We start from the raw sequence: 57,671 nt of genomic DNA, 5'->3' as shown, positions 1-57,671 counted from the left end.
GCGGACCCGGCGGACCCGGCGGGTCGCAGCGGTCGCTGCACGGCGAGAGCGTCGTATCCGACGGCAAAGGCGGATTCAGCACCGAACTGACCCAGACCGGCGACGTCACCGCCGCGTCCGACAGCTCGGTGACGGTGCGCAGCCAGGACGGCTTCAGCCAGACCTATGTGCTGAACACCGACACTCGCAAACCGCCGCAGCCGCTGCAGGCCGGCACACAGGTGTCAATTCGCGCGACCGAACGGGACGGCGCGGCTACAGCGACGATGGTGATGCCCGCCAGATAATTTGGCGGTGAACTTTTTCGAGGTCATCGAGACGGTGGGCAAGGCGATCGACGCGACCGGGGTCGCCGTGATCGCGGTCGGCGCGCTGCTCTCGGCCGCAGGGGTACTGCGCCGGTTGCGGACCGGGGACGCCTACCGGGCGTTCCGCCAGCAGCTCGGCCGATCGATCCTGCTGGGCCTGGAACTTCTGGTCGCCGCCGACATCATCCGGACCGTCGCGGTGACACCGGACGCCCGCAGTGTGGCGGTACTGGCCGGCATCGTGGTGATCCGGACGTTCCTGAGCTTCTCGCTGGAGCTGGAGATCACCGGCTACTGGCCGTGGCAGAAGAACCGCCGGCCGCAGGCCACACCGGACCCTGCCGGGGAGCCAGCCACGACCTGACGCCAGCCGTTCGTAAGGATGCGGGTATGGATTCGGGTATGGACGACAAGCGACGGGCGCGGCGCACACGGATCTTCGACGCGATCCGCAAGATTCCCCCGGAGCCGCTGGGCCCACCGGACTCACACGACCAGGTGGAAGTGGCGGCGATGCTGCGGGAGATCGGCATCGCCCTGCTCGAAGTCGAGCAGCCGACTCAGCTGGTGTACGCCCGCCTGCTGGAAATCGCCGCGCAGTACACCACCGCTCCGGTGCGCATCGTCGTACTCCCCACCGTGCTGATGATCCAGGTGGGCACCGTCGCCTACGAGGTGGACACCTCCACGACTTACTCGGTGCAGCTGAACATGGCAGGCCGCATCGACGACATCGCCAGTCTGGCGTCCGTCGGGGCGATCACACCGGCCGACGCGGTCGAGTCGACCAAGCGGGCGCGCGCCCTGCGCCCGCGATTCGGACCGATCGCCACGACCCTCGGATATGCCGTCACCACAGTCGGTTTCGGCATGGTCATCAATCCGACCTGGGCCTCGCTGCCGGGTTACGTGTTCCTCGGTCTTGTGGTCGGCGCGATCGCCCTGCTCGGGCGCCCGTTCCCGTCGCTAAGCCCGGTTCTGCCCACGCTGGCCGCGATGATCGTGACAATGCTGGCGACGTGGTTCGTGGCCGATACCGCGAATGACGGTCTGCTGCGGGTGATCGCACCGGCGCTGGTGGCAATGTTGCCCGGCATGTCGCTGACGATCGGCGCAATGGAGTTGGCCAGTAATCAGCTGATCGGCGGCACCAGTCGGCTGGTCTACGGCATCGCTCAGCTGGCGCTTCTGGTGTTCGGCGTGGCGTTGGGTGTGCACGTCGCCGGGGAGGTGCTTCCGCAGACGCCGTCGACGCAGATGGGGCCGTGGGCGCTGTACGTGGCGATCATCGTGGTGGGGTTCGGACTGTACGTCTATCTGTCCGCGCCCAAGGGCTCGCTGATCTGGTTGATGGCCGCGATCGCCGTCGCGCTTGTCGGGCAGGCGATCGCCGGAAAGTTCGTGGCGGCAGCCTATTCCGGCTTCATCGGCGCCTTCCTGACGGTGCCGTTCGCGATGCTGGCATCCCGGATCAAGACCTCACCCCCGGCGATCGTGATGATGCTCGCGGCGTTCTGGGCGCTGGTGCCCGGTGCGCTGAGCTTCGAGTCGGTGAGTCAGGCCGCCACCGGCGGCAACATCGGCGTCGCCAGCCTGGGCGTGACCGGAGCGGCGATTCTGTCCATCGCGCTGGGCACGGTGATCGGCTGGAGCGTGTTCCGCACCATCGACAGCAGGTTGCCCTGGCCGAAGGGATTGGCTCAACCAACCGTACGGTAGGTTCACCTGGGTGGATGAGCTGAGCGCGGTCAGCGCATGGATGTCGGAGCGGGGCCTGGGTGACGGCCCGCTCGAAAACGTCTCCGAAATCACCGGTGGCACCCAGAACGTGATGCTCCGTTTCACCCGTTCTGGTCGCGAGTACGTCTTCCGCCGGGGCCCCCGCCACCTCCGCCCGGTCAGCAACAAGGTGATCCTGCGCGAGACACGGGTGCTGCACGCGCTGGCCGGTACCGATGTCCCCCATCCGCGACTGATCGCGGTGTGCGACGACACCACCGTGCTCGGCGACGCGGTCTTCTATCTGATGGAGCCCGTCGACGGCTTCAACGCCGGTTCGATGCTGCCGCCGCTGCACGCCGGTGACGCCGGCATCCGGCACGGGATGGGACTGTCGATGGCCGAGGCGGCCGCCAAGCTCGGCGCCGTCGACCACGTCAAGGTCGGCCTGGCCGACTTCGGGAAGCCGGACGGATTCCTGGAACGTCAAGTGCCGCGGTGGCTTTCCGAACTCGAGTCCTACAGCGGGTTCGACAACTATCCAGGACCCGACATCGGCGACGTCGACGCCGTCGCCACCTGGCTGCAGCAGAAGCAACCCACCGACTGGCAGCCGGGCATCATGCACGGCGACTACCACGCGGCCAACGTGATGTTCTCGCCGACCGGCCCCGAGGTGGTGGCCATCGTCGACTGGGAGATGTGCACCATCGGCGACCCACTGTTGGATCTGGCCTGGATGCTGGCCACCTGGTACTCGCCCGGCCGCGATTCGGTGCTGGGCAACGCACTGATGGCCGCCGAGGGCCTGGCCACCCCGGACGAGCTGATCGAGCGGTACGCCCAGAACACCACCCGCGACCTGTCCAACATCGACTGGTACACCGTGCTGGCCTGTTTCAAGCTCGGCATCATCCTCGAGGGATCGAATGCCCGTGCCGCTGCAGGGCTGGCACCCAAAGACGTTGGCGACCATCTACACATCGCGACCGTGCGCTTGTTCGAGCGCGCCCTAGCTCTCATGGAGGGACAACGATGATCGATTTCGAGATTCCCGACGACCTGGCCGCGCTGCGCGACGAGATCCGCGCATTCGTCGTCGAGAAAATCGTTCCCTACGAACGAGATCCACGAGTCACCCGGCACGGGCCCAATGAGGAACTGCGCACCGAGTTGGTGGGGCTGGCCCGCGATGCCGGCCTGCTGACGTTCCAGGCTCCGCACCGCTTCGGCGGGCGTGAACCGTCGCATCGCGAGCAGGCGGTGCTGTTCGAGGCGGCCGGCTGGTCGACGCTGGGTCCGGTCGCGCTGAACTGCGCGGCACCTGACGAAGGCAACATGTATCTGCTGTCCAAGATCGCCACCGAGGAGCAGGCCGACGAGTTCCTGGTTCCGGTGATCGACGGCCGCCAGCGCTCGGTGTTCGCGATGACCGAACCAGGCGGCGCCGGGTCCGATCCGAATCAGCTTGCCACCGAAGCGGTTTTCGACGGCACGGACTACGTGATCAACGGGCGCAAGTGGCTGATCACCGGAGCCAACAAAGCGCGGACGTGGATCATCATGGCGCGAGTGGCGCCGAATGCGCACGGCCCCGACGGCCCGACCCTGTTCCTGTGCGACGGGCAGACGCCCGGTATCGAGCTCGAGCGCGTCATGGACACGATGGACCGCAATTATGTCGAGGGGCACGGCGTCGTGCTGTTCAACAACTTGCGACTGCCGGCCGCAACCGTGCTGGGCGAGGTGGGCCAGGCGCTGCGCTACGCCCAATTGCGGCTGGCGCCGGCGCGTTTGACGCACTGCATGCGTTGGCTGGGCGCGGCGTCGCGGGCACAATCGATCGCGATCGAACATGCCCGTACCCGAACAGGTTTCGGCAAGCCGCTCGGCGAGCATCAGGGCGTCAGCTTCATGCTGGCCGACAACGAGATCGCCCTGCAGCAGTGCCGACTGGCGATCTGGTGGGCCTGCTGGACGCTGGACGGCGGTGCCAAGGGTCGCCACGAGAGCTCGATGGTCAAGGCTTATGTGTCCGAGGAGCTGTTCAAGGTGGCCGACCGCTGCGTGCAGATCCTGGGCGGTATGGGCATCTCCGACGAAACCCCGGTCGGTGCAATCTTTTCCGACATGCGGGCGTTCCGGCTCTATGACGGCCCGACCGAAGTTCACAAATACGCGATCGCCCGCCAGGTGCTGAGGAACCCGTCATGAGCATTCTTGATTCGTTCCGGCTCGACGACAAGGTCGTCATCGTGACCGGCGCGTCGTCCGGTTTGGGCGTGTCGTTCGCGCAGGCCTTCGCCGAGGCGGGCGCCCACCTGGTGCTCGGGGCCCGACGAGTCGAACAGATGGCGGGCACCGCCGCCCTGGTCGAAGAGGCCGGCCGCAAGGTGTACACCCGCAAGACCGATGTCGTCGATCCCGATCAGTGCGATCAACTCGTCGAGTCGGCCATCAAGGTGTTCGGCCGAGTGGACGTGTTGGTCAACAATGCCGGCGTCGGAACCGCCGTGCCGGCGACCCGCGAAACGCCCGAACAGTTCCGCAAGGTCGTCGACGTCAACCTCAACGGCTCGTACTGGATGGCACAGGCATGCGGCCGGGTCATGCAACCCGGAAGCTCAATCATCAATATTTCCAGCATTCTTGGTATCACCACGGGTGGTCTGCCACAGGCCGCGTACAGCGCGTCGAAAGCGGCCGTAATCGGACTCACCCGGGATCTGGCCCAACAGTGGGGACCGCGCAAGGGAATTCGCGTCAATGCGCTGGCTCCGGGCTTTTTTCAGAGCGAGATGACCGACGAATATCAGCCCGGGTACCTCGAGACACAGCTACCGCGAGTCATGGTGGGCAGGATGGGCGATCCGGTCGAATTGGCCGCTACCGCAGTATGGCTCGCGTCGCCGGCCGGTGGTTATGTGACGGGCCAGACAATTATCGTCGATGGCGGCCTGACGATCACCTAGTGATCACGATCACGCAGCGATTCGGGGCCTCTCAGTACTCTCACACGATTGAGACACCCAGCTTTAAGAAGTATCTGGGACTCTCAAGCCATGTGGTTCGACCTGTACCTCGTGTCGGCGGTCGTCGCGGCTGTCGGCGCCTGGCTGATCAGTCCACGCTTTCAGTCCTATGACCCGCCGGGCGATGTGGTCCGCGGGATCTGTTCAGCTGTCGCCGGCGCGCTGTGGCCCGTAATCGTGGTCGGTGCCGCTCAAATACTGGCCGTGCGATACATCGTGCGCCGCCTGCGTTCGCCACGCGTCGATGCAGTGGATGTCGACGCAGCGGACTTCGCTCCGCTCGTCGCGCTGCCGAACGCCACCCTGGGCTCCTGATCGCGCCGCGGTCGACTCTCGCAGAATTCGAGCCGTAACTGCGGCACCTTCGGACTAAATTGGCGACGATTGACGCCTACCGAAGAGGAGATCGTCCGTGATGGTGCGCGAAAGACTGGCGTCGGCGGCTCTGGCGGCCGTCACGCTGACCGCGATCATGCTCTCGGCGGCCGCGACGGCCTCCGCTGACGACTCGGGCAGCGGCCTGCTGTGGCCGGATCCCACCGAGCCGTACTACTGGGATGCCAATGAGAACGCCGGCGGTACCGGACCGGCGCCGCTTCCGACCGACGATCTCTATTGGAAGGGAGGCCAGGACGCCGGCGGCACGGGCAATGCTCCGCAGCCAAGCGGTCCCGAGTACACCGACGAGGGCGAGAACGCCGGGGCCGTCTAGCCCCAGCGGGTCACGACGACCAGACGAGCAGCGAATCGCTGCGCGCGAGTTCTTTTCGCGCGCGACGCTCGACCAGAAGCGGGACGAACTCCCGAATCGTGCTGTCCTGAAAGTGATTGTGGGCGTTGGCAACTGCATGCGCTACATCGTCACGAGGAACGTCGCAATATGTGGCAGCCAGGCGGTCGATGACCTGCTCGATCAACATATCTTCACTTACGTTTCCCACGATGTTAACTCTGAGCCATCGCAGCGGCGTCGTCAATTTGACGTCCGTCACGGTGCCGGGTCACCGAGGTAGTGCGCCACCACCGGCCGTAACCACTCGGCGAGCGTCGCGTCGTCCATCGCCACGAGCGGCGGTAGTCCCAGTACGTAACGCCCGACCGCCAGACCCAGCACCTGCGAGCCGACGAGCGCGGCGCGCTCCGCCGGCCGGTCCGGCACCACGGCTGCCAGCGCGGGACTCACCTGGTCCACGAAAACCCCGAGCAGCGCGTCGGCGGCCACCCGGTTGGTGGCCGCCGAGCGCAGCAGCGGCAGGAACGGGCCGTGTGGTCCCCACGCATCGACGAACACCGGCAACAGGAGGTCGACGACCCGTTCCGGCGGGACGCCGGTGAGATCGGGAAAGGTGATCGCGAGTCGCGACGCCGCGGCAAAGAGCTGGGCCTTGTTCCCGAAGTAGTGCATGACCAGTGCCGGATCCACTCCCGCCGCCGAGGCGACGGACCGGATGGTCGTGCGCTCGAAGCCCCGTTCGCCGAACTGGGCGCGGGCTTGGGCCAGGATTCGCGATCGGGTCACTTCGCCGTCGCGCGCCTTCACCGTCATCGCCACAGTCTATTCAACAACTGTTGACAACTCCAGGCCGCCGTTCTAGCTTCGAATTCAACAACTGTTGAGGAGGCGTCGACATGACTGTCACTGCCATTCAGATCGGGCTCGATCCCGATGTGATCGACTACTCGTCCCCGGACTTCGCACAGTTCGGCGGGCTGTCGAGAGACCGGCTTCGCGCCGCCAACGACGAGAACGTGGCGGCGCTGCGGGCCGCGGGCTACCAGGTCGACAACTGCCTGATCGACTTCGGTCCGGCCGGCGTCGAGAAAGCCCGGCATTGGCTCGACGCCAAGCGCTACGACGCGGTGCTGATCGGCGCGGGCGTGCGCCTGGTCGCCAGCAACACCCTGCTCCTCGAGTCCATCGTCAACGCCGCTCACGTCGCTCAGCCGGGCTGCCGGTTCGTCTTCAACCAGGCGGCCAAGGCCACCCCCGACGACATCCGCCGCTGGTACCCCGATCCGGAAGGAGCGCCGCGATGACCCATCACGACGTCGATGTACTTGTCGTAGGAGCCGGCCCCGCCGGCTTGACCGCCGCCGGGGATCTGGCCCGGGCCGGGCGCTCGGTGACCGTCCTGGAGCGCTGGGCCACGGTCAACCCGTCGAGCCGGGCGTTCGCGGTAATGGCCCGCACGCTCGAACTACTCGATGCACGCGGATTGGCCGAAGGCGTGCTGGCTCACGGCCAGCGCGCGTCGCAGATACGGATCTTCGGTGACGCACGTCTTGATCTGACTCACCTGGACTCGCCCTACCGATTCGTTCTGATCACGCCGCAGACCAATGTGGACGCCGCGCTCGCCGGTTATGCGCAAGCCCAGAGCGCCGACATCCGGCGCGGTATCGAAGTGGTCGGCCTGATGCAGGATGAGGCCGGCGTGACGGTCACCGCGCGAACGCACGGCGACGCAGGACCGTTGATGCGGTTGCGGGCCAAGTACGTGATCGGAGCCGACGGCGCGCACAGCACGGTGCGCAGGCTGGTCGGGGCGGAGTTCCCCGGCACGACGCTGCTGTCGTCCGTGGTGCTGGCCGACGTGAAACTCACAGACGGGCCCGATGACGGGCTGAAGCTGGGCAACACCCGGGAGGTGTTCGGATTCCTCGCACCGTACGGCCGCGGTGACGCCGACGGGTCGTGGTATCGCGCGATGGTCTGGGACCGTGGCCATCAGGTGCCCGACAGCGAGCCCGTGGACGACGCCGAGGTGATCGACGTTCTGAACCGCGCGTTCAACGCGGATGTGGGCGTGCTCGAGATCAGCTGGAAGTCCCGATTCCATTGCGACGAAAGGCAAGTCGGACAGTATCGGCATGGCCGGGTGTTCCTGGCCGGCGACGCCGCGCACGTGCACTCCCCCGTGGGCGGGCAGGGAATGAACACCGGCATCCAAGACGCGGCCAACCTCGCGTGGAAGCTGGCCGCCGTGCTGGGCGGCGCCGACGACGGCCTGTTGGACAGCTATCAGGATGAGCGCCATCCGATCGGCCGCCGGGTGGTGTTGCAGTCCGGCGTGATGACGCGTGCAGTGACGTTGTATCCGCGGTTGGCGCGGGCGATGCGGAACCTGCTGGCACCCAGGCTGCTTCGGGTGCCGGCGGTGCGCGACGCCATGGCGGGCAGCTTCGCAGGGACGGGGCTTCGGTACGGCCGCCGGGGACCGGTGGGCACCCGGGCTACCCAGATACCGCTGGCCGAGGGCCGGCTGGCCGAGCTGCAGCGCAGACCGTGGTTCGTGGTGATCCGTGAGCGCGGCGCCGATCCGGTCGCGGTGTCCGGGGTGCTGCAGGCCGAGCGGACCGACAACGGTCCGGCGGTGTTGGTGCGGCCGGACGGCTACATCGCGTGGACGGGCTCGTCAGCCGGCGAGGGCTGGCGAGACGTTCTCAGGAAATGGCTGCCGACGCTGGCACCGGCAGATGCCCGCTGAGGCGCGTCAGCGGTGGCCACCCACGGGCGGCAGATAGCTGACCGCATCGCCACCCGTGCGCTTCGCCTCGAACATGGCCTGGTCGGCGCGTTCGATGATCGTCTCCAGCAGTGGCACGGGGTCGACACCGTCGACGAACACGCCTGTCGACAGGCTGGTGACTCCGATACTCGCGGTGACCGTGCGGGTGGCCGGTGCGCTGATCGCATGCCTGACCTGTTCTGCGCTCCGTTGAATCACACCGGGCACGGTCAGATCGACGACGACGAATTCCTCACCACCGGTGCGCGCCACCAACGCGCCCTGGCTCACCGCAGACCGCACCCGCCGAGCACTGCGGACCAGGACCTCGTCACCGATGGCATGACCATAGGTGTCGTTGATCTCTTTGAAGCGGTCCAGATCGATCACCATGACGGCGACCTCGGTTTCGGTAGGGGCCTGCTCGCGAAGGATGTCGCCGATGTGCAGGTGCAGTCCCCGTCTGTTCAACAGACCGGTCAGCGGATCGGTGACCGAGTCGTTGGCCTCATTGCGCAGCGCCCAGATGCCCAGCTGAATGCCGAGTGGGGTCGCGACGACCGGCCCGACCGAGACAAGCGTTTTCGCCGTGAACGCGAGCACGTCGAAATCGCCGGCAATGCTGACATGAATGGCGAAGCCCGCTGTCGACAGGATTATCCACAATAAGTGCGCGACAAGGATTTTCGGGCCGTCGAAGAACATCAGGTACACCGAGATCATGGCGAACGCATTGAATCCGAACAGACCGAGCAGCCAGCTCGCATCCGATATCGCCACCGCAGCTATTCCGATATCCGCGGTGACGACGAACGCCAGCGACATTCGTCGCGACGGCCACGGGCGTCGGCACCATATCCAGCCCCACGCGAGCTGAAGCACGGCGAACAACGCGACCGCGACCTGCGACACCCGGTTGTTCGCCGATGGAAGCAGGATCACAAATGACAGGACCCCGTTGAAGCCGGTCCCAAGTCCGATCAAAAACTGGATGGGTGCCGATATGGCCCGTTGGGTGAAGTACTGCACTTGCGACGCGTAATCGACCGGTGTGCTCCACCATGCCCTCAGGTGCGGGAGGAAGACGGCGAAGCTTCTCGAGTAGGTCGGCACGACGCGGCCCCGATCGTCACACGCTCATGTAGTTGCGACCGATAGTAACGGCTTCACGCTCCCGGAACGCGTTAGGGACCGTTTGCTCCGATGACCGGGAAAGCAATTCTGAACTGAGTGCGCCCGAAGGGATTCGAACCCCTAACCTTCTGAGGTCACCATAGACATGCTCTGCATATTCGAAAGGTCCTTAAAGTACTGAGGCACAAGCGATCACGTAAGTACGCGGTCTGCGTGAGTACAGGTAGGTACTCGCTAAATCGCTGGCGTTTATGCGGAGAATGTGCGAAGAGGCGCAACCGATGCGCCCTGTAGCCCCATGTGGGGGCGCACAAGATCTACGAACCCGTCGGATCGGCCTCGATCGTCGTACATTTCCACCGACAATTGATCGACGCCTGAGTCGCTTCCGCAACTTCGCCGGCCAATGGGTCTTCGGTCTTCCGATCTTGTACCTCGGCGTCGAACCGTACGGACCCCGTCAAGCGGCAGTCAGGAGTGGTGAGTAATCCGACCAGATGGAAGGGCCCGTACCGTCCTAACTAACGATCGACGCTTCGATGCTGCTGTTTCCGACGAGCGCGGCAACCTCAGCCTGCAGAGATCCAGGGCGCCGGAATAAGGGTTGTTTTCGCCCGCGGCCGCGCCGGCGGCGATCCGATGCCAGGCCTTCCACGTCGGCGTCGCTGATTTACATCTCCGGCACGGCGCGCGCACGCGACAACCGATTCAAGCCTGGGCAACATCACGGGGGTGAGCTCGTCCGAACCTCCGACGGCAGCTGGATCATTAAGTCGCCAGGCGGATGCCCAAACGGCCATCCTCTCGGCCGATCCGGTCCTCGTCGGTCATGTTGCCGGGGCCATGGTGGCGGCGGGCATAACAGCTGGCATTGTCGTACCTGCGACGCCGACGCTTACTGGCCGTCCTTCCAACATCCGAAGCGACCTTCTTGCGTACTGGTACTCAGCGACACCGACGCGCGCCGGACCGGCGGCGGGTAAACTCCCTGCGCAGTCGGGGGGCTAGGGGGCGTTATGACGACGGTGGAGCGCGGTCAAACACAAAAGCAGCGTGGTGCGGCACAGCGCCGCCCTGACCTGCAAGGGATGCGCGCTGTCGCTGTCCTGACGGTGTTCGCCAATCACCTTTTCGGCTGGCCCTCCGGCGGATTCGTCGGCGTCGACATCTTCTTCGTGCTGTCCGGGTTCTTCATCACTGGCCTGCTGATTCGGGAACGCAAAGCCACCCACAAACTGTCGTTCCAGAACTTCTACACCCGGCGCGTCAAGCGAATCATCCCGTCGGCTCTGCTGGTCCTGGTTGTGACGGTTGCGGCTGGCTATCTGCTGTTCACTGCGACTCGGGCGAAGGACACGCTGCTCGATGCCCTGTATGCAGCGGTGTTCGCGTCGAACTTCCGGTTTGAGGCAGTCGGAGCCGACTATTTCCAATCCGCCCGCCCGCCGTCACCGATTCAGCACTACTGGTCACTGTCGATCGAGGAGCAGTTCTATTTCGTGTGGCCGCTGCTGCTGGTGGTGGTGTTCGCCGTAACCCGCCCGTTGCGGCAGCGGCACATGCGGCGAGCCCGCGAGTGGGGGATGCTCGCCGTGATGGGCCTGATCGTGGCCGCGTCGTTCGGGTGGGCCATGTACCTGTCGGCTACTGATCCGAACGCCGCCTACTTCTCCACGTTCGCCCGCATCTGGGAACTCGGGATGGGAGCGCTCGTTGCGATCGCGGGACCGTGGCTCGAACGCATCCCGTCACCAACCCGCCCCGCCCTGGCCTACGCCGGCTTAGCCGGGGTGGTGGCGTCGCTGTTCCTGATCAACCCCGCTGTCCAGTTCCCGGCACCGTGGGCAGCTCTGCCCGTGCTATCCACTGCGGTGGTCGTTGCCGCCTTCCACGGAGCCCCGGTGCCGCGTGTGATGGCGCCGCTGACCAACCGCGTGGTCCAGTACTTCGGTGACACCAGCTACACCCTGTATCTGTGGCATTGGCCGGTGATCGTGCTGCTCGTGGCCCTTCTTCCCAAGGGTGTCACGTTCTACACGATCGCTGTTGTTGTGTCGCTGGCATTGACGGCAGTGACGTACCGGTTCTACGAGAACCCGATTCGTAAGTCCCGGTGGCTACTCAAGACTCGCAGGAGCGGACGGCGCAAGGCTCTGGACCCATCGGCGTGGGGGCTGGTGGGCTTCGCAGCCGCCTCAGCTGTTGTGGTGACTATCGCGACCATCCAACTCGATCATCCCGCCCCGAACGTCGCATCCAACACACCACAGGCGGTCTTGACGCCAAAAGCTGACCCGTGTTTCGGCTCTGCCGCCATGATCACCCCGGGCTGTCCGCTACGGAACACGGAGTACGCACTGAGCCCGTCCATTGACGATTTCGCCAAGGACATCCCCGGTGAACTCGGCTGCTACCGCAACAAGACCGACCCCGTTGAGGTCAAGACATGCAGCTTCGGGTACGTCGGTCCCGACGCTACGCAAATCGCGCTCGTCGGCGACTCCCACGCCAGGGCATTACTACCCGCCTTGTGGCCACTCCTTGACAAGAACAAGTGGCATCTGACCACCTATCTGGGGGTGGATTGCGTCCTCGCTGACCAACCCGATGGTTGCGACTGGCTCATTCCCAACATCCAAGCGCAGCTCGTCGCGCACCGCTACAACATGGTGATAACGACCAATCTGAACCGTGAATCGTCTGTCACCGCAGGTGATTATGAGCGGGCGTGGGCACCGATCATGGCGGCGGGCAGCCGGATCGTTGTTGTGTTGGACAACCCAGCCGCCAGCGAAGAATCGTTGGCGTGCCTGACCAGAGTGACCTTCGACGCCGACCACACCGGCGATTGCGGAACCCCCCGTGCACAGGCGATCCCAGGCGCCGACGCTCTCGCCTCTGCTGCGAAAGCGACCCCCGGCGTGACGTTGGTCGACTTCACTAAGTTCTACTGCAACGTGGATCGGTGCCCCTCGGTTATCGGGAACGTCATCGTCTACAGCGACGCCTCAGACTCGTTGAAGAACTCCCATCCGACCGCAACGTTCATGCAGACATTGGCGCAACCCCTTGAAACTGCGATGAAGGATGTGCTCGCGACGCGATAAGGGATTGTGCGATTAACGTGAGAAGCTTGTGGCTAACGCGCGCCTGAAGGCGCTCCCAGCCGGCCCGACTGCGGACACCAAGATGCGCACAGTCCTCACCCGCACGCACGGGCTCGTCGCGAGGTTCGATGCCGTGCGCGCAAACGGCATCCGCGAGACCAAGACGGCCAGGCCGCAGCCCAAGCTAGCCCGGGCGTTGACGGCCTTCGATTTCGAACAGGTACGCCAGGCCCTGCAAAAAATTCACCGCGCACAGGTCATGGACTGCGGCGGGCACCTCCAATACCTGAGTACGTCGAGCTGCTGGCGGCGACCGAGCCCGGGCGGCCGAGGTGCTGGCTGTTGATGGTAGGAGGTCGACCTTCTCGGTAAATCGCCGACAGGGGCCCTCATTGGCACTCTCATCGATCACGGGCCGATCCCCGGAAAGGCCACAGCACAGACAGAATGCGCGCAAGGGGACCCCCGGGCACTCTGTGGTGTTGCCGGCATTCGGCGTCGCGGTCCTGAGGGAGCTCTTCGCGCTGACCGGTCCGGTTGGCCGGTGCTGACGAACCGCGACGGCGGCTGGATCAGCGCATCGAACATCGCCAGGGGCCCTGCAGCCACACGAGCACCTCTGCCGGGTGACGCCGCACTCGTTCCGGCGGTCAGTGGCCACGGTCGTGAGGGACGGCATGGGTGTCGAGGCGGCGCAACAACAGCTCTCCCATGCGCAGCTGGCCCCCACCGAGGGCCACTATTTGCAGCGGACGACGACCGGACCCGATACCCGCGCTGTGCTGGATCAATGGGCCAGCAACGCAGGCCGACAATCGAATTTACGGGGAAAGTGCGGGAAATGCAGAAGCGTTTGCCAGCTGACCGACAAACGCCGCTTTAACTCGAATTATGGTGCGCCCGAAGGGATTCGAACCCCTAACCTTCTGATCCGTAGTCAGATGCTCTATCCGTTGAGCTACGGGCGCCGTTCTGTCTTCAGTTGTCGTGGCTGACGAATCAGCCGCGGCGGAGGCGAGAGGATTTGAACCTCCGGTCCCCTGTAAGGGGGACAACTCATTAGCAGTGAGTCCCATTCGGCCGCTCTGGCACGCCTCCTGAACTACCTGAGCGTACCGGAGCCTGACTGATGCCCCGAACCGCCGATGGATGAGAGTACACAGCCCACTTAGACTTGGACAAATGACTGCCCGCCTACGCCCTGAACTGGCCGACCTGCCGGCCTACACCCCGGGCAAGACGGTGCCGGGCGCCATCAAGTTGGCCAGCAACGAGACCGTGCACGGGCCGCTGCCCAGCGTGCGCTCGGCGATCGCCGCATCCGCCGAGACCATCAACCGCTACCCCGACAACGGCTGCGTGGAGCTCAAGGAGCACCTGGCCAAGCACCTGAGCAAGGACGGGCCGTTCGCCCCCGAGAACATCGCCGTCGGCTGCGGATCGGTGAGCCTGTGCCAGCAGCTCATCCAGATCACCGCCTCCGTCGGAGACGAGGTGGTCTTCGGCTGGCGCAGCTTCGAGATCTACCCGTTGCAGGTCCGGGTCGCCGGCGCCACCGCTGTCCAGGTGCCGCTGCGCGACTACACGTTCGACCTCGACGCCATGCTCGCCGCGATCACCGACCGCACGCGCCTGATCTTCGTCTGCAACCCGAACAACCCGACCTCTACTGTCGTGGACCCCGACGCACTCGCCCGGTTCGTCGCCGCCGTGCCGTCGGACATCCTCATCGCCATCGACGAGGCCTACGTCGAATACATTCGCGACGGGATGCTGCCCGACAGCCTCGCACTGGTCCGGGACCACTCCAATGTCGTTGTGCTGCGCACCTTTTCGAAAGCCTACGGGCTGGCCGGGTTGCGGATCGGTTACGCCGTCGGCGATCCCGACATCATCACCGCGCTGGGCAAGGTCTACGTGCCGTTCACCGCGACCACCGTCTCGCAGGCCGCGGCGATCGCGTCCGTGAACGCCGCGGACGAGCTGCTGGCCCGCACCGACGCCGTGGTCGCCGAACGCCGCCGGGTCTGCGCCGCGCTCACCGAGCTCGGCTACCGCTTCCCGCCATCGCAGGCGAACTTCGTGTGGCTGCCGCTGACGCCGGACGAGACGCCCGACTTTGTCGAGAAGGCCGCCGACGACCGCGTCTTGGTGCGCCCTTACGGCACCGACGGCGTGCGGGTGACGATCGGCGCACCCGAGGAGAACGACGCGTTCCTGGGGTTCGCCCGGAAGTGGATCGCTACCCGCTGACCGGTGTCCTGCCGGTGAAGGCGACCAGCTGGTCCAGTTTGGGCGCGTGCCGGCCGACGTCGACCGGGTCGTCGAAACCGGCCCTGACGCGCCCCTCCGGGGTGATGATGCGGCGCGCCAGGCCCGACACGTACTCGGTCAACGAGTCCGGGGCATCGATCGGGCGACCGATCGCCGACGCGTAATCCCACGCGTGAATCAGGAATTCGACCGACAGGATGCCGGCCATGAACCGCGCGGGCGCCTCGTTCTCGCCGAACGGCACCGTGCCGTCCAGCCCGCGGCGCCGCCAGGCGTCCACCGCAGGCCGGGCCGCGGCGATCACCTGACGTTCGACGGAGTCATCGCGGTCGCGCTCCGGAAACTGCGCGCCGGCCGCGCCACCCAACAGGGTGATCGAATTCAGCAGGTGATCGGTGAGCCCGGCAACGTCGAACTCGCGGCACGGTGTCTGCTTGTTTAAATCATCGGAAGCAATACCGTGCAATACGTGTTGGAGAACCTGGAGCGATGCTTCAGCACTGGCCAGTTCGTCGGTGGGTGGAGCGTCCGGTCCTGAGGTCAGTTCGCCAGCCATGCCCCAACCGTACGACCAGCGGCCGACAGAATAGTGTTCGGTGGGGTGCCACGAGAAGGGACGCGCAGCATGGGCAAGATCTATGACAACGTCACCGAACTGGTCGGCCACACGCCGCTGGTCCGACTCAACCGACTGACCGAGGGCCTCGACGCCGAGGTCGCGGTCAAGCTCGAGTTCTACAACCCGGCCAACAGCGTCAAGGACCGCATCGGCGTGGCGATCATCGATGCGGCAGAAGCCTCCGGTGAGCTGAAGCCCGGCGGCACGATCGTCGAGGCCACCAGTGGCAACACCGGTATCGCGCTGGCGATGGTCGGCGCTGCCCGCGGGTACAAGGTCATCCTGACGATGCCCGAGACCATGTCGACCGAACGCCGGGTGATGCTGCGCGCTTATGGCGCCGAGATCGTGCTCACCCCCGGCTCCGAAGGCATGGCGGGCGCGGTGGAGAAGTCCCGCCAGATCATCGCCGAGACCGACAACGCCGTCTCGGCGAACCAGTTCGGGAACCCGGCCAACCCGGCCATCCACGAGAAGACCACCGCGGAAGAAGTCTGGAACGACACCGACGGCAAGGTCGACATCTTCGTCGCGGGCATCGGCACCGGCGGCACCGTCACCGGGGTGGGACACGTACTCAAAGAGCGCAAGCCCGGTGTCCAGATCGTCGGAGTCGAGCCGAAGGACTCGCCGCTGCTGACCGAAGGCAAGGCCGGGCCGCACAAGATCCAGGGCATGGGGGCCAACTTCGTTCCCGAGGTGCTCGATCGCGGCGCCTACGACGAGATCGTCGACGTCGAGCTCGACGACGCCATCAGGGTGGCCCGGGACCTGGGAACCGCGGAAGGCATTCTGGGCGGCATCTCGTCTGGCGCGATCGTGTGGGCCGCCCTGGAGATCGCCAAGCGTCCGGAGAACGCAGGCAAGCTCATCGCGTGGCGATCGTCTGCGACTACGGCGAGCGCTATATCTCCACACCACTTTTCGAGCACATCAGGGACTGACTTCATGGGCCTGCTGTCCACACTGCGTGAGGATCTGAGCAATGCGCGCGGCCACGACCCGGCCGCGCGCGGCGATGTCGAGAACGCGTTGGTCTACTCCGGCCTGCACGCCATCTGGTCCTATCGGCTGGCGCACCGGCTGTGGGCCAGACCGGCATTGCGCGGTCCGGCCCGGGTGCTGTCGCAGCTGACCCGCTTCGCCACCGGCATCGAGATCCACCCCGGCGCCACCATCGGCCGCCGCTTCTTCATCGACCACGGCATGGGCGTCGTGATCGGCGAGACCGCCGAGATCGGCGACGACGTGATGCTCTATCACGGCGTCACACTCGGCGGCCGCTCGCTGGAACACGGTAAACGCCACCCCACCCTCGGGGATCGAGTGGTTGTGGGTGCCGGAGCAAAAATACTGGGCCCCTTGGTTATTGGTGACGACAGCGCCATCGGCGCGAACGCCGTCGTCACCCACGACGTGCCGGCCGATTCGATCGCCACCGGCATTCCCGCCGTCGTACGGCCGCGCAACGAACGGCAACGCGAACAGCTGGTGGATCCGACGTTCTACGTCGACCCCGCCATGTACATCTGAGCGGCATCGAATCCCACTGATCCGAAGTGTCTGATCCTGCCCCTCTCGGGATTAGCGTCTGCAGGCGCGAATCCAGCGAAAGGGCATCATGGCGAACCGAATTGAACAGGGCACTGCCCCGGCTGCTGTAGACACGGCCGACGGCGTCTCGCCTCGCAAACTTCGAGGCACGCTCGGCGTGTGGGGCATCGTCTTCGTGGTGGTGGCCGCCGCGTCGCCGCTCGGTGTCATGGGCGGCCCGGTGCCACTCGGCATCGCCAACGGCAACGGAATCGGCTTCCCGGCCATCTTCGTGGTCAGCACGCTGATCATCGGGCTGTTCGCGGTCGGATTCACCGCGCTGACACCGTATGTGCCGGATGCGGGAGCGTTCTACTCCTACATCGGCAAGGGCCTCGGGCGGGTGACCGGCTTCGGCTTCGCGTTCGTTGCGCTGATCTCCTACCTCACCCTGGAGATTGCCGTCTACGGCCTGATCGGCCAGGGCGCCCAGGCCCTGTTCGCTTCCTATGGGTTGCCCAACATCCATTGGGGCATATGGGCTTTCGTTGCTTTCGCGATCGTGACGGCGCTGGGCCACTTCAACATCGACCTGTCCCGCAACGTCCTCGGCATCCTGCTGATCGGCGAGGTGGCGATCGTGCTGGCGCTCGACGCCGCGGTCGTCTTCAGCGGTGGACAGGAAGGTCTGTCCACCGGGATCGTCACTCCCTCTGAAATCCTCTCGGGCGCACCGGGTATCGCGTTGCTGTTCGCAATACTGAGCTTCATCGGCTTCGAGGCCACCGCCGTGTTCCGCGACGAGGCCCGCGAGCCGCTGCGCACCATCCCGAAGGCCACCTATCTCGCGGTCATTCTGATCGGGTTGTTCTACACCGTCTCGACCTGGGCGCTGATCAGCGCGGTGGGTGACACCAAGGCCGTCGAGAAGGCACAGGCCGACCCGTCGGCTCTGCTGCCCAACGCGACTGAGCAGTACCTCGGCACGGTTGGGCTGCACATCGTGCAGGTGCTGTTCGTCACCAGCCTGTTCGCCTGCATCCTGTCGTTCCACAACATCGTGGCCCGCTACGTGTTCACGCTGTCCAACCGCCGGGTGTTCCCGAACCGGCTCGGGCAGCCGCACGCCGCCCACGGCTCCCCGCACATCGCCTCCGGAGTCGACGCGATCGTCGTGGCAGTGGCCATCGTCGTGGCCATCGGCTTCCAGCTCGACCCGGTGACGCAGTTCTACACGTGGCTGGCCGGCATCTCGACGGTCGGCATCACCATCCTGCTCATCGCGACCACCGTCGCGGTGCTCGCCTTCTTCACCCGGCGCAAGCGGGCCGGCCAGCTCGAGGTGTCCACCTGGCGCGCATTCGTGGCACCCGGCCTGGGCCTGCTCGGCCTGCTGATCTCGTTCGCGCTGATCCTGCAGAACCTGCCCGGCCTGGTCGGCGACTCGACGCCCATCGCGATCGGCGTCGTCGCGCTGCTGGTGGCGTTCTTCGCCCTGGGCGCAGGCATCGCCGCCCGCCGACCGCACGTGACCCTGGAGTAACGCGAGCGGCGGCGGGCGTCGTAGCCTTCAGGGCATGAGCCAGCAGTATGAATCCCTCACCGTCGAGGTCAAGGACCACGTTGCCCAGGTCACGCTGATCGGTCCGGGTAAAGGCAACGCCATGGGCCCGGCGTTCTGGACCGAGATGCCGGTGGCCTTCGGCGAGCTGGATGCCGATCCTGACGTCCGCGCGATCGTCCTGACCGGCTCCGGCCGCAACTTCAGCTACGGCCTGGACCTGGTCGCGATGGGCGACACCATCGGCGGTGCGATGTCCGGAGAGGTCTCGGCCCGGCCGCGCGTCGAGTTCCACGGCAAGCTCAAGCGCATGCAGCAGTCGATCACCGCGGTGGCCGACTGCCGCACCCCGACGATCGCCGCCATCCACGGCTGGTGCATCGGCGGCGGTGTCGACCTCATCAGTGCGGTGGACGTCCGCTACGCCAGCGCCGACGCCAAGTTCTCGGTGCGCGAGGTCAAGCTGTCGATCGTCGCCGACGTGGGCAGCCTGGCTCGGCTGCCCTACATCCTGTCCGACGGCCATCTTCGCGAATTGGCGTTGACAGGCAAGGACATTGACGCTGCGCGTGCCGAGAAGATCGGTCTGGTCAACGACGTCTACCCGGACCCCGAGGCCACCCTGGCCGCGGCGCACGAGACCGCTGCCGAGATCGCGGCGAACTCGCCGCTGGTGGTGCACGGCATCAAGGATGTCCTCGACGAGCAGCGCACCGCCGACGTGGCAGCCAGCCTGCGCTACGTCGCGGCATGGAACTCGGCGTTCCTGCCGTCCAAGGACCTCAACGAGGGCATTGCCGCCATGTTCGCCAAGCGCAAGCCGGAGTTCACCGGCGAATAGCGGTTACTTGCTGCCGGCTTTGATGGCCGGTACCGCTTTGGTGACCTCGAGGGCCGTCGGCTCGTCGGTGGGTTGGGTCGTCGTCGTCGCGCCCATGTTCATCGCGGCGACGGCCGGTGAGGAGTAGGCGGGGAACTTCGTCTCGTCGCCGGAGTCGGCCGTGTGGGTCAGCGACGCAGGGGCCGGGTGGGTGAGTCCGAACAGGCCGAGTACCGCGATGGCACCGCCGCCCACCACAGTACCCAGCAACCTCTTATCCAGAGCCAAGCTTTTCCGAAGCTTTCGAGGGGAGGACATGTTGACCAGCACCTTTCACGATGTTTCGGGCCGACGCCGCTCCACCGGGCCGCTCCACAAGAATGGTCCGGCTACCTTTCGGACGCCTTAGATCCTTTGTATGCCCGCCCGCGGCTGCAATGCACGCGTCCCAAGCTGATCCACAGAAGTCCTGACCCCGCCCCACAGCTGACCCAGGGCGACATGCCAGGCAGTTCGATGGGCGCTTACAACAAAGCTCGGCGCCCACGCAGCGGTGGCGGAGGGATTTGAACCCCCGGACGGTGTTAGCCGTCTCTCGCTTTCAAGGCGAGTGCATTAGGCCGCTCTGCCACGCCACCGCCGACAAGACTAGCGGTTAGACCCGGCCGACCCTCGTCGAGTTGCCGCCGTTCTTCAAGGCGGCACTGATCCGGCGGCAGTTCTCCCCCATCGCCGCCATCTGCGGGCGAGACAACGGAGTCAGGAAGTTCTCCCGGACCCCCTTGGCGTAGGTCAGCATGGCGTCTTCGACGACCTCACGACCGAGGTCGGTGATACTCGCCAACACCCCGCGACCGTCGTCGGGGCTTGCCTCTCGACGCACCAGCCCCGCGGTCTCCAGCCGGCGAATCTGGCGCGTCACCCGACTCGGCAACGACATCAGCTGTTCGGCAAGATCCCCCATCCGGGCCGCGCCGGTCTCCGAGTTGTCCAGAATTTCCAACAGACGAACGTCGACCAAGCTCAACTTGTGCTTGTCGACGAGCCCCCGATTCAGTGTTCCGTACAGCCGCAGTGCGGCGTCGAGGAAGTTTTGCCAAGATCTCTCCTCGGCTATATCCAACCCCGGCATCTCACTGGCGGTCCGCCCCGCAATCATCCCTCCCATTGCGCAATCGTAAGCGACACAGCGCCGTACGAGGTCGAAATGACTCGGGAGTAACCTGGCGCCCATGTTGGCCATCGTCGCTGAATCATCCGACCGCCTGACCTGGCGCGAAGTGCCCGATGTGTCGCCAGGACCGGGCGAAGTCCTGATCCGGGTGAACACCGCGGGCGTCAACCGGGCCGACCTCCTGCAAGCGGCCGGGAACTACCCGCCACCCCCGGGAGCCAGCAACATCCTCGGTCTCGAGGTGTCCGGCGTCATTGCCGACGTGGGCGAAGGCGTGACGGGATGGGCTGTCGGACAAGACGTTTGCGCGTTGCTGGCCGGCGGCGGTTACGCCGAGTACGTTGCGGTGCCCGCCGGCCAGGTCATGCCCGTCCCCCTCGGTGTCTCGCTGCCCGATGCGGCCGCGCTGCCTGAAGTCGCCTGCACGGTGTGGTCCAACATCGCCATGACCGCACATCTGACCGACGGCGAACTGTTGCTCATCCACGGCGGCGCAAGCGGGATCGGCACCCACGCCATTCAGGTCGCCACCGCACTGGGCAATCGAGTGGCGGTGACGGCGGGTTCACGATCGAAGCTCGACTTGTGCCGCGACCTGGGCGCGGACGTCCTAATCCCTTACCGCGACGAAGATTTCGTCGCGCGCGTCAATAATGCGACCGACGGGCGCGGGGCCGACGTCATCCTCGACATCATGGGTGCGGCCTACCTCGACCGCAACCTCGACGCGTTGGCACCGGACGGGCGGATGACCATCATCGGCATGCAGGGCGGCATCAAAGCGGAATTCAACATTGCCAAGGCGGTCGCCAAGCGACTGCACGTGATCGGTACCTCGTTGCGCGGCCGGCCCATCGACGGACCGCACGGAAAGAAGGCCATCGTCGAGGAGGTGGTGGCCTCGGTATGGCCGATGATCGCCGACGGTCGGGTGCGCCCCATCATCGGCGCGCGGTTCCCCATCGCCGAGGCCGCCGAAGCGCACCGGGTGCTGACCAGTGGCGAGACGTTCGGGAAAGTGTTGCTGACCGTCACCGAGTGACGTGAGCCGGATTCAGCCGAGCGAGGCGAGCGCCCGCACCAGCTGATCGACCTCGGCCATCGTCGAGTAGTGCGCCAAGCCGACGGTCACCGCACCGCCGATGTCGTTGACGCCGATCAGGTCGAGCACCCGCGAGTTGGCGTTGCATACGGCCAGAATGCCGTTGTCCGCCAACCGCTGGACCACTCGCTCGGCAGGCACCCCGGTCACCGCGAAACTGACCACGGGGATGTGCGCCTCCGGCCGGCCGATCACCATCACCAGGGGCAGCGACCGCAGCGAGCCCATCAAGTAGTCGAAGAGTCCGCCGAGATACGCCCCAGCGGATTGCATTGAGAGAGCAAGCCTTTCGCGTCGGCTACCCCGCGCTGACTCGTCCAGTCCGGCCAGATACTCGATGCTTGCCACCACCCCGGCCAGCAGACCGTACTGGTGGCCGCCGAGTTCGAGTCGCTCCGGCCCGCTGGCGTACGGATTCATCGACACCGACCCGAAGCTGTCGATGAGCGACGGGCTGCGGAACACCAGCGCACCGATCGGCGGCCCACCCCATGCCGGTGCGTTGAGCGCGACGACGTCGGCCTCGGTCTCGTCGAGATCCATCAGCTGATAGGGCGCCGCGGCCGAATGGTCCACGACCACCAAACCGCTGACGTCATGCACGAGCTTGGTGACGGCACTCACGTCGGTGATCGTGCCCAAGGTCGAAGACGCCGACGTCATGGCCACCAAGCGGGTGGGCGGCGTGATCAAGCCCTCCCACTGCCACGACGGCAGCTCACCGGTCTCGATGTCGACCTCAGCCCACTTGACCTTGGCCCCATACCGGTTGGCCGCGCGAAGCCACGGCGCGATGTTGGCCTCGTCGTCGAGCCTGCTGACGACCACCTCGTAGCCGATCCCGGCCCGCGAGGACGACGCATCGGCCAGCGACGTCAGCAGGATCGAGCGATCGGCGCCGAGCACCACTCCGCTCGGATCGCCGTTGACCAGGTCGGCCACCGCCTGACGGGCGGCGTCCAGAACAGCGACGCTGCGCCGGGCGGCCGGATGCGGGCTGGCCGTGTTGGGCACCGAACCCCGGAACGCCGTCGAGACCGTGGTGGCCACCGACTCGGGAATGAGCATCCCGGCTTGGGCGTCGAAGCGCATCCACCCGTCGCCCAATGCTGGGTGCAGACCACGCACCCGGGCGACGTCGTATGCCATGAGCCCACCTTAGAGCGTCGGTGATTGCGCTATTGAGACAGCGATGGCGCCTGCGGTCCTCGCCGAAGGGCGATAAGGGCAGGTTCACCTGGCCAGCCATACTAGTCCAGTGAGCTTCGGGTTCGGAGTCCTGATCGCGGTCTTGTTGCTGATCCTGCCGGGTGCAGTGGTCGCCATGGCCGGACGGCTGCGCTGGTACGTCGCACTCGGCGTGGGGCCGGTGCTGACGTACGGCGTTGTGGGCCTGGCCATCATCCCGTTCGGCGCCATCGGCATCCGCTGGAACGCCTGGACGGCGCTGCTGGCACTCGCGATTGTCACGGCCGCCGTGTTCGGTTTGCGGATTCTGCTCGCCAGGTACCGCGCCGCCGACCCGACCGCCGACGAGGTCTCGCTGTGGCCCGCGCTGACGGTGGCCGCCGGAGTGATCCTGGGCGCGCTGTTGATCGGGCTTGCCGCCTGGCGGGGCATGCCGTACTGGCAGTCCATCCCGAGCAACTGGGACTCGGTCTGGCACGCCAACACCATCCGCTGGATCCTCGACACCGGTCAGGCGTCGTCGACTCACATGGGTGAGCTGCGCAACGTCGAAACCCACGCGCAGCTCTACTACCCCTCGGTCTTTCACGCACTGGGTGCCGTGCTGGCACAGCTGACCGGCGCGGCGCCGACCACCGCGTACACGCTCAGCTCGCTGTCTGCGGCGGTCTGGTTGTTCCCGCTCAGCGCGGCCCTGTTGACCTGGCAGCTGCTGCGCTCGCGCGGCACCTCGCAGTGGCGCACCGCGGGTGCGGCGGCCACTGCGGCCGCGCTGTCCGCGTCGTTCACCTCGGTGCCCTACGTCGAATTCGACACCGCCTCGATGCCGAACATGGCGGCCTACGGCCTCGCCATCCCGGCGTTCGTCCTGATCGCGTCATCCCTGCGGAACCGCGATCGCATCCCGATGGCGGTGATCGCGCTGGTGGGCGTCTTCTCCGTGCACATCACCGGCGGCGTCGTGGTGGTCACCTTCGTGGTGGCGTGGTGGCTGCTGGACGCGTTGTGGCGGCCGGTGCTGGGCCGGGCACGCGACTTCATCACGCTGACGATCATCGCGGTGCCCACGCTGGCGGTTCTGCTCCCGCAGTTCCTCGGCGTTCTGCAACAGGCCGAGGTCATCGCCGGGCACGCATTCCTGACCCATCAGGGCCGCAAACGCACGCTGTTCAACGCAATCGTCCAGCACACCCGGCACCTCAACGACTACCCGATCCAGAACATCATCGTCGCGCTGGCGGGCGCCGGCTTCGTCCTGCTGCTGACCAAACGGATCTGGTGGCCGGCGGCGGTCTGGCTGGTGCTGATCGTGTCGATCGTGCATTCCGGAGCGCCTTTCGGTGGCCCGCTCGGCAGCATCATCGGCAAGTACAGCGACCTGTTCTACAGCGATCCCCGGCGACTGTCCGCCGTGGTGACGATGCTGTTGACGCCGATGGCCGGGATCGCGCTCTACTCGCTGGCGTTGGTGCTGGTGGCCGGCGCCCGCCGGTTGACCCGCCGCTGGGCCGCAGCCCGGGAACCCGACCGCGGGTTCTGGATCGGCGTCACTGCGGTGCTGCTTGTCGCGATCAGCGTCGGACTGGCCTGGCACTACTTCCCGCGGCACCGATACCTGATGGGCGAGAAATACGACCAGGTGATCATCGACAACAAGGATCTGGAGGCGATGGCGTATCTGGCGACCCTGCCGGGTGCCCGCGACACCCTGATCGGCGACGCGAACGTCGACGGCACCGCCTGGATGTACGCCGTGGCCGGCCTGCACCCGTTGTGGACGCACTACGACTACCCGGTGCAGCAGGGACCTGGCTACCACCGCTTCATCTTCTGGGCCTACGCCGACGACGCCGACCACGATCCGCGCATCGCCGAGGCGGTGAAGGCACTCAACATCCGCTACGTCCTGACGAGCACACCGGTGGTTCGCGGGTTCGTCATGCCGGACGGACTAGTGTCACTAGACAAGTCCAAGTCGTGGGCGAAGATCTACGACAACGGCGAGGCCCGCATCTACGAATGGCGCGGATCTGCACCGCAGGACACCCGGTAACAATGGGCGACGAGGGAATGCTCACTCCATGACGACGAACACAGACGACGACAACATCGAAATCATCACCGGTGCCGACGAGGGCGAAAGCGACTCCGACGGCCGCTCCGTGACCGACCTGGTGGAGCAGCCGGCCAAGGTGATGCGCATCGGCACGATGATCAAGCAACTGCTCGAAGAGGTGCGCGCCGCACCGCTGGACGACGCCAGCCGCAGCCGGCTGCGCGAGATCCACGCGACCTCGATCCGCGAGCTCGAAGACGGGCTGGCCCCCGAGCTACGCGAAGAGCTCGAGCGCCTCGCCTTGCCGTTCACTGACGACAGCATCCCGTCCGACGCCGAGCTGCGCATCGCCCAGGCGCAGCTGGTCGGCTGGCTCGAGGGCCTGTTCCACGGAATCCAGACCGCGCTGTTCGCCCAGCAGATGGCGGCGCGCGCGCAGCTCGAGCACATGCGCCAGGGAGCCCTGCCGCCCGGTATCGCACAGCCCGGCACGCCCGGAGTCCCCGGTCACGGCACCGGGCAGTACCTCTAGCCGAGACCCCGGTGCCTGCCGACGACCCCTACATCGAAACCCGCGACGCCTGGGTTGAGTTTCCGATCTTCGACGCCAAGACACGGTCGCTGAAGAAGACGTTTCTCGGTGCCGCCGGCGGCGCGATCGGGCGCAACACCGAGAACGTCGTCGTGATCGAGGCCCTACGGGACATCACCCTGTCGCTCAAGATGGGCGACCGCGTCGGCCTCGTCGGCCACAACGGCGCAGGTAAGTCCACGCTGCTGCGATTGCTGTCCGGGATCTACGAACCGACCCGCGGGTCGGCCACGGTCTGCGGCCGGGTCGCGCCGGTGTTCGACCTCGGCGTCGGGATGGATCCGGAGATCTCCGGCTTCGAGAACATCATCATCCGTGGCCTGTTCCTGGGTCAGACCCGCAAGCAGATGATGGCCAAGGTCGACGAGATCGCCGACTTCACCGAACTCGGTGAGTACCTGTCGATGCCGCTGCGCACCTACTCGACCGGTATGCGAGTGCGACTGGCCATGGGTGTCGTCACCAGTATCGACCCCGAGATCCTGCTGCTCGACGAGGGCATCGGCGCGGTGGACGCCGACTTCCTGAAGAAGGCGCAGACGCGGCTGCAGCGGCTGGTCGAGCGCTCCGGAATCCTGGTGTTCGCCAGCCACTCCAACGAGTTCCTGGCGCGGCTGTGCAAGACCGCGATGTGGATCGACCACGGCACCATCAAGATGTCCGGCGGCATCGAGGACGTCGTACGGGCGTACGAGGGCGAGGACGCGGCCCGGCATGTGCGGGAAGTGTTGGACGAGCACAAGTCCGATTGGTCCGACGGGGTCGCCACCCCGTGACCGATCTGGTGTGCGCCGTCGTCGTCACTCATCGCCGCGTCGACGAACTCGCCAAATCGCTCGGTGTGCTGACCACCCAGACCCGGATGGTCGACCACCTGATCGTCGTCGACAACGACAACGACGATCAGGTGCGCGACCTCGTCGCCGGGCAGCCCGTGCCGACCACCTATCTGGGATCCCACCGAAACCTCGGTGGCGCAGGAGGATTCGCGCTGGGCATGCTGCACGCACTGTCGCTGGGCGCGGACTGGGTGTGGCTGGCCGATGACGACGGGCGGCCGATGGACGGCGACGTGCTGGCCACCTTGCTGGCCTGCGCACAGCGCCACGGTCTGGCCGAAGTGTCGCCGATGGTGTGCGATATCGACCACCCGGACCGGTTGGCGTTCCCAGTTCGCCAGGGTCTGGTGTGGCATCGGCACACCGCCGAATTGGGCAGCGAAGACCTGCTCCCCGGGTATGCGTCGCTGTTCAACGGCGCATTGTTTCGCGCGGAAGCCCTTATGGCCGTGGGGATTCCCGATATCCGCTTGTTCATCCGCGGTGACGAGGTCGACATGCACCGTCGACTGGTGTTGTCGGGCTTGCCGTTCGGCACCTGCCTGGCTGCGACCTACCTGCATCCCTACGGCAGTGACGAGTTCAAGCCGATCCTCGGCGGGAAAATGCACACCCAATATCCGGACGATCCGACCAAGCGCTACTTCACCTATCGCAACCGCGGCTACCTGCAGGCACAGCGCGGCATGCGCAAGCTGGTACCGCAGGAGTGGGTGCGATTCGGATGGTTCTTCTTGGTCCAGCGCCGAGACCCGAAAGGCTTCGCCGAATGGATTCGGTTGCGGCGCTTGGGTAGGCACGAAAGGTTCGTCCGGGGCGAGCGAAGCGACGGGAAAGGAACACGATGACGATCGTCGACGCCGCCGCGCAGTCGAAGACCTTCACCCGCGCGTGGGGCGACCTGCTCGACGGGTATCGCAAGCGCGAACTGTGGTTGCACCTCGGCTGGCAGGACATCAAGCAGAAGTACCGCCGCTCGGTGCTCGGCCCGTTCTGGATCACGATCGCGACCGGAACGACCGCGGTCGCGATGGGTGGGCTGTACTCACAGCTGTTCCATCTCAAGCTGTCCGAGCACCTGCCGTATGTGACGCTCGGCCTGATCATCTGGAACATGATCAACGCCGCGATTCTCGAAGGCGCCGACGTGTTCATCGCCAACGAAGGATTGATCAAACAGCTGCCGACCCCGCTGAGCGTGCACGTCTACCGGCTGGTGTGGCGGCAGATGATTCTGTTCGGGCACAACATCGTCATCTATGTGGTGATCGCGATCATCTTCCCGAAACCGTGGTCCTGGGCGGACTTGTCGGCGATCCCGGCGCTGCTGTTGATCATGCTGAACTGCGTCTGGGTCTCGTTCTGCTTCGGCATCCTGGCCACCCGCTACCGCGACATCGGCCCGCTGCTGTTCTCGATCGTGCAGCTGCTGTTCTTCATGACGCCGATCATCTGGAACGACAACACCTTGCAGCAGCAGGGCGCCGGCCGCTGGGCCAAGATCATCGAACTCAACCCACTGCTGCACTACCTCGACATCCTGCGCGCCCCGCTGCTGGGCGCCGATCAGCACTGGCGGCACTGGGCCGTCGTGATCGGACTGACGCTGCTCGGCTGGCTGCTCGCGGCGTTCGCACTGCGGCAGTACCGCGCACGGGTTCCGTACTGGGTGTGACGCGCACCGAGTGTGCGTGTGGACACGAATCCGCTGCGATTTTCGTATCTGAACGCACACTGGGCGGCTAACCGGGGTACGACCCCCGGTCGGGCTCCGGCCCGAACACAAAACGTCTGCCGGACACCTCACTTGGGGTGATCCGCACGAACCGCAGCTTCTCGGTCGCGACCCAGGGCAGCAGTTGCGCGCGCTCCGCTTCGTGAATGTCATCGGCCGCGGTGAGCACACGAGCGGTGCCGCGGATGATGACGCTCCAGCCCTCCGAGACGGTGTGGTCGTCGACTTCGAAGAGCACCTTGTCGTTCATCACCGTGCTGAACAGCTTTGTGCCCTCGGCGGTCCGGAACAGCACCGTGTGGTTCTGCGTCACGAAGTTGACCGGGAAGATCTCCAACTGATCGCCGATCTGGGTGACCAGACGCCCCAGCGCAACGCTTTTCAGGCGATCCCAACTCTCGTCGTCGCTGAGTACCACGATGGGGTCCTGTTCGACTGTCATGTGCGAGATCTTCCCCAGCGAACGTCCACGCCAATAGGGTCGAACGGCCCTTCGCGGTGGTCAGGCGTCACTACCAGCGGCTGACGACCCTCAATCCGTCAGCGTGGCCAGCTCCGCCCGCAGGTTGCCCTGGGCCGATGCCTCCCACTCGCGGCGGGCGTACTCGGTGCGGAAGACACCCGGCCCACCAAGCAGCGCCACCAGCACCTGCACCCGGCCCCGGCGAAACACCTCGCCCGGGACGTGGCTGTACTCGGCCTGAATCGCCGCGGTGTTGCGCTCGTAGCGGTCCCTCGGCACCGCCAACGCTGCCAGGTCGGCATCGGAGAGCACCTCGCCGTTGTGATCGCCGGGCGCGGGATCGTGAGTGATCGTCAGCCGAATCAGGCGGGCCACCTCGTCGACCAACTGCGGCTGCACGCCCAGGCGGGAGAGGTCCTGCTCGGCGAGCTGGGCGCTGCGTTCCTCGTCGTCGGGAAGTCCGGCGTAGATCGCATCGTGGTACCAGGCCGCGAGCCGCACAGCGTCCGGGTCGTCGGCGAATTCGGCCAGCTCCTCGACGTGGCGAAGGATGTCACGCAGGTGCTCGACGGAGTGGTAGTGGCGGTGGGCTTCCGACCAGGAAGCCACCAAGTCGCGGCCCACCTCGGCCACGGCCGGGTCGTCGGTATGCCGGGCCAGAAGCGTCGCCCAGGCGTCAACCAGGTCCTGCACACCACCATCGTGCACTCATCGCCACCCAAAGGGTGAACGGGTACCACCAGTAAGCTTCCGGCGTGGCCGAATCAGCCCCGACGGCATCCCTGAGCCTCAAGACCCAGATGGTGCGTTTCATCGTCACCGGAGGGCTGTCGGCCATCGTCGACTTCGGGCTCTACGTGCTGTTCCTCAAGCTCGGCCTGCAGGTCAACGTGGCCAAGACGCTGAGCTTCATAGCCGGCACGACCACGGCCTACCTGATCAACCGCCGATGGACCTTCCAAGCGCCGCCGAGCACGGCCCGCTTCGTCGCCGTGATCGTGCTCTACGCCCTCACTTATGCGGTACAGGTCGGCATCAACTACCTGTTCTATCTGAAGTTCGCCGGCCATTCCTGGCAGGTCCCGGTGGCCTTCGTCATCGCGCAGGGCACCGCCACAGTCATCAACTTCGTGGTCCAGCGAGCAGTGATATTCAGGTTGAAGTAGTGGGGCCGGGTACCCTTTGGCACTGATATGGCTACCGCACTTCCCCTCACGCCGCGTTCTCTGACCGGATTCGGCCGAACTGCGCCGAGCGTGGCACAGGTGCTCTCCACTCCCGATGTGGAGGTGATCGCCGACGCCGTCCGGCAGGTCGCCGACGCCGATTCCGCCAGCCCGTCGTACCTGCGCCGCGGAATCGTGGCACGCGGCCTCGGCCGCTCGTATGGAGACCAGGCCTGCAACGGCGGCGGCATCATCGTCGACATGACCCGGTTGAACCGGATCCATTCGCTGTCCGCGGACACCGCGGTGGCCGACGTGGACGCCGGGGTGAGCCTGGATCAGCTGATGAAGGCCGCGCTGCCGTTCGGACTGTGGGTGCCGGTCCTGCCAGGCACCCGGCAGGTCACCGTGGGTGGCGCAATCGGATCCGACATCCATGGCAAGAATCACCACAGCGCAGGCAGTTTCGGCAACCACGTGCTGTCGCTGGACCTGCTGATGGCCGACGGCGAGGTTCACACGCTGACGCCAACGGGCGGCTCAGACGAAGACACGGCACTGTTCTGGGCCACGGTCGGCGGAAATGGCTTGACGGGCATCGTGATTCGCGCGCGCATCGCGATGACCCGCACCGAGACGGCGTACTTCATCGCCGACGGTATCGCCACCGCCGATCTGGACGAGACGGTGGCGGTCCACCAGGACGGCAGCGAGGCCAACTACACCTACTCGAGCGCCTGGTTCGATCTGATCAATCCGCCGCCCAAGCTGGGGCGCGCCGCGGTCAGCCGGGGCAGCCTGGCACGACTGGACCAGCTACCGGAGAAGTTGGCGAAGAACCCACTGCAGTTCAGCGCGCCGAAACTGCCTGCGGTGCCGAACCTGTTCCCGGTCAGCGTGATGAACAAGCTCTCACTGAGCCTGGTCGGCGAGGCGTTCTACCGGGTCAGCGGCAACTACCAGAACAAGATCGTCAATCTGACGCAGTTCTACCACATGTTGGACATCACGACCGGGTGGCAATATGCCTACGGCCCAGCCGGTTTCGCGCAGCATCAGTTCCTGGTGCCGCCAGACGCGCTGGACGAATTCAAGGACATCATCCGGTGGATCCAAACCCAGGGCCACTATTCGGCGCTGAACGTGTTCAAGCTCTTCGGTCCCGGTAACCCGGCCCCACTGAGCTTCCCGATGGCCGGCTGGAACGTGGCCATGGACTTCCCGAACAAGCCGGGTGTCAACGGATTCCTCAACGAACTCGACGATCGGGTCATGAAATTCGGGGGACGCGTTTACACCGCCAAGGACTCACGGGTGAACGCCGAGAAGTTCCATCGCATGTATCCGCGGATCGACGAGTGGATTGCACTGCGCCGCAAAGCCGATCCGCACGGCGTGTTCGCCTCTGACATGGCCCGCCGACTCGAACTGCTGTAGAAAGGCATCCCCCACCGACATGATCGACGCCACTGGCAATCCGCAAACCATCCTGCTGCTGGGCGGAACCTCCGAAATCGGACTCGCCATCTGCACGCGCTACCTGCGCAACGCCAAAGCCCGGATCATCTTGGCCGATCTGCCGAACGCACCCAAGCGTGATGCCGCCATCGCCCAGCTGGAAGCGGCCGGCGCCAGTTCGGTCGAGTATCTCGACTTCGACGCACTGGACACCAAGAGTCACCCGGACGTCATCGAAAAAGCTTGGGCCAAGGGTGATGTCGATGTGGCGATCGTCGCGTTCGGCATCCTGGGCGACGCCGAGGAACTCTGGCAGAACCAGTCGAAGGCGGTCCTGAGCGCCCAGATCAACTACACCGCGGCGGTCTCGGTGGGGGTGCTGATCGGTGAGAAGATGCGCACCCAGGGCTTCGGCCAGATCATCGCGATGTCCTCGGTGGCCGGCGAGCGGGTGCGCCGCAACAACTTCGTCTACGGCTCCACCAAGGCCGGCCTGGACGGCTTCTACCTCGGGCTCGGAGAAGCTCTGCGCGAGTACGGGGTCCACGTCCTCGTCATCCGCCCCGGCCAGGTGCGTACCACCACGACGCTGGAGCACTGGAAGGCCACCGGCGCCAAGGAGGCGCCGTTCACGGTCAACGCCGAGGATGTCGCCGATTTGGCTGTCACGTCGGCGGCCAAGGGTAAAACCCTGGTGTGGGCACCCGGCCAGGTGCGTGTGCTGATGTCCGTGATCCGGCACATCCCGCGCCCCATTTTCCGCAAGCTGCCGATCTAGCAGGCCGCCCGGTGTCCAAGGGCGCGCTGGCCACCGTAGGCCAGATGGTTGCGGCAGTCGTTGCAGCCGTGGCCGTTTCGACCGTCGCGCTGATCGCGATCTCTCGGGTGCAGTGGCCGGCCTTCCCGTCGTCGAACCAACTGCACGCGCTGACCACCGTCGGGCAGGTGGGGTGCCTGGTGCTTCTGCTGGGTACCGGATTCGTCTGGCGCAGCGGACGGGAATGGATCGCCCGGATCGCGGCGGCGGTGTTCCTGGCGTCGTTCACGGTGGTCACCCTCGGCATGCCGCTCGGCGCGACCCGCCTCTATCTATTCGGCATCTCCGTCGACCAACAGTTCCGCACCGAGTACCTGACCCGGCTCACGCAGAGCCCAGCACTGCACGACATGACCTATATCGGTCTGCCGCCCTTTTACCCGCCAGGCTGGTTCTGGCTGGGCGGGCGGATTGCCGCCCTGACCGGAACCCCGGGCTGGGAGATGTTGAAGCCGTGGGCGATCGTCTCGATCGCGATTGCCGTCGTTCTCGCGATGACGTTGTGGTCGGCCATGATTCGGTTCGAGTACGCGCTGATCGTCACCGTGGCCACCACCGCAGTGACGCTGGCCTACAGTTCGCCGGAGCCTTACGCCGCGATCATCACCGTCCTCATCCCGCCGGTCCTGGTGCTGGCGTGGTCGGGACTGCGCGGCAAGACCAGAGCCGGAGGCTGGGCTGCCGTCGTCGGGGTCGGAGTGTTCCTCGGCGTCTCGGCCACCTTCTACACCCTGCTCGTCGGCTACACCGCGTTCACGGTCGTGGTGATGGGTTTGATCGTGGCGATCTCGCGGCGCAGCGCCGAACCGATGCTGCGGCTCGTAATCGCCGGCGTCATCGCCCTGGCCATCGCGGCCGTCACTTGGCTGCCGTTCCTGCTGCGAGCTGTCCGGCATCCGCTCAGCGACACCGGCAGCGCCCAGCACTACCTGCCCGCCGACGGCGCGGTCCTCACCTTCCCGATGCTGCAGTTCTCACTGCTGGGAGCGCTGTGCATGCTCGGCACGCTGTGGCTGGTATGGCGGGCGCGTTCTTCCACAAGAGCGGCCGCACTCGGGATCGGCGTGCTGACCGTCTACGGCTGGTCGATGCTGTCGATGCTGACCACGCTGCTCGGCACGACTCTGCTGTCGTTCCGACTGCAACCCACCCTGACCGTTCTGCTGTCGGCGGCCGGGGTGTTCGGGTTCATCGACGTGACGCTGGCGATCGCGGCCCGGACCGACCGCAAGGTCATCGGGGCCGCGGCGGCCATCGGGTTGATCGGGGCCGTCGGCTTCAGCCAGGACATCCCCGACGTGCTGCGCCCCGATCTGACCGTCGCCTACACCGACACCGACGGCTACGGCCAGCGCGGCGACCGGCGACCACCCGGAGCGGAGAAGTACTACGCCGAAGTCGACGCCGCCATCACCAAGATCACCGGCCGGCCCCGGCAGGAAACCGTCGTGCTGACCGCCGACTACAGCTTCCTGTCCTATTACCCGTACTACGGGTTCCAGGGCCTGACGTCGCACTACGCCAACCCGCTTGCCGAGTTCGACAAGCGGGCCGCAGCCATCGAGTCCTGGGCTGATTTGAAGAACGCCGACCAGCTGGCCCATGCGCTCGACACCCTGCCCTGGCAGCCGCCGACGGTGTTCCTGATGCGCCGCGGCGCCAATGACACTTACACCCTGCGGCTGGCCCAGGACGTCTACCCCAACCAGCCCAACGTGCGGCGCTACACCGTCGATTTCGACGTCAGCCTGTTCAGCGGACCGCACTTCACCGTCAAGACGATCGGGCCCTTCGTTGTGGCCATCCGGAATCCGTAGCGATGGCCGTCTCGGACCGCCAATTAATATCTAGCTCCGTGAACGAGACGCGGGCGAAGTACCGGACCGCCCGTCTTGTCGCTGTCATCGCAGGTCTGTTGGGCGCCGGGCTGGCGATCCTCACGCCGCTGCTGCCGGTCAAGCAAACCACCGCAGAACTGAACTGGCCGCAGAATGGGGTGCTGAACAGCGTCACCGCGCCGCTGATCAGCTACGTGGCAACCGATTTGACCATCGACGTGCCGTGTCGCGCAGCCGCCGGGCTGAACAGTCCCGACAAGACGGTGCTGCTGTCCACGGTCCCCAAGCAGGCACCCAAGGCCGTCGACCGCGGCATGCTGATCCAACGCGCCAACGACGTCCTCGTGGTCGTCGTCCGCAACACCCCCGTCGTCGTCGCTCCGATGAGCGAGGTGCTCAGCCCGGCGTGTCAGAAGCTGACGTTCACCGCGCACGCCGACCGGGTGACCGCCGAGTTCGTCGGTCTCACCCAGGGCGCCGACAGCAACGCTCCCGGCAAGCCGCTGGCAGGCGAACGCAGCGGCTACGACTTCAGGCCCCAGATCGTCGGGATCTTCACCGATCTGTCCGGCCCGGCACCGCCAGGGCTGAGTGTGCACGCCACCATCGACACCCGGTACAGCAGCGCCCCGACGGTGCTGAAGATGGCGGCGATGGTGCTCGGCGCGGTGCTGACCATCGTCGCGCTCGGTGCGCTGCACGTCATGGATCGCGCCGACGGTGTCCGGCAGCGGCGTTTCCTGCCGTCGCGCTGGTGGTCGGTGACCCCACTGGACGGATTGGTTCTCGCCGTCCTGGTCTGGTGGCACTTCGTCGGCGCCAACACCTCCGACGATGGCTACATCCTGACCATGGCCCGGGTGTCCGAGCACGCCGGCTACATGGCCAACTACTACCGCTGGTTCGGCACGCCGGAAGCGCCGTTCGGCTGGTACTACGACCTGCTGGCGGTGTGGGCGCATGTCTCGACGTCGAGCGACTGGATGCGGCTGCCGACCCTCGGCATGGCCCTGGTGTGCTGGTGGCTGATCAGCCGTGAGGTGATCCCCCGGCTCGGCCACGCCGTCAAGACCAGCCGCGCTGCCGTCTGGACCGCGGCCGGCATGTTCCTGGCGTTCTGGCTGCCTCTGAACAACGGCCTGCGCCCCGAGCCGATCATCGCGCTGGGCATCCTGCTGACCTGGTGCTCGGTCGAGCGTGGGGTGGCCACCAGTCGGCTGCTTCCCGTCGCGTTCGCCTGCATCATCGGGGCGCTGACGTTGTTCTCGGGCCCCACCGGAATCGCGTCGATCGGTGCGCTGCTGGTGGCGATCGGCCCGCTGCGCACGATCCTGCACCGACGATCCCGGCAGTTCGGACTGCTGCCCCTGCTCGCGCCGATCCTGGCAGCCGGGACAGTCACGCTCATCCTGATCTTCCGGGACCAGACCCTGGTCGGCGAAGTACAGGCCAACGCGCTCAAGTCGGCTGTCGGGCCCAGCCTGAGCTGGTTCGACGAGCACATCCGTTACGAGCGGCTGTTCATGGCGAGCCCCGACGGATCGGTCTCGCGGCGGTTCGCGGTGCTGGCCCTGCTCGTCGCGCTGGCGGTCTCGGTGGCGATGATCCTGCGTCGCGGCCACATCCCCGGAACCGCCGCCGGCCCCAGCCGGCGCATCATCGGGATCACGATCATCTCGTTCCTGGCGATGATGTTCACCCCGACGAAGTGGACGCACCACTTCGGGGTGTTCGCCGGACTGGCCGGGTCCCTGGGCGCGCTGGCCGCGGTCGCCGTCACCGCGCATGTCCTGCGATCCCGAAGAAACCGGGCGATCTTCGCCGCCGCGGTCCTGTTCATCACCGCGCTGTCGTTCGCCAGCGTGAACGGTTGGTGGTACGTCTCGAACTTCGGTGTGCCGTGGTCGAACCAGTTCCCGGAATGGCACTTCGGGTTCACCACGATGCTGCTCGGCCTGACGGTGCTCGCCCTGCTCGTGGCCGCCTGGTTCCACTTCTCCGGCCGCGACACCCGCGTCCCCGCGCGCGCCCGGTGGTGGTCGCGCTTCATCGGCTCGCCGCTGGCGACGATGGCCTGGCTGCTGGTGATCTTCGAGGTGCTCTCGCTGACGCTGGGAATGACCGAACAGTGGCCTGCGTGGTCGGTCGGCCGCTCGAATCTGCAGGCGCTGACCGGTAAGACGTGCGGACTGGCCGACGACGTCCTGGTCGAGGAGGACCCGAACGCCGGGACACTGGCCCCGATCGTCGGCGTGCCGGTGGGCGACGCGCTGGCAGCGACGACGGCCGAGGGCTTCACAGCCAACGGGATCCCCGCCGATGTCTCCGCCGACCCGGTGATGGAGCCACCCGGCGGCGGCAGCTTCGTCGACAGCGACGGCTTGGTCACCAGCAGCGAGGCCGGTACCGAAGGCGGCACCACGGTGGCGGCCGGCGTCAACGGATCCCGCGCCCGGCTGCCCTACGGCCTTGACCCGGCCCGCACCCCGGTGATGGGCAGCTGGCGCCCCGGCGTGCAGCAGCCCGCGGTGCTGCGCTCGGCGTGGTACCAACTGCCTGCCGACTGGACCGCTTCCCCACTGCTGGTCGTCGCGGCCGCGGGCCGATTCGACCAGGACGAGGTCCAGGTGCAGTGGGCGACCGACCAACAGACCGCCGAGGGCAAATCGGGCGGCACGGTGCTGTTCGGCGACGTCGGCGCTGCACCGGCGTGGCGCAACCTGCGCGCCCCGCTGTCGGCGATCCCGCGCGACGCCACCCACATTCGACTCGTCGCCACCGACGACGACCTCTCACCCCAGCACTGGATCGCGATCACCCCGCCGCGCATCCCCAAGCTGCGCAGCCTGCAGGACGTGGTCGGATCGCAGGATCCGGTGCTACTGGATTGGCTTGTCGGACTGGCGTTCCCCTGCCAGCGGCCGCTCGGTCATCAGTACGGCGTCATTGAGCCACCGAAGTGGCGGATCCTGCCGGACCGGTTCGGCGCCGAAGCCAACTCACCTGTGATGGACAACATCGGCGGCGGCCCGCTCGGCATCAGCGAGCTGCTGTACCGCGCGGTCACGGTGCCGAGCTATCTGCGTGACGATTGGTTCCGAGACTGGGGCGCCCTGCAGCGGCTCAACCCGTTCTATCCCGACGCTCAGCCGGCGCGTCTGGATCTCGGCACCGCCACCCGTAGCGGGCTGTGGAGCCCGGCTCCGCTGCGACCTACCTAACATTCGGCTCTCGATTCTCAGGAGCGCCCGCAGGCCTTCCGAACCGACACACCTTCGTCGCCTACCATCGAGCCTCGTGCCAAGCGACAGAGCCGACGTCACCCGGATCGCCCGGCTCGTCGCCGTCGTAGCCGGAATCCTCGGTGTGCTGTTGTGCGGTGTGGTGCCGCTGCTGCCGGTCACGCAGACCACCGCCAGCATCCAGTGGCCGCAGGCGCCCGGCCCGGACGGCCTGGTCAGCGACATCACCGCGCCGCTGGTGTCCGGCGCACCGCAGTCGCTCGAGGTGTCGATCCCCTGCCAGGCCATCGCAACGCTGCCCGCCGAGGGCGGCCTGGTCTTCTCGACGATTCCGCCTGCGGGCATCGACTCCAGCCGCAACGGGCTGTTCGTGCGTGCCAACGCCGCCACCGTCGTCGTCGCGTTCCGTGACACCGTCGCCGCCGTGGCGCCCCGCCCAGCCATCGCCGCGGGCGGCTGCCGCGACCTGCGGATCTGGGCCGGGCCCGGCGGGGTGGGCGCCGACTTCGCCGGCATCCCCGGCGCCACCGGCACCCTCGCGCCGGAGAAAAAGCCACAGGTCGCCGGTGTCTTCACGGATCTGAAAGTCGCGGCGCAGCCGGGCCTGAGCGCCCATATCGACATCGACACCCGGTTCATCACCAGCCCCAGCGCACTCAAGATCGCGGTGATGGTGCTCGGTATCGCCTGTGTGGTCGCGTCGGTGGTCGCGCTCGGCGTGCTCGACCGGAGGGCAGGTCGTCGCGTCCGCGGAGCGTGGCGTCGGGTGTTCACAGCCCGCCCGGCCACCTGGGTGGCCGACGTCGGGGTGATCGGTGGGTTGCTGCTCTGGCATGTCGTCGGCGCCATCTCCTCCGACGACGGCTACAACCTCACGATCGCGCGGGTCTCCGGCGAAGCGGGCTACACCGCCAACTACTTCCGCTACTTCGGAGCCACCGAGGCGCCCTTCGACTGGTATCAGTCGGTGCTCGCCCACCTCGCCGCGATCAGCACCGCCGGCGTCTGGATGCGACTGCCCGCCACGATCGCCGGCATCGGCACCTGGCTGATCCTGAGCCGCTGTGTGCTGCCCCGGCTGGGCAGGCGGTTGTCGCTCAACCGGGTCACGGTATGGACCGCGGGCGCGGTGTTCCTGGCTGCGTGGTTGCCGTTCAACAACGGGCTGCGACCCGAACCGCTGATCGCGTTCGGCGTGCTGGCGGCGTGGATCCTGGTGGAGAACGCCATCGCCACCCGGCGGCTGGTTCCGGCAGCACTGGCGATCGTCGTCGCCGTCTTCAGTGTGACGCTCGCCCCGCAGGGCCTGATCGCGATCGCGCCGCTGCTCGTCGGGGCCCGCGCCGTCGCCCGGGCGATCAAAGCCCGCCGCGGTACCGACGGCCTGCTGGCGCCCCTGGCCGCGCTCGCCGCATCACTGTCGGTCATCTTCGTCGTCGTCTTCCGCGACCAGACCCTGGCGGCTGTCGCCGAATCCGCCCGCATCAAGTACGTGGTCGGCCCGACGATCGCCTGGTACCAGGACTTCCTGCGCTACTACTTCCTGACCGTCGAAGACAATTCGGAAAGCTCACTGACCCGCCGCTTCGCCGTCCTGGTCATGATGCTGTGCCTGTTCGGCATGCTGGCGGTGCTGCTGCGCCGCGGCCATGTGCCCGGGGTGGCCGGCGGCCCGGTGTGGCGGCTGCTCGGCAGCACCGCGATCGGCCTGCTGCTGCTGCACTTCACCCCGACCAAGTGGGCGGTGCAGTTCGGTGCGTTCGCCGGGCTGGCCGGGGCGCTGGGCGCGGTCACCGCGTTCGCCTTCGCCCGCGTCGGCTTGCACAACCGACGCAATCTCGCCCTCTACGTGACCGCCCTGCTCTTTGTCCTGGCGTGGGCGACGTCGGGCACCAACGGCTGGTTCTACGTCGGCAACTACGGCGTGCCCTGGTTCGACCGTCAGCCGGTGATCGCCCACCAGCCCGTGACGACGATGTTCCTCGGATTGGCGATCCTGTCCGGCCTGACCGCCGGCTGGCTGCACTTCCGGATGGACTACGCCGGGCACACCGAGGTCAAGAACACCGGCCGCAACCGGGCTCTGGCGTCGACTCCGCTGTTGGTCTTCGCGATCATCATGGTGCTGCTCGAGGTCGGCTCGATGACCAAGGCCTTTGTGCAGCGCTACCCCGCCTACACCACCGCCGCCGCCAACCTGTCCGCGCTGAAGTCGGGCCTGTCCGACACCAGCTGCGCGATGGCCGACGACGTTCTGGTCGAGGCGGACCCGAATGCCGGTATGTTGCAACCGGTTCCGGGTCAGAAGTGGGGTCAGTACGGGCCGCTCGGCGGGGACAACCCGGTCGGCTTCACGCCTAACGGCATCAGTGACACCCTGGAGCCGGCCGAGCCTTTTGTCGCCAACCCCGGCACCGTCAACTCCGACGGGTCACCCAACAAGCCCAACGCGGGCATCGCCTTCGCGGCAGGCACCGGCGGCGGGTACGGCCCGGTCGGCGTCAACGGCTCGCGGGTCTTCCTGCCGTTCGGGCTCGACCCGAAGACCACCCCGGTGATGGGCAGTTACAACGAGAACACCGTTGCGGCCAAGGCGACTTCGGCGTGGTACCAACTGCCGCCTCGCACCCCGGACCGGCCGCTGGTGACCGTCGCCGCCGCCGGCGCGATCTGGTTCTACGACGAAGAGGGCCAGTTCAACTACGGGCAGTCACTGAAGTTGCAGTGGGGTGTGCAGCGGCCGGACGGCAGCTTCCAGGCGCTGAACTCGGTGCAACCCATCGATGTGATCGCCCAAAAGGCTTGGCGCAACCTGCGTTTCCCGCTGTCGTGGGCACCGCCGGAGGCCAACGTCGCGCGCATCGTCGCCGACGACCCGAACCTGAGTACCGACCAGTGGTTCGGCTTCACCCCGCCGCGGGTGCCGGTGCTGGAGACCGCTCAGCAATTCCTCGGCTCGCAGACGCCGGTGATGATGGACATCGCCACCGCCGCGAACTTCCCGTGCCAGCGCCCGTTCTCCGAGCACCTCGGCGTCGCCGAACTGCCGGAGTACCGGATCCTGCCCAACCTCAAGCAGGTGGTGGTGTCGAGCAATATGTGGCAATCCGCGCGCGCCGGTGGACCGTTCCTGTTCATCCAGGGACTGTTGACCACGGCGACCGTCCCGACGTACCTGCGCGACGACTGGTATCGCGACTGGGGTGCGATCGAGCGATATGTCCGGCTGGTGCCGTCGTCGGAAGCGCCGAACGCCGTCATCGACCAGGGCACCAAGACGGCATTCGGCTGGAGCCGTAGCGGACCGATCAGGGCACTGCCATGACGCGGGACGTGAACATCACCCGCTGGGTGGCCACGGTCGCCGGACTGGTGGGCTTCGTGCTGTCGGTGCTGACTCCGCTGCTGCCGGTGGAACAGACCACCGCGACGCTGAATTGGCCCCAGGCCGGTCAGCTGAATAACGTCACCGCACCGCTGATCTCGCAGGCACCGGTGTCGGTGACCGCGACGGTCCCCTGCGACGTCATCCGGTCCATGCCGCCCGCCGGCGGCCTGGTGCTGGGGCTCGCGCCACAGAAGGGCAAAGAGGCAGCGCTCAATTCGCTGTTCGTCAACGTCAACGCGCAACGCGTCGACATCACCGACCGCAATGTGGTGGTCGCGAGCGTGCCGCGCGCGCGGGCGGTCTCCGCTCAGTGTCAGCGCATCGAGATCACCTCGACGACGGACGGGACATTCGCCACGTTCGTCGGGTTGAACGATCCGACCACAGGCAAGGATCTGCGCAGCGGGTTTGCCGACCCCAACCTGCGGCCGGCGATCGTCGGAGTGTTCACCGATCTGGTCGGTCCGGCGCCGCCGGGGCTGACCGTCTCGGCGACGATCGACACCCGGTTCTCCACAACGCCAACGGTGTTGAAGCTGGCCGCGATGTTGCTGGCGATGACCGCAACCGTGATCGCGCTGGTGGCCCTGTGGCGGCTGGACCGCCTCGACGGGCGCCGCATGCACTCCTGGATTCCACAGCGCTGGCGCACCTTCACCGCGGTCGACGTGACCGTGGTGGCGGGATTCCTGATCTGGCATGTGATCGGAGCCAACTCCTCCGACGACGGCTACATCCTGCAGATGGCCCGCGTCGCCGACCACGCCGGCTACATGTCGAACTACTTCCGCTGGTTCGGCAGCCCCGAAGACCCGTTCGGCTGGTTCTACAACGTGCTGGCGCTGATGACCCACGTCAGCGACGCCAGCATCTGGATGCGCTTGCCGGACTTGGTCTGTGCGCTGGTCTGCTGGCTGCTGCTGTCCCGCGAGGTGCTGCCCCGGCTGGGCCCCGCCGTGATCGCCAGCCGGCCAGCGCTGTGGGCCGCGGGCCTGGTGTTGATGGCGGCGTGGATGCCGTTCAACAACGGCCTGCGCCCCGAGGGCCAGATCGCGACCGGCGCTCTGATCACCTATGTACTCATCGAACGCGCGGTGATCTCCGGCCGGCTGACTCCGGCGGCGCTGGCGATCATCAGCGCGGCGTTCACCCTCGGTATCCAGCCCACCGGCCTGATCGCCGTCGCCGCGTTGATCGCCGGTGGCCGGCCGATCCTGCGAATCCTGGTGCGCAGGCGCGCACTGGTGGGCACCTGGCCGCTGGTGCTGCCACTGCTGGCCGCAGGCACCATCATCCTGACCGTTGTCTTCGCCGACCAGACCCTGGCAACGGTGTTGGAAGCCACCAGGATTCGCACCGATATCGGACCCAGCCAGGCCTGGTACACCGAAAACCTGCGCTACTACTACCTGATCCTGCCGACCGTGGACGGCTCGCTGTCACGACGGTTCGGCTTCCTGATGACCGCGCTGTCGCTGTTCATGTCGATGTTCATCATGTTGCGCCGCAAGCGTGTTCCCGGGGTGGCCCGTGGACCGGTGTGGCGGCTGATGGGCGTCATCTTCGCGACGATGTTCTTCCTGATGTTCACCCCGACCAAGTGGGTGCATCACTTCGGGCTGTTCGCCGCGGTCGGTGCGGCCATGGCTGCGCTGGCCACCGTGCTCGCCTCACCGGCGGTGCTGCGCTGGTCGCGCAACCGGATGACCGTCGTCACCGCGGTGTTCTTCCTGCTGGCGTTGTGCTTCGCCACCACCAACGGCTGGTGGTATGTGTCCAGCTACGGCGCGCCGTTCAACAACGCCATGCCGAAGATCGCCGGAATCACGGTCAGCACAATATTTTTCGCATTGTTCGCGGTCTCGGCTATCTACACGACCTGGCTGCACTTCAGCACCCGTGACCACGGCGAGGGCCGCATTGCCCGGGCCGTGACCACCGCCCCGATCCCGGTGGCGGCCGGATTCATGGTCCTGGTGTTCATCGCCTCGATGGCCGCGGGCGTGGTGCGCCAGTACCCGACCTACTCGAACGCCTGGGCCAACCTGCGATCGTTCTCCGGCGGTTGCGGACTGGCCGACGACGTCTTGGTGGAACCGGACGCCAACGCGGGATTTCTGACCCCGCTGCCCGGCGACTACGGGCCGCTCGGCCCACTGGGCGGCACCAACCCGGTTGGCTTCACGCCCAGCGGCGTGCCGGAACACATTGTGGCCGAGGCGATCCGGATGACCAATCCGCAACCCGGCACGGATTACGACTGGGATCAGCCGATCAAGCTGGACACGCCGGGGGTCAACGGTTCGACCGTGCCCTTGCCCTACGGCCTCGACCCGGCGCGCGTTCCGCTGGCAGGCAGCTACTTCGTCGGCCCGCAGCAGGACGCCACGCTGACCTCCGCGTGGTATCAGTTGCCGCCCAACGACAATGGTCATCCCCTGGTCGTCGTCACCGCCGCAGGCACCATCGCGGGACTCAGCGTGCTCAACGGCTTCACCGACGGGCAGACCATCGAGCTGGAGTACGGCAAGCCCGGACCGGACGGCGCCCCGGTGCCCGCCGGCCGGGTCAGCCCCTACGACCTCGGTCCGGCACCGTCATGGCGCAACCTGCGCTATCCGCGCTCGGAGATCCCGGCCGATGCCACCACCGTGCGCATCGTGGCGCAGGACCGCTCCCTGTCGCAGGGCGACTGGCTGGCCGTGACTCCGCCGCGGGTGCCCGAGCTGCGGTCGGTTCAGGAGTTCGTCGGTTCCACCCAGCCGGTGTTGATGGACTGGGCGGTGGGCCTGGCGTTCCCGTGCCAGCAGCCGATGCTGCACGCCAACGGCGTCACCGAGGTGCCGAAGTTCCGGATCACCCCGGACTACACCGCCAAGAAGCAGGACACCGACACCTGGGAGGACGGTCGTAACGGCGGTCTGCTCGGAATCACCGACCTGCTGCTGCGCGCGCACGTCATGTCGACCTATCTGTCGCATGACTGGGGCCGCGACTGGGGTTCGCTGCGCCAGTTCGAGACGATCGTTCCCGCCGAGCCCGCCCAGATCGAGCTGGGCACGGCAACGCGCAGCGGCCTGTGGAAGCCGGGACCCATCAGGATCAAGCCGTAACGTCGCTCCTGCCCTCCGGAAACATGTCCCGGGTCGCTTCGCTCCTGCCCTCCGGAAACACTTCCCGGGTCGCTTCGCTCCTGCCCTCCGGAAATTCAGTACCGCGGTACTGACATCACTGCGGCCCGGTGTGGCCAGTGTGGGGTCATGGAACACATCTTCAGGAGTCGACCGGTGGTCGCCGCGGTGGCGGCGATCGCTGCAGGCACAGTCATGCTCGCCACCACGACGGCGGAGCCGCCGAAGCCCACCGCCGCGCTCACCCCGCGAGTGTCCGTCGAGGTCGTTCAGCTCGCCGCGCTGCCGGTGGCTGCGGCGGCGGCCGATCAGGTCAGCGTCCGGCCGAGCCTGCCGAACATCGCGGGCGGCGTGATCGCGGGTGCCGGTTCCGGATTCTTCTTCGGTTATATCGGCACCGGACTCGTGGCGCTCAACGTGCTCAACAAGATTCCGGTGCTGGGTCCGGCGCTCACCCCGCTCGTCCCGCTGGCCGGCATCGTGGGTGCGATTGTGGGAATCCCGATCGGCATGGTCGCCGGGGCGCTTGCGGCCGTGCGCAATTGGGTGACCAGCCTGCGCTCGCAGCCCAGCAATTCAGCATCCGCCACCACATCGCACCGCTCGGTGCGACCCGGCCCGCGGCCGGATCGGAAAGTCACCAAGACATCGGAACCCCGAAAAGCCGCGACACCGCAACGGCGCTCCCACCGGCCCGGGTCCGGCCTCGGCCACTCCGGCAGGCCCGCCGCCAAAGCCGTCAGCGGACGCTGACCCGACGGCGGTTCGATCCCGCCGTAACGACGCTCATTCGGCACCTGCGGTGGCACAATCCGCTGATGGCCGAAGACGCAGCAATCGTCGATCCGTTGATGCACGGCCTGCGCTCCAAAGGCCTCAAGAAGGGATCCGTCTCCCTCGTGGGAGCGGTCGCCATCGGTCTGGCGGCCACCGCTCCGGCCTATTCGCTGACCGGTGCACTCGGGCACGGCGCGGAGGAATCGGGCTATCAGCTCCCCATCGTCTTCATCATCGCCGTGATCCCGATGTACTTCGTCGCACTGGCCTACAAGCACCTCACCGACGCCGCACCGGATGCCGGCACCGTGTTCACCTGGGGCTCCAAGGCGATCGCCCCGCACATCGGCTGGATGGGCGGTTTCGCGCTGGTGCTGTCGTCGATCCTGGCCGGTGTCGGCGCCGCCGGGATCCTGACCAACGCCGCCGCGGTGCTGGTGGGCATGGACTCCTCGCCGGTGTGGTTCGACATCATCGTCGCCACGGGATTCATCCTGCTGACAACGTGGCTGGTGGCCCGCGGTGCCGAAGAATCATCCCGCACCACCCTGATCCTGACGATCATCCAGTATGGCGGGCTGCTGCTGTTCGCGATCATCATGATCATCCCGGTATTCCGCGGTGGGCAGAGCGCAAGCGCTGAGTCGTTCTCCTGGGAGTGGTTCAACCCGTTCGCAATTCACGACTTCAGCGGTCTACTGGGCGGCTTCCTGGTGGCTATCTTCATCTTCTGGGGTTTCGACGCCTCACTGGCGATGTCCGAGGAAACCTCCGGAACGTCGGCCGACGCCGGTCGCAGCGGCGTCACCGCGATCCTGATCACGGTTGCCACCTACGTGATCTTCTCCGTCGCGGCGCTGGCGTTCGCCGGTATCGACCCGAACAGTGACACGAGCCTGACTCACGAGGGCAACGTCGACGACGTGTTCACCACGCTGGCCACCCAGTCCATCGGCGAACGCGGCGCGATGCTGGCAGCGCTGGTGGTCGGGTTGTCCGCGTTCTCGGCGACGATGTCCACCGTGATGCCGACGGCTCGCGGGCTGTTGTCGATGGCGACCTACCGGGCGTTGCCGGACCGGTTCGCCTCGGTGAGCGAAGCGAGCTCGACGCCCAAGTACGCGACCTGGGTGATCGGCGTGACCAGCCTGGTGATCTATTGCGTGCTGGATGTGGTCAGCGACAGCGTGGTGTCGGATTCGGTTTACAGCGTGGGCATCGCGATCATGACGTACTACTCCGTGGTGGCGATCTCCTCGGTGGTGTACTTCTGGCGCACCGCTTTTCGTTCGTGGCGCACGGCGATGGGGCAGGTGATCCTGCCCGGCATCGGTGCGTTGATCCTGATCCCGGTGGGCGTCGTCGAGGCGTACCTGATGGCCGATCCGAGCACAGGTTCGGGCGGTTCCCTGCTGGGCATCGGCACCGCGTTCGTCGTCGGCGTGCTCAGCCTGGCGTTCGGTGTGGTGCTGATGATCCTGTGGAACCTCAAGGCTCCGGCCTTCTTCCGCGGCCAGACGCTGCCCAGAGAACGCAGTTAGCCGCCGTTGCGGTTGCCGAAGCCATTCGGCCCGAACGGCCGGTTCGGCGCCACCGTGACGGTCTGGGTAGCGGTGGCGATCGAGGTGGCCACGGATGTCTCAGTCTGCGTTGCCGTTTCGGTATTGGTCACGGTCTGCGGGTCTTGAGTCGCGGTGACGGTCTGCGGCGCCTGGGTCTCGACGACGGTCTGCTGCGGTTGCGCTCCGCCCCCTGAGCCGGAGTTGTACTGATGATGCGTCGCAGGAGCGGCGGTGGTCGTCGTCGTGGTCGGTGTCGACGTGACGGTGACGGTTGTCGGTCCCGTGGTGGCCTTTGATCCGCAGCCGACCGCACCCATGACCACCACGGCGCAAACGGATGCCATCAGAAGCACTGACCGGATTCCTGTGTTCACAGCTGACATGTCTAACTATTTACGTGCGCAAAAGCCATGCGCCACAACGCCGAAAGTTCGTAGAGTCGGCTGGCAACAAACTCGCGAACACCTGGATGTTTAGCAAAGTCACTGATACCAGACCGTTTTCGATACGTTATGACTCCCTCAGCGCGCGCCAATTCGTGTCACAGCTGGCACAAATCCCCGGTCCATAACGTCGTCACCGCAAGCGAAACTCGAGCAACGAAACGGATATGACGATGAATCTCAGACGATTGGTCTACACCTCGACCGCGGCGGTCGGCATCGGTGCGGCAGGACTGTTCGGGCTCGGTATCGGAACCGCGAGCGCCGATCCCGGCCAGTGCGGCGGCCCCGGTCCGCAGAACTGCCAGGGCCCCAACAATGGGTGGAACAATGGACCCGACCAGAACAACGGGCCCGGCAACCAGAACAACGGTCCGGGCGACTGGCAGCATCGCAACGTCGATCAGGCTCGTCAAGACCACCAGCCGTTCAACTGGAACGGCCAGTGGGTCCAGCCGATGCCGGCCGGCAACGGGGCAGGCTGGGGCTTCTGGTTCCTGGGGCAGTGGATTCCGCTGTAATCCGCCGTGCGGGTGGAGTCGGCCGGCGGCGCTAGCCTGAGCCGCCGGTCGCCAGTTTCTCGGGCTGCAGCGACCACACGATCGGATCGGCGCCGGCAGCCGCGTGCGCGCAGTAGGCAGGCGCGCCCTTCTCGCTGACCGCGGCTGCGCCGAGGACAGCACAGTTCGCGCCGATCACCACGACCGGCAGATCCATCCGACTCGAGACCGCAGGCGGTGGCGCCGGGGTGTGTGCGGTCGTGGTGGTGTTCACACCGCGGTGACCGAGCAGGAGCGAAAGGCCCGCGGCCGCACCGGCGATGATCACCACCGCACCCAGGATCGCCGGGATCAGCAGCCGCCGGCGTGACGGGCCGGACTCCGGCCTGGCGTGGCGACCCGCACCAGCCCTCACCGAAGCACCGGGCACCGGTGCCGAACTCGTCACGTCGGTCGCACCGGTCTGCCGTTCGGCGGTGCCGATGCCCTGCTGCAGCGCTCGCGCGAAGTCGATGCAGCGGGTGTAGCGCTTGCCGGCATCCTTGGCCAGCGCCTTGGCGAAAACCGGGCTCAGGCAGGCGAGTTCGGGCCTCTTGTTGCCGATGGCGGGCGGATCGGAGCTCAGATGCTGGCTGATCACGATCGCCGGATTGGTGTGTTGGAACGGCGGCATGCCGGTCAGCAGGTGGTATGCCGTCGCGGCCAGCGCGTACTGATCGGCATGACCGTCGATCTGTTCGCCCTTGAGTTGTTCAGGGGCGGCGTAGGCGACGGTTCCGACGGTCATATTGGTTCCGGTCAGATCGCTCGACTGACCCATCCAACGGGCAATTCCGAAGTCTGCGAGCATCACTCGCTCGTCACCCGTGCCGGGAAGACCCAAAAGGATGTTGGCGGGTTTGACGTCGCGGTGGAGCAGTCCGCGACTGTGCGCGTAGTCCAGGGCTTCGGCGACCCCGGTGATGATCCGCACCACCTCGGCCGGTGGCATCCCGTACGGGTAACGCTCGGCGAGCAGCCGGGAGGCGTCGGTGCCGTCGATGTACTCCATCGCGATCCACAGCTTGTCGTCGAACTCGCCGCGGTCGTAGATCGTCACGATGTGCCGGTTCGACAGCGTGGCCACCATGTCGGCTTCGAGGTTGAACCGCTTGCGGTATTCGTCGTCGGCGCTGACCGCGGAACCGAGCACCTTGAGTGCGTCGTGCCGGGGCAGCCGGGGGTGCTGGACGAGGTACACCTCGCCCATCCCTCCGGCGCCCAGTGTCCGCAGGATGGTGTAACCCGCGACGATCTGGCCGTCAGCTAACGGCATTGGGGCATCTTAAGGGGTGTCTGGGTCCGCCATCGAACCAACGCAGCAAACCGGTGTCAGGCGCCGACGGGGGCCGGTGCGCTGGCCTTCAACGTCGCCAGCGCGGCCACGCTCAACCGGGCCAGCTCGTCGGCCTCGGCCGCCGTCAGCGCCGACTCGTAGATCTGCGCCATCCGACGGTTTGTGAGGTCCTCGACCTGGTCGTAGACGTCTTCCTTGCCGGCAGCGTCGACGTACGGCGGCTGCCAGCCCATGAACGCGGCGTAGTCCGTGCCGTGATTGAGGATGTGCGCCTCGACGGGGCTCAGCCCGGAGATCGTCAGGGCGTTGAAGTGCACGGCGGCACGCAGTTCCCGTAGCACCATCATCACCTGGAGGGCGCGTGCGGGAGCGTCGTCGGCCAGCGGCATGGCCCGCCAGCCCGCATACAGCGGCAGGCCGGGTTCGGGGGCGCCGGCGATGACCTTCTCCCCCAGCTCGGCGACGCGGTCCAGCCCCTCGGCCCCGGCGAGGTAGGTCCTGCCGAACTCGGCGAGCTGATCCCAGTAGAGCCGGCAACTTTCCGACGCGGGGTGCACCGCGACGCCGTTCTCCCAGCACGACCGCGCAAGGTTCGGTTCGAAGACGGCGAACACCGCGGTGACCGTGGTGCCGGTGGCGTCGCCGAGGACGCCGCCGCGGCCGGCGAAGTACGCGGCGAACGGGTCCGGATAGCCGGCCGCGAGACTCTTTTCGAAGGTGTCCGGGTTGAGCATGAACACGCTGATGGCCTCGCCGATGGCCGCCCCGGCGGTCCGGATCGATTCGACGTCGATATCGCTCATTCGCCGGAGTGTACGGAGGTGAGGTGGTACACGGTGTCGGATCATGCTTCGCAGCAGAAATTCCCAGCAGCGACAAAGCCGTCACTCACGTCCGGACCGTTGGATGGGGGCATGGCATTTCCAGCGAAAACCAAGGACAGCCCCTTCGTTCTGGTCCTCGACGCCGGAACGGACCGCGGATATCGGCTGGCCCGAGCACTGCTGGCGGCCGGCAACCGCGTGGTGGCCGTCGACCGGAACGCGGCAGGCCTGGTGCGAATCGGCCACGGCCACAGCAGCGCTCGGTTGCTGTTGATCGCCGCCGACACCACCGACCCGGCGCAGGCCGAACAGGTGATGACCCGGGCACACGCTCACTTCGGGGAAGCACCTCCTACCCTTGCGCTATGCGCCGACTACCGACGCTCCTCGGCTGCCTAGTTCTGCTGGCTGCGGGCGTCGCGGCCTGCGGCCGGCCGCCTGCCCGGCCTGCACCAGCGGCCCTCATCCCGCCGATGGGGTGGAACTCGTGGAACTCCGGCATCCCGTTGTCCGAGCGCACCGTGGACGAGACCGTCGACGCGATGGTGTCCTCCGGGATGCGCGACGCCGGGTACCGCTATGTGAATCTCGATGCCGGCTGGGCGGCCGGGACCCGTGACAGTGCCGGCGATCTGCGGGCCGACCCGAGCCGGTTTCCCGGTGGCATCCCGGCTGTGGCGCAGTACGTCCACGCCCACGGGATGCTGTTGGGCCTGTACGCCAGCCCCAGCTACGAGCTGTGCGGACTCGGCGCAGCGAACGCCAGCAGGGGCCACGAAGCGGCCGACGCGGCCACGTTCGCGCGGTGGGGTGTGGACTACCTGAAATACGACTGGTGCAGTACCGACCAGAACCGATCGGATCAGGAAAGCGCGTTCACCGCCATGCGGGATGCGCTGCAGCGCAGTGGAAGACAGATCTTGTACAGCATCAACCCGAACACCTCAGGTGACCCGTCCGCCGGCTCCGACTACGACTGGTCGGGAATCGCCGACATGTCGCGCACCACGATCGACCTGGTTCCGGTGTGGCACAGCCAGACCGGGACGGCCGGCCCGGTATTCGGGGTCACCGAGCAGGTCGACGCCGACGTCCCGCTGGCCACCCGCAGCCGGCCCGGCTACTTCAACGACCCGGACATGTTGGTGGCCGGCATCTCCTGGCCGGACTTCGTCGCCGACCATCAGGGGATGGTCGAGACCTTGGCTGGCGAGCACGGCCCGAGTATGACCCTCGACGAGCAGCGCACCCACGTCTCGCTGTGGGCGATGATGGCGGCACCGCTGTTGGCCGGCAACGACATTCGCACCATGTCCGGGCAGACCCGCGAGCTGCTGATCAATCCCGACATCATCGCGGTCGACCAGGACCGGCTCGTCAGGCAGGGCCGCCCCCTCGCCGGGGACCGGCGGATCATGGTCAAGCCGCTGGCCGGGGGCGCGGTCGCGATCTCGATGACCAACCCGGATTCACAGCCCGCAACGATTGTCACCACCGCAGCCGCCGTGGGCCTGCCCCGCACCCCGTGTTACCGGGTTCGCGATCTGTGGACCCACGCCGTCAGCAGCACCCCGAGTGACCTTGCGGGCGAGGCGATTCCATCGCACGCGACGGTAGTGTTGCGGGTCGAGCCGAACTGCGGCTAACCGGCCGGGGCAGCGGCGACGGTCACCGGGATCCCGTTCAGCGCACCGTTGCCCGACGGTTCGTCGAGGAATGTCGGTGGCGACAGGATGTTGGTGTTGACCCCGGGTGACCCGTTGGCCACCGACATCCGTGTCCCGGGTTTGCCGTGGCCCCAGCCGTGCGGCATCGACACCACACCGGGCTTGATGGCGTCGGTCACCTCCACCGGCACCTCGATGCGTCCAGCCGAGGACTGAACGGACACCGTCTGCCCGGCGGCGACACCGCGGCGAGCGGCGTCATCGGGATGCATCAGCAGGGTGCAGCGGTCACGGCCCCTCATCAAGGCCGAAACATTGTGCAGCCACGAGTTGTTCGACCTCAGATGGCGCCGGCTCACCAGCACCAGCTCGTCGGGCTCGCGATCGAGACGCCGGCCCAGTCGCGGGATGTCGTCGAGCAGATACTGCGGGGCCAGACGGATCTTCTTGTCGGAGGTGTTGAGGATCTCGGGTACCTGGGACACCATCGGTCCGAAGTTGATCCCGTTGGGCTGCTCCTTGAGCTTCGCCAGGCTCAGCCCATCCGGATTCTCGCCGTAGCGGTCACCGAATGGTCCGGTACGCAGAGTCAGATCGAGAATGCGTTCCGGCCCGCCGTGCGTGTAGTGGCTGCGCACCTGCCCGCCGTCGAGTCCCTGAGTGAAACACAGATAGTCGAAGAACCCGTCGTCGATCGCGGCGACGTCGACCTCTTCGGCGGGCGTACCCGCGCACAGGCCGGTGAGCCGCACCAAGATCTCCCACTCCTCCGGGCGGTCGGGATCCTCGGGGGTGAACACCGGCGCCGAGTAGTTGGCGATGCTGTTGATCGCGAACGCCAGGATCAGGTCGTCGTGATGCGGCTGCTCCAGCGGCGACAGGCCGGGCAGGATGACATCGGCGTGACGAGTGGTTTCGTTGAGCCACAAGTCAACCGCGATCATCGCGTCGAGGCCGGGCAACAGCTCGTCGAGGCGATGCCCTTGCGGCGTCGACAGCACCGGGTTGCCCGCCACCGTGATCAGCGCGCGAATCCGCCCCTCCCCTGGTGTTTCGATCTCCTCCGCCAGGCACGAGACCGGCACCTGGCCGAGTACCTCCTTGGCGCCGCGAACCCGGGTCTGCCAGCGGCCGAACTCGGCCAGCCCACCCTCCAGACCGGGCTGCGGTTGGGCGGTGACAGTCCACACCGCGGGCCGGGGGAACATGGCACCGCCCTCGGTGTCGAAGTGGCCGGTGAGAATGTTGACGACGTCGACCAGCCAGCTGGCCAGGCTCCCGAACTCTTGATTGCACAACCCGATTCGCCCGTACACCACGGCTCGTTCGGTACCCGCCAGTTGGCGGGCGAGGTCTTTGATGCGGTCCGCGTCGATACCCGTCACCGGGGCAACCCGCTCCGGTGACCAGTCGGCCGCGGCCGCCCGCAGGGTATCGACGCCGTCGACGTGGTCGGCCAGGCGGCCCATGCGGACCAGGTCTTCGTCGAACAAGGTGTGCACGACGGCGAGCAGCAGTGCAGCGTCGGTGCCCGGGGTGATCGGTAGCCATTCGTTCGCCTTCGCCGCGGTCGCGGTGCGCACGGGGTCGATGACGATCACATTGTCGATGCGGCCGAGGATGCCCATCACATCGGGGGCGGCCAGCAGCGAGCCCTGTGAGGCCGCCGGATTCGCGCCCATCACCACCAGCAGGTCGGTGCGTTCGATGTCGGGAACCGGGAATCCCCACCAGTTGCCGTACATCAGATGCGACGAGAGGTTCTTCGGCCACTGGTCGACGGTGCCCGGTGAGTAGCTGACGGGGATTCCAGACATGCCCAGCAGGACGCCGGTGTAGCGGCCCAGCGAGAAAGAGTGCGCCAGCGGATTGCCGGTGTAGCAGGTGACCGCGCCGATGCCATGCTCGGCGATCACCGGGGTCAGCAGTTCGGTGCAGCGCCGGAAGGCGGCATCCCAGCTGACCTCCTGCCACTGCCCGTCGACCTTGACCATCGGCTTACGGATCCGGTCGGGGTCTTCGTGGATAGCGCCCAGCGATGCGCCCTTCGGGCACAGGTGCCCTCGGCTCCAGACGTCGTCGGAGTTCCCGCGGATGCTGGCGACGCGGCCGTCGGAGACCTGAATCTCCAAGCCGCACATGGCCTCACACAACGGGCAGGTGTAGAGGTGGCGGCCGTCTTGGCCGGTGGCGGCCAACTCGATCTTCTCGGTGGTCACCGACCAACGGTAAGGCGGCCGGCCTCGCGATCACCGACGTTTCGTCAACTTTGCCATCAGCCGGCGTCCGCGCGGGCGAATTACACAGGTGTGAGTAAACCCTGGGGATAACCCCGGCGGCGCATTAGATCGGGATCAGACCATGCTTGCGCTGCACGCGCAGGATCTGCTTGTCCCGCAGGATCCGCATGGCGCCGCGCAGTTGCAGGCGAGTCAGGTGCGGCTCGATCACCGCGTCGACATAACCGCGTTCGGCCGCCACGTACGGGGTGGCCATGTCCCGGTTGTACCCCTCGATGAACTGGCGCCTGATCTCCTGCACTTCAGGGGCGGTGGGGTCGGGGAACCGCTTGACGATCAGCTGGGCCGCACCCTCGGCGCCGATCACGGCGATGCGCGCAGTCGGCCACAGGAAGTTGAAGTCGGCCGTGAGCTGCTTGGACCCCATCACCGCGTATGCGCCGCCGTAGGACTTGCGGATGGTGATGGTCACCTTCGGCACGTCGGCCTCGACGACGGAGTAGAGGAACCGGCCGCCGCGCTTGATGATGCCGTTCTTCTCCTGCTCGACACCGGGCAGGAAGCCCGGGGTGTCGACGACGAAGACCAGAGGCGTGTTGAACGCATCGCAGAACCGCACGAAGCGGGCGGCCTTGTCGGAGGCCTCGTTGTCGATGGCGCCGGACATGTGCATCGGCTGGTTGGCGATCACCCCGACCGGGCGACCGTCGACGCGAGCGAAGCCGGTGATGATCGCCTGGCCGGCTTGCGAGGCGACCTCGAGGAAATCCCCGTCGTCGAAGATCCGCAGCAGGATCTCGTGCATGTCGTAGGCGGTGTTGTCCGCGTCCGGCACGAGGGTGTCGAGTTCCAGATCGTGCGGAGTGATCTCCGGCTCCAGACCGGGATTGATCACCGGGGCATCGTCAAACGTGTTGGAGGGCAAGAACTGCAAGTAATCGCGGACGTAGGTGAAGGCGTCCTTCTCCGAGTCGACGACCTGATGGATGTTGCCGTACTTGGCCTGGGCGTCGGCGCCGCCGAGTTCGTCGAGGGTGACATCCTCACCGGTGACATCCTTGATGACGTCCGGCCCGGTGACGAACATGTAGCCCTGGTCGCGTACAGCCACGATGAGGTCGGTCTGGATCGGCGAGTACACGGCACCGCCTGCGCACTTACCCAGGATGATCGAGATCTGCGGAACCAGGCCGCTGAGCAGCTCGTGGCGACGGCCGAGCTCGGCGTACCAGGCCAACGACGTGGCCAGGTCCTGGATGCGGGCGCCACCGGAGTCGTTGATACCGATGATCGGGCAGCCGACCATCGCCACCCACTCCATCAGGCGGGAAACCTTGCGGCCGAACATCTCTCCCACCGAGCCACCGAACACGGTGTAGTCGTGGCTGAACACACCGACCGGACGGCCGTTGATGGTGCCGTGCCCGGTGACCACACCGTCGCCGTACAACGCGTTCGGATCACCTGGCGTGCGTGCCAGCGCGCCGATCTCCAGGAAGCTGCCCGGATCGAGCAGCTCATGGATTCGCGCACGCGGACTGGGGATTCCGCGTTTGTCGCGCTTCGCGGCGACCGCCTCTCCGCCCGGTTCCTTGGCAAGCTCCAGCTTTTCGCGGAGTTCGGCGAGCTTTTCGGCAGTTGTTACCGGGTGGTGGGTGGGAGAGCTCTCAGTAGTCACTAGTCCTGCTTCTCCTCGGCGTCGATACGGTTGATCGCTTCGCTCATATGGGCCCCGACCTTGGCGATGTACGGCTCGTCGATCGCCTGGATGTGCTCGCCTCCGATGGGCACGACCTCCAAGTCGTCGACGAATTCGCCCCAGCCGCCGTCAGGTTGGCGGACGGCGTAGCGCGGCTCGAACATGATCGCGTCGTCGTGATAGCGGTCCGCCATGTAGAGCGTGACATGTCCGTCGTAGGGCTCGATATGGGCGGTGTCCAGGGCCCGGTTGTCCAGGTATGACGTCCGCTGGTGCTCGATGATGCCGCCCGGGATGTCGACCCCGGCCTCTTTGACGGCGTCCAGGACGAACCGCACCTGACCTTCGTCATCGAGTTGCTCGAGCTGCTCGTACGGGATTTCGGGGATCTCGACGTTGAAGGTCCGCGAGGCGAATACCGCGTAGCGGTCCCAGCGGGCCCGGATCTCCTCCTTGGTCTGCGGCACCTCCTCGCCGGCGCGCACCGTGTCGATCAGCCCGACGAAGCGGACGTCGCAGCCGTTGCGCTTGAGGCCGACCGCGCACGCGTAGGCCAGCGCCCCGCCCAGCGACCAGCCGGTGAGGATGTAGGGGCCCTTGCCATTGATTTCCATCAGCTTGGGCACGTACTCGGCGGCGCGCTCCTCGATGGAGCCCTCGACACGTTCCAGACCGTAGACCGGGGTGTCGGCGGGCAGCCGCTTGAGCAGCGGTTCGTAGACGACGGTTGATCCGCCGGCCGGGTGGAAGACGAACACCGGGACGTGCGCGCTTCCCTCTTTCGGCGCTCGCAGGGTACGCACGAACCCGTCGACCACACCGTCTTCGAGCTGAGCCCGCACGATGGTGGCCAGTGCCTCAATCGTCTTGGCGGACTTCACATCGTCGACGCTGATCGTGCCCTCGGCGCGCTCGGAGAGCCGGTCGGCCAGCTTGGTGGCGGTCTCGTCGGTGACAGCGGGCAGCTCGTTGAAGATGCCGCCCGGCGACTTGCCGGTGACGATCGCCCACGTCGCGAACGTCACGCGCTCGGCGGCATCGCGCGGCGGCACGTCGGCTCCGAGGGCTTCGGTGACAGCCTCCTGGGTCAAGACCTTGGCAGCCGCTGCGGCAGCAGTGGACTTCGCGCCCGGGCCGGCCGGATCTGTCGGCGGCGCTGGGATATTCGGCTCGCCCTGCGCCTCGGCATCGGTCGCGATCGGGCGACCCGCCTCGGCGAGCTTGGCCTCGAGTTCGGCGACGGTGCTGGCACCGCCCATCATCTCGGCCTGGGCGGCGGCGATCTCTTCGGCCGTCTTGCCCTTCTGGCTCTCGGCCAGTGCCTCGACCTCGTCGCGGTGCTCGACCGCATATTCGATGAGCTTCTCGACTGCGTAGAGATTGGCGTCGCGTACCGCCGTCAATTGAATCGGCGGCATATCGAAGTCGTACTCGACGCGGTTCTTGATCCGCACCGCCATCAGCGAATCCAGGCCCAGCTCGATCAGCGGGACCTCCCACGGCAGATCCTCGGGCTCGTAACCCATTGCGCCGCCGACGATCGCGCCGAGTCGCTGGCCGATGGTCTCACCCGAATCCGGCGACCACTTGGCAAAGCCGGCGGCCAGGCCGGCACCCGCAGTCAGGTTGTCCTGCAAGATTTCGGCGTCATCGTCCGGCTCGCCGGCAGGAACCTCGGTGGCCGGAGCGGTGACCGCGACACCGGTGGCGACCGCGGACGGCAGAGCCGACGCTGCGCCGCCCCGGGTGACCACGGCGTCGTAGACCAAGGTAAACGAAGACTCGGCCCCGTTATCCAACCGCGCGTGCACCTGCACCGAGGCGCCGCCCGGATGGCGGGTCAGCGTGGTGACCAGGCGGGCGCCGTCCCCAGGCACCGCGCGCTGCTCGGATGCCGTCAGCTTGGCGTCCGGAAGAACCTGTGCCGCCGCAGATTTCACAAGTGCAGCCAGGTCGGCCTGCCCCTTCGGCGAGTACTCCCAGACGTGCCGGCCGTCGGGGGTGGCCACATGGTTACCCGGCATCATCACCGAGCTGTCGCCAGTGAACTGTGCGTCCAGCCAGTACGGCTTGCGCTTGAACCGGGTCGGCGGGATGTCGGCGTACTTGGCCCCCTCCGACCCCGAATCAAAGAGAGTCCGGAAGTCGAGATCGTGCCCGTAGACGTAGAGCTGCGCCATCGCGGCCAGCATCGACTCGACCTCGTCCTGCTTGCGAGCCAGCGTCGCGATCAACTGACCGTCATGCAGTCCGGCGGCCGCGGTGGTCAGCCCAACCTGCATGAGCGCCACCGGGTTCGGCGCCAGCTCCAAGAACGTGGTGTGCCCGTTGTCGACGGCGTTGCGGATGCCGTGGGTGAAGTAGACGCTGTGCCGCAGCCCCTTCTTCCAGTACTCCACATCGTGGATCGGCTCGCCGCCCGGGCGGATGTAGCTGCCCTCGTGCACCGTGGAGAAGTATCCGGTGTGCAGCGGGTGCGCCTCGATGCCCTGGATCTCGGCGGACAACTCACCGAGCAACGGGTCCATCTGCTGAGTGTGGCTGGCGCCCTTGGTCTGCAGTTTGCGGGCGAACTTGCCTTCCGATTCCGCCCGGGCGATGATCGCGTCGATCTGGTCCGGCGGGCCGCCGATGACCGTCTGGGTGGGGGCGGCGTAGACGCACACCTCCAGGCCCGGGTAGTCGGAGAACACCGTCTTGATCTCATCGGCCGAGTACTCGACGAGCGCCATCAGCCGGATGTACTCACCGAACAGCATCGCCTCGCCTTCACCCATGAGGTGTGCGCGCGAGCAGATGGTGCGGGTGGCATCCGCCA

48 protein-coding genes, 3 tRNA genes and 1 pseudogene (2 of these 52 only partly in view) are annotated in these 57,671 nt (G+C 66.5%); 34 read left to right on the top strand and 18 right to left on the bottom strand.

The genetic code is table 11. The features are described 5' to 3' along the window. The 8 genes from G6N32_RS01295 to G6N32_RS01260 form a co-directional block, all read left to right on the top strand. On the top strand, positions 1 to 287 hold the 3' portion of the coding sequence (locus G6N32_RS01295) for a DUF4249 domain-containing protein (protein WP_115317698.1). 184 nt of this gene lie to the left of the window's left edge; only the last 287 of its 471 coding nucleotides appear in the window; its start codon lies off the left edge, out of view; the stop codon is at positions 285 to 287. Between the two features lie 7 nt (positions 288 to 294). Then, a complete protein-coding gene (locus tag G6N32_RS01290; protein ID WP_115317699.1) occupies positions 295 to 672 on the top strand; it encodes a DUF1622 domain-containing protein in 378 nt (125 codons plus the stop codon). A 26-nt stretch (positions 673 to 698) separates the two neighbouring features. Beyond that, the gene (locus G6N32_RS01285) at positions 699 to 2,027 is read left to right on the top strand and encodes a threonine/serine exporter family protein (RefSeq protein WP_232077433.1); all 1,329 of its coding nucleotides are present in this window, start codon (positions 699 to 701) and stop codon (positions 2,025 to 2,027) included. Positions 2,028 to 2,067: 40 nt separating this feature from the next. Beyond that, positions 2,068 to 3,066 carry a phosphotransferase family protein gene (locus G6N32_RS01280; protein ID WP_115318910.1) on the top strand — a complete coding sequence of 333 codons (999 nt, stop codon included), beginning with the start codon at positions 2,068 to 2,070 and terminating at the stop codon, positions 3,064 to 3,066. Next, a complete protein-coding gene (locus tag G6N32_RS01275) occupies positions 3,063 to 4,241 on the top strand; it encodes an acyl-CoA dehydrogenase family protein (protein ID WP_115317701.1) in 1,179 nt (392 codons plus the stop codon). Before G6N32_RS01280 ends, G6N32_RS01275 begins: the two co-directional genes overlap by 4 nt. After that, complete coding sequence (locus G6N32_RS01270) at positions 4,238 to 4,999, top strand: SDR family NAD(P)-dependent oxidoreductase (RefSeq protein WP_115317702.1); 762 nt, start codon at positions 4,238 to 4,240, stop codon at positions 4,997 to 4,999. The genes G6N32_RS01275 and G6N32_RS01270 overlap by 4 nt, the downstream gene beginning before the upstream one ends. A 90-nt stretch (positions 5,000 to 5,089) precedes the next feature. After that, entirely contained in the window at positions 5,090 to 5,374 is a 285-nt protein-coding gene (locus G6N32_RS01265) for a hypothetical protein (RefSeq protein ID WP_115317703.1), read from the top strand. Positions 5,375 to 5,474: 100 nt separating this feature from the next. After that, a complete protein-coding gene (locus tag G6N32_RS01260) occupies positions 5,475 to 5,771 on the top strand; it encodes a hypothetical protein (protein WP_115317704.1) in 297 nt (98 codons plus the stop codon). A gap of 10 nt (positions 5,772 to 5,781) precedes the next feature. Here the strand turns inward: G6N32_RS01260 and G6N32_RS01255 are convergent, their stop codons facing one another. Further along, positions 5,782 to 5,979, bottom strand: a complete 198-nt coding sequence (locus G6N32_RS01255; protein ID WP_115317705.1) for a three-helix bundle dimerization domain-containing protein — start codon at positions 5,977 to 5,979, stop codon at positions 5,782 to 5,784. A 68-nt stretch (positions 5,980 to 6,047) separates the two neighbouring features. Beyond that, on the bottom strand, positions 6,048 to 6,605 hold the full coding sequence (locus G6N32_RS01250) for a TetR/AcrR family transcriptional regulator (RefSeq protein ID WP_115317706.1): 558 nt from the start codon (positions 6,603 to 6,605) through the stop codon (positions 6,048 to 6,050). 83 nt (positions 6,606 to 6,688) lie between these two features. Between G6N32_RS01250 and G6N32_RS01245 the strand changes: the two genes are divergently transcribed. Then, positions 6,689 to 7,096 carry a hypothetical protein gene (locus G6N32_RS01245; protein WP_115317707.1) on the top strand — a complete coding sequence of 136 codons (408 nt, stop codon included), beginning with the start codon at positions 6,689 to 6,691 and terminating at the stop codon, positions 7,094 to 7,096. Then, complete coding sequence (locus G6N32_RS01240; RefSeq protein ID WP_115317708.1) at positions 7,093 to 8,547, top strand: FAD-dependent oxidoreductase; 1,455 nt, start codon at positions 7,093 to 7,095, stop codon at positions 8,545 to 8,547. Before G6N32_RS01245 ends, G6N32_RS01240 begins: the two co-directional genes overlap by 4 nt. Before the next feature lie 6 nt (positions 8,548 to 8,553). Here G6N32_RS01240 and G6N32_RS01235 read toward each other — a convergent pair whose 3' ends face one another. Continuing rightward, on the bottom strand, positions 8,554 to 9,681 hold the full coding sequence (locus G6N32_RS01235) for a GGDEF domain-containing protein (protein WP_115317709.1): 1,128 nt from the start codon (positions 9,679 to 9,681) through the stop codon (positions 8,554 to 8,556). A gap of 1,109 nt (positions 9,682 to 10,790) precedes the next feature. On the opposite strand from G6N32_RS01235, the gene G6N32_RS01230 reads away from it, so the two are divergent. Continuing rightward, positions 10,791 to 12,809: an acyltransferase family protein gene (locus tag G6N32_RS01230; protein WP_232077430.1), complete on the top strand. Its 2,019-nt coding sequence runs from the start codon at positions 10,791 to 10,793 to the stop codon at positions 12,807 to 12,809. A gap of 892 nt (positions 12,810 to 13,701) precedes the next feature. Here the strand turns inward: G6N32_RS01230 and G6N32_RS01225 are convergent. After that, positions 13,702 to 13,777 (bottom strand) — tRNA-Arg (locus tag G6N32_RS01225). A gap of 41 nt (positions 13,778 to 13,818) precedes the next feature. Next, positions 13,819 to 13,907 (bottom strand) — tRNA-Ser (locus tag G6N32_RS01220). 84 nt (positions 13,908 to 13,991) lie between these two features. On the opposite strand from G6N32_RS01220, the gene hisC reads away from it, so the two are divergent. Next, on the top strand, positions 13,992 to 15,062 hold the full coding sequence (hisC, locus tag G6N32_RS01215) for a histidinol-phosphate transaminase (protein ID WP_115317712.1): 1,071 nt from the start codon (positions 13,992 to 13,994) through the stop codon (positions 15,060 to 15,062). Here hisC and G6N32_RS01210 read toward each other — a convergent pair. After that, positions 15,052 to 15,639 carry a TIGR03086 family metal-binding protein gene (locus tag G6N32_RS01210; RefSeq protein WP_115317713.1) on the bottom strand — a complete coding sequence of 196 codons (588 nt, stop codon included), beginning with the start codon at positions 15,637 to 15,639 and terminating at the stop codon, positions 15,052 to 15,054. The two genes, hisC and G6N32_RS01210, sit on opposite strands and share 11 nt — an antisense overlap. A gap of 69 nt (positions 15,640 to 15,708) precedes the next feature. Between G6N32_RS01210 and cysK the strand changes: the two are divergent. The 4 genes and pseudogenes from cysK (at position 15,709) to G6N32_RS01190 (ending at position 19,637) form a co-directional block, all read left to right on the top strand. Continuing rightward, positions 15,709 to 16,646, top strand: a pseudogene (gene cysK, locus G6N32_RS01205) (cysteine synthase A). A gap of 4 nt (positions 16,647 to 16,650) precedes the next feature. Then, complete coding sequence (gene epsC / locus G6N32_RS01200) at positions 16,651 to 17,235, top strand: serine O-acetyltransferase EpsC (protein ID WP_115317715.1); 585 nt, start codon at positions 16,651 to 16,653, stop codon at positions 17,233 to 17,235. An 88-nt stretch (positions 17,236 to 17,323) separates the two neighbouring features. Beyond that, entirely contained in the window at positions 17,324 to 18,778 is a 1,455-nt protein-coding gene (locus G6N32_RS01195) for an APC family permease (protein WP_115317716.1), read from the top strand. Positions 18,779 to 18,812: 34 nt separating this feature from the next. Continuing rightward, positions 18,813 to 19,637 (top strand): crotonase/enoyl-CoA hydratase family protein, encoded by an 825-nt coding sequence (locus G6N32_RS01190; RefSeq protein ID WP_102806073.1) that lies wholly within the window; start codon positions 18,813 to 18,815, stop codon positions 19,635 to 19,637. A gap of 3 nt (positions 19,638 to 19,640) precedes the next feature. On the opposite strand, the gene G6N32_RS01185 is transcribed toward G6N32_RS01190, so the two are convergent. The 3 genes from G6N32_RS01185 to G6N32_RS01175 all read right to left on the bottom strand — a co-directional run bounded on the left by G6N32_RS01185 (position 19,641) and on the right by G6N32_RS01175 (position 20,784). Next, positions 19,641 to 19,934 (bottom strand): hypothetical protein, encoded by a 294-nt coding sequence (locus G6N32_RS01185; RefSeq protein ID WP_147291961.1) that lies wholly within the window; start codon positions 19,932 to 19,934, stop codon positions 19,641 to 19,643. A 233-nt stretch (positions 19,935 to 20,167) separates the two neighbouring features. Then, positions 20,168 to 20,254 (bottom strand) — tRNA-Ser (locus G6N32_RS01180). Between the two features lie 17 nt (positions 20,255 to 20,271). Continuing rightward, positions 20,272 to 20,784, bottom strand: coding sequence for a MarR family winged helix-turn-helix transcriptional regulator (locus tag G6N32_RS01175; protein ID WP_115317718.1), 513 nt, complete (start codon positions 20,782 to 20,784; stop codon positions 20,272 to 20,274). A 64-nt stretch (positions 20,785 to 20,848) separates the two neighbouring features. Here G6N32_RS01175 and G6N32_RS01170 point away from each other — a divergent pair, with 64 nt between their 5' ends. Then, entirely contained in the window at positions 20,849 to 21,832 is a 984-nt protein-coding gene (locus G6N32_RS01170) for an NAD(P)H-quinone oxidoreductase (protein WP_115317719.1), read from the top strand. Between the two features lie 12 nt (positions 21,833 to 21,844). Here G6N32_RS01170 and G6N32_RS01165 read toward each other — a convergent pair whose 3' ends face one another. After that, positions 21,845 to 23,041 (bottom strand): cysteine desulfurase-like protein, encoded by a 1,197-nt coding sequence (locus tag G6N32_RS01165; protein WP_115317720.1) that lies wholly within the window; start codon positions 23,039 to 23,041, stop codon positions 21,845 to 21,847. Positions 23,042 to 23,150: 109 nt separating this feature from the next. Here G6N32_RS01165 and G6N32_RS01160 point away from each other — a divergent pair, with 109 nt between their 5' ends. From G6N32_RS01160 to wzm, 5 genes are read left to right on the top strand one after another with little or no spacing between them, the layout of a single operon-like run. Beyond that, positions 23,151 to 25,133 carry a DUF6541 family protein gene (locus tag G6N32_RS01160; protein ID WP_115317721.1) on the top strand — a complete coding sequence of 661 codons (1,983 nt, stop codon included), beginning with the start codon at positions 23,151 to 23,153 and terminating at the stop codon, positions 25,131 to 25,133. Between the two features lie 28 nt (positions 25,134 to 25,161). Continuing rightward, positions 25,162 to 25,668 carry a bacterial proteasome activator family protein gene (locus tag G6N32_RS01155; protein WP_115317722.1) on the top strand — a complete coding sequence of 169 codons (507 nt, stop codon included), beginning with the start codon at positions 25,162 to 25,164 and terminating at the stop codon, positions 25,666 to 25,668. A gap of 11 nt (positions 25,669 to 25,679) precedes the next feature. Further along, complete coding sequence (gene wzt, locus G6N32_RS01150) at positions 25,680 to 26,504, top strand: galactan export ABC transporter ATP-binding subunit Wzt/RfbE (RefSeq protein WP_115317723.1); 825 nt, start codon at positions 25,680 to 25,682, stop codon at positions 26,502 to 26,504. Beyond that, positions 26,501 to 27,415 (top strand): galactofuranosyltransferase GlfT1, encoded by a 915-nt coding sequence (gene glfT1, locus G6N32_RS01145; RefSeq protein ID WP_115317724.1) that lies wholly within the window; start codon positions 26,501 to 26,503, stop codon positions 27,413 to 27,415. Before wzt ends, glfT1 begins: the two co-directional genes overlap by 4 nt. Continuing rightward, positions 27,412 to 28,242, top strand: coding sequence for a galactan export ABC transporter permease subunit Wzm/RfbD (wzm, locus tag G6N32_RS01140; protein ID WP_115317725.1), 831 nt, complete (start codon positions 27,412 to 27,414; stop codon positions 28,240 to 28,242). The genes glfT1 and wzm overlap by 4 nt, the downstream gene beginning before the upstream one ends. Positions 28,243 to 28,309: 67 nt before the next feature. Here wzm and G6N32_RS01135 read toward each other — a convergent pair whose 3' ends face one another. Together G6N32_RS01135 and G6N32_RS01130 are read right to left on the bottom strand one after the other, a co-directional pair. Next, complete coding sequence (locus tag G6N32_RS01135) at positions 28,310 to 28,744, bottom strand: pyridoxamine 5'-phosphate oxidase family protein (RefSeq protein WP_115317726.1); 435 nt, start codon at positions 28,742 to 28,744, stop codon at positions 28,310 to 28,312. 90 nt (positions 28,745 to 28,834) lie between these two features. Beyond that, positions 28,835 to 29,458: an HD domain-containing protein gene (locus tag G6N32_RS01130; RefSeq protein ID WP_115318911.1), complete on the bottom strand. Its 624-nt coding sequence runs from the start codon at positions 29,456 to 29,458 to the stop codon at positions 28,835 to 28,837. A 107-nt stretch (positions 29,459 to 29,565) separates the two neighbouring features. Between G6N32_RS01130 and G6N32_RS01125 the strand changes: the two genes are divergently transcribed. The 9 genes from G6N32_RS01125 (at position 29,566) to G6N32_RS01085 (ending at position 46,123) form a co-directional block, all read left to right on the top strand. After that, the gene (locus tag G6N32_RS01125) at positions 29,566 to 29,931 is read left to right on the top strand and encodes a GtrA family protein (RefSeq protein ID WP_115318912.1); all 366 of its coding nucleotides are present in this window, start codon (positions 29,566 to 29,568) and stop codon (positions 29,929 to 29,931) included. A 27-nt stretch (positions 29,932 to 29,958) separates the two neighbouring features. Further along, positions 29,959 to 31,368, top strand: coding sequence for a decaprenylphosphoryl-beta-D-ribose oxidase (locus G6N32_RS01120; RefSeq protein WP_115317727.1), 1,410 nt, complete (start codon positions 29,959 to 29,961; stop codon positions 31,366 to 31,368). A gap of 19 nt (positions 31,369 to 31,387) precedes the next feature. Next, positions 31,388 to 32,167, top strand: a complete 780-nt coding sequence (locus G6N32_RS01115; RefSeq protein WP_115317728.1) for a decaprenylphospho-beta-D-erythro-pentofuranosid-2-ulose 2-reductase — start codon at positions 31,388 to 31,390, stop codon at positions 32,165 to 32,167. 44 nt (positions 32,168 to 32,211) lie between these two features. After that, positions 32,212 to 34,023, top strand: coding sequence for a galactan 5-O-arabinofuranosyltransferase (locus tag G6N32_RS01110; RefSeq protein WP_115318913.1), 1,812 nt, complete (start codon positions 32,212 to 32,214; stop codon positions 34,021 to 34,023). 2 nt (positions 34,024 to 34,025) lie between these two features. Further along, positions 34,026 to 37,265 carry an arabinosyltransferase domain-containing protein gene (locus G6N32_RS01105; RefSeq protein WP_115317729.1) on the top strand — a complete coding sequence of 1,080 codons (3,240 nt, stop codon included), beginning with the start codon at positions 34,026 to 34,028 and terminating at the stop codon, positions 37,263 to 37,265. Positions 37,266 to 37,341: 76 nt separating this feature from the next. Then, a complete protein-coding gene (locus G6N32_RS01100; protein ID WP_115317730.1) occupies positions 37,342 to 40,611 on the top strand; it encodes an arabinosyltransferase domain-containing protein in 3,270 nt (1,089 codons plus the stop codon). Next, on the top strand, positions 40,608 to 43,787 hold the full coding sequence (locus G6N32_RS01095) for an arabinosyltransferase domain-containing protein (RefSeq protein ID WP_115317731.1): 3,180 nt from the start codon (positions 40,608 to 40,610) through the stop codon (positions 43,785 to 43,787). The genes G6N32_RS01100 and G6N32_RS01095 overlap by 4 nt, the downstream gene beginning before the upstream one ends. Positions 43,788 to 43,934: 147 nt before the next feature. Next, positions 43,935 to 44,558 carry a hypothetical protein gene (locus G6N32_RS01090; RefSeq protein WP_115317732.1) on the top strand — a complete coding sequence of 208 codons (624 nt, stop codon included), beginning with the start codon at positions 43,935 to 43,937 and terminating at the stop codon, positions 44,556 to 44,558. A gap of 65 nt (positions 44,559 to 44,623) precedes the next feature. Then, positions 44,624 to 46,123, top strand: coding sequence for an APC family permease (locus G6N32_RS01085; protein ID WP_115317733.1), 1,500 nt, complete (start codon positions 44,624 to 44,626; stop codon positions 46,121 to 46,123). On the opposite strand, the gene G6N32_RS01080 is transcribed toward G6N32_RS01085, so the two are convergent. Then, entirely contained in the window at positions 46,120 to 46,488 is a 369-nt protein-coding gene (locus G6N32_RS01080; protein ID WP_147291962.1) for a hypothetical protein, read from the bottom strand. The genes G6N32_RS01085 and G6N32_RS01080 overlap by 4 nt on opposite strands. 272 nt (positions 46,489 to 46,760) lie before the next feature. Between G6N32_RS01080 and G6N32_RS01075 the strand changes: the two genes are divergently transcribed. After that, on the top strand, positions 46,761 to 47,108 hold the full coding sequence (locus G6N32_RS01075; RefSeq protein ID WP_115318914.1) for a hypothetical protein: 348 nt from the start codon (positions 46,761 to 46,763) through the stop codon (positions 47,106 to 47,108). Between the two features lie 31 nt (positions 47,109 to 47,139). On the opposite strand, the gene G6N32_RS01070 is transcribed toward G6N32_RS01075, so the two are convergent. Beyond that, complete coding sequence (locus tag G6N32_RS01070; protein WP_115317735.1) at positions 47,140 to 48,402, bottom strand: serine/threonine-protein kinase; 1,263 nt, start codon at positions 48,400 to 48,402, stop codon at positions 47,140 to 47,142. Between the two features lie 56 nt (positions 48,403 to 48,458). Continuing rightward, positions 48,459 to 49,226, bottom strand: coding sequence for an SCO6745 family protein (locus G6N32_RS01065; protein WP_115317736.1), 768 nt, complete (start codon positions 49,224 to 49,226; stop codon positions 48,459 to 48,461). Between the two features lie 111 nt (positions 49,227 to 49,337). Here G6N32_RS01065 and G6N32_RS01060 point away from each other — a divergent pair, with 111 nt between their 5' ends. After that, complete coding sequence (locus G6N32_RS01060) at positions 49,338 to 49,646, top strand: SDR family NAD(P)-dependent oxidoreductase (RefSeq protein WP_115317737.1); 309 nt, start codon at positions 49,338 to 49,340, stop codon at positions 49,644 to 49,646. Then, entirely contained in the window at positions 49,613 to 50,893 is a 1,281-nt protein-coding gene (locus tag G6N32_RS01055; protein ID WP_115317738.1) for a glycoside hydrolase family 27 protein, read from the top strand. The genes G6N32_RS01060 and G6N32_RS01055 overlap by 34 nt, the downstream gene beginning before the upstream one ends. Here the strand turns inward: G6N32_RS01055 and G6N32_RS01050 are convergent. The 3 genes from G6N32_RS01050 to pks13 all read right to left on the bottom strand — a co-directional run. Next, entirely contained in the window at positions 50,890 to 53,133 is a 2,244-nt protein-coding gene (locus G6N32_RS01050; protein WP_115317739.1) for a molybdopterin-dependent oxidoreductase, read from the bottom strand. The genes G6N32_RS01055 and G6N32_RS01050 overlap by 4 nt on opposite strands. A 124-nt stretch (positions 53,134 to 53,257) precedes the next feature. Then, positions 53,258 to 54,832 (bottom strand): acyl-CoA carboxylase subunit beta, encoded by a 1,575-nt coding sequence (locus G6N32_RS01045; RefSeq protein WP_115317740.1) that lies wholly within the window; start codon positions 54,830 to 54,832, stop codon positions 53,258 to 53,260. Further along, on the bottom strand, positions 54,832 to 57,671 hold the 3' portion of the coding sequence (gene pks13 / locus G6N32_RS01040) for a polyketide synthase Pks13 (RefSeq protein ID WP_163789070.1). 2,476 nt of this gene lie beyond the right edge of the window; the window shows 2,840 of its 5,316 coding nt (coding positions 2,477–5,316); the start codon falls outside the window, past its right edge — the gene reads right to left on this strand; it ends in the stop codon at positions 54,832 to 54,834. The genes G6N32_RS01045 and pks13 overlap by 1 nt, the downstream gene beginning before the upstream one ends.

This window comes from Mycolicibacterium aichiense (genome assembly GCF_010726245.1).
Taxonomy (GTDB): Bacteria; Actinomycetota; Actinomycetes; order Mycobacteriales; family Mycobacteriaceae; genus Mycobacterium; species Mycobacterium aichiense.
Note: the sequence above shows the minus strand (reverse complement) of the source record. Positions and strands in the feature narration are given on the sequence as shown.

Coding starts and splice junctions, on each gene's coding strand:
- G6N32_RS01270 (WP_115317702.1), top strand. CDS start 4,238: ATGAGCATTCTTGATTCGTTCCGGCTCGACGACAAGGTCGTCATCGTG.
- G6N32_RS01250 (WP_115317706.1), bottom strand. CDS start 6,605: ATGACGGTGAAGGCGCGCGACGGCGAAGTGACCCGATCGCGAATCCTG.
- G6N32_RS01240 (WP_115317708.1), top strand. CDS start 7,093: ATGACCCATCACGACGTCGATGTACTTGTCGTAGGAGCCGGCCCCGCC.
- G6N32_RS01170 (WP_115317719.1), top strand. CDS start 20,849: ATGTTGGCCATCGTCGCTGAATCATCCGACCGCCTGACCTGGCGCGAA.
- G6N32_RS01210 (WP_115317713.1), bottom strand. CDS start 15,639: ATGGCTGGCGAACTGACCTCAGGACCGGACGCTCCACCCACCGACGAA.
- G6N32_RS01185 (WP_147291961.1), bottom strand. CDS start 19,934: ATGTCCTCCCCTCGAAAGCTTCGGAAAAGCTTGGCTCTGGATAAGAGG.
- G6N32_RS01135 (WP_115317726.1), bottom strand. CDS start 28,744: ATGACAGTCGAACAGGACCCCATCGTGGTACTCAGCGACGACGAGAGT.
- wzm (WP_115317725.1), top strand. CDS start 27,412: ATGACGATCGTCGACGCCGCCGCGCAGTCGAAGACCTTCACCCGCGCG.
- G6N32_RS01075 (WP_115318914.1), top strand. CDS start 46,761: ATGAATCTCAGACGATTGGTCTACACCTCGACCGCGGCGGTCGGCATC.
- G6N32_RS01230 (WP_232077430.1), top strand. CDS start 10,791: ATGCGCGCTGTCGCTGTCCTGACGGTGTTCGCCAATCACCTTTTCGGC.
- G6N32_RS01085 (WP_115317733.1), top strand. CDS start 44,624: ATGGCCGAAGACGCAGCAATCGTCGATCCGTTGATGCACGGCCTGCGC.
- G6N32_RS01110 (WP_115318913.1), top strand. CDS start 32,212: ATGGTTGCGGCAGTCGTTGCAGCCGTGGCCGTTTCGACCGTCGCGCTG.
- G6N32_RS01080 (WP_147291962.1), bottom strand. CDS start 46,488: ATGGCATCCGTTTGCGCCGTGGTGGTCATGGGTGCGGTCGGCTGCGGA.
- G6N32_RS01120 (WP_115317727.1), top strand. CDS start 29,959: ATGGCTACCGCACTTCCCCTCACGCCGCGTTCTCTGACCGGATTCGGC.
- epsC (WP_115317715.1), top strand. CDS start 16,651: ATGGGCCTGCTGTCCACACTGCGTGAGGATCTGAGCAATGCGCGCGGC.
- G6N32_RS01065 (WP_115317736.1), bottom strand. CDS start 49,226: ATGAGCGATATCGACGTCGAATCGATCCGGACCGCCGGGGCGGCCATC.
- G6N32_RS01265 (WP_115317703.1), top strand. CDS start 5,090: ATGTGGTTCGACCTGTACCTCGTGTCGGCGGTCGTCGCGGCTGTCGGC.
- G6N32_RS01125 (WP_115318912.1), top strand. CDS start 29,566: ATGGTGCGTTTCATCGTCACCGGAGGGCTGTCGGCCATCGTCGACTTC.
- G6N32_RS01275 (WP_115317701.1), top strand. CDS start 3,063: ATGATCGATTTCGAGATTCCCGACGACCTGGCCGCGCTGCGCGACGAG.
- G6N32_RS01165 (WP_115317720.1), bottom strand. CDS start 23,041: ATGGCATACGACGTCGCCCGGGTGCGTGGTCTGCACCCAGCATTGGGC.
- G6N32_RS01280 (WP_115318910.1), top strand. CDS start 2,068: ATGTCGGAGCGGGGCCTGGGTGACGGCCCGCTCGAAAACGTCTCCGAA.
- G6N32_RS01255 (WP_115317705.1), bottom strand. CDS start 5,979: ATGTTGATCGAGCAGGTCATCGACCGCCTGGCTGCCACATATTGCGAC.
- G6N32_RS01260 (WP_115317704.1), top strand. CDS start 5,475: ATGGTGCGCGAAAGACTGGCGTCGGCGGCTCTGGCGGCCGTCACGCTG.
- G6N32_RS01155 (WP_115317722.1), top strand. CDS start 25,162: ATGACGACGAACACAGACGACGACAACATCGAAATCATCACCGGTGCC.
- G6N32_RS01095 (WP_115317731.1), top strand. CDS start 40,608: ATGACGCGGGACGTGAACATCACCCGCTGGGTGGCCACGGTCGCCGGA.
- G6N32_RS01245 (WP_115317707.1), top strand. CDS start 6,689: ATGACTGTCACTGCCATTCAGATCGGGCTCGATCCCGATGTGATCGAC.
- G6N32_RS01175 (WP_115317718.1), bottom strand. CDS start 20,784: ATGGGAGGGATGATTGCGGGGCGGACCGCCAGTGAGATGCCGGGGTTG.
- G6N32_RS01195 (WP_115317716.1), top strand. CDS start 17,324: ATGGCGAACCGAATTGAACAGGGCACTGCCCCGGCTGCTGTAGACACG.
- G6N32_RS01115 (WP_115317728.1), top strand. CDS start 31,388: ATGATCGACGCCACTGGCAATCCGCAAACCATCCTGCTGCTGGGCGGA.
- G6N32_RS01060 (WP_115317737.1), top strand. CDS start 49,338: ATGGCATTTCCAGCGAAAACCAAGGACAGCCCCTTCGTTCTGGTCCTC.
- G6N32_RS01105 (WP_115317729.1), top strand. CDS start 34,026: ATGGCCGTCTCGGACCGCCAATTAATATCTAGCTCCGTGAACGAGACG.
- G6N32_RS01190 (WP_102806073.1), top strand. CDS start 18,813: ATGAGCCAGCAGTATGAATCCCTCACCGTCGAGGTCAAGGACCACGTT.
- G6N32_RS01070 (WP_115317735.1), bottom strand. CDS start 48,402: ATGCCGTTAGCTGACGGCCAGATCGTCGCGGGTTACACCATCCTGCGG.
- G6N32_RS01090 (WP_115317732.1), top strand. CDS start 43,935: ATGGAACACATCTTCAGGAGTCGACCGGTGGTCGCCGCGGTGGCGGCG.
- hisC (WP_115317712.1), top strand. CDS start 13,992: ATGACTGCCCGCCTACGCCCTGAACTGGCCGACCTGCCGGCCTACACC.
- G6N32_RS01285 (WP_232077433.1), top strand. CDS start 699: ATGGATTCGGGTATGGACGACAAGCGACGGGCGCGGCGCACACGGATC.
- G6N32_RS01055 (WP_115317738.1), top strand. CDS start 49,613: ATGCGCCGACTACCGACGCTCCTCGGCTGCCTAGTTCTGCTGGCTGCG.